Raw genomic sequence first — 57671 nt, 5'->3', positions numbered from 1 at the left:
CGTAGCGGAGCTGGCCGTAGTCGTGGAAGTGCGCGGCCACGTCGGCGCCATGGGCCAGCGGCGCCGACAACGGCACATCGTCGGTGCAGAAGCTCGGCTCGCCGCGGGGGTCGGACACGCGATCGAGGCTACCCGCCGCTGGCGGGTTATCGGAAGATCCTGGCGTGATACCGGTGGTGCGCCTGGCACCGCAGACCGCATCGTGGAGACATGTCACAACAGATCAAGCTTGAGACCGCTGGTGAAGCGGTGGCAGCGATGAACACCCGGACGACCGGCACGATCGCCGTTTTCGGCGCGACGGGGCAACAGGGCGGGGCGGTGGTCGACGCGCTGCTGGACCACAACGCGCGGGTGCGGGCTCTGGTTCGCAACCCGCAGTCCGACCGGGCTCGGGCGCTGGCCGCCCGCGGCGTCGAGCTGGCGGCCGTCCGGGCCGACGACCCGGCGTCGCTGACCGCCGCGCTGGCGACGGTCGGGGGGTTCTCCTTCATGACCCCGGAAGCGAACAGCCTCGAAGAGGTCGAGGCGGAGATCCGCATCGGTACCGCGCTCGTCGACGCGGCAGTTGAGGCGGGCGTCCCGCGCGTCGTGTTCAACTCGGTCTTCGGGGCGGACCGGGAGTCGGGTGTGCCGCACCACGACTCGAAGCAGTCGATCGAGGAGCACCTGAGGCAGTCCGGCCTCAGGGCCTCGGTGGTTCGCGCGACCGCCTTCATGGAGAACTTCGCGAGCGTGATGGCACCGAGCCTGGAGCATGGGGAGATCGTGCTGAGGATGCCGCTGCCGGAGGACGTCGCCCTGAAGATGATCTCGGTCCGGGACATCGGCCGGGTCGCCGCCGCGCTCCTGCTCGACACCGCGGTGGCGACCGGCGGAGTCGTCGAGCTCGTCGGCGACGAGCTGACGGGCCCCCAGATCGCCGAGGCGTTCGGCGCGCACGCCGGGCTCCCGGCACGGTACGAGGCCCTCCCGTTGAGCGTGCTTCCCAACGACCTCGACAAGGCGATGTTCCGCGAGTTCGCGAAGGCGAGGGAAGACCCTTCGGACCTCACGGTGGTGCGCTCGATCGAGCCGGCCACCCTGGACCTGGTCGAGTGGATCCGAGCTACCGGCTGGACCGCGCCCGCAAACGTGGCTGGTTCCTGAGCCTCCGGCGAGCGTTCACCTTTTCCGCCTACGGCAGGCCGGAAGTCCAACAACTGTCCGAGGTCCCGGTGCCGGCACCGGCCCGGGGCAGGAGCGGCTGGTGAATGTCGACGTGGACGTGGAGTCGGTGAACGTGAGGGTCAAGGCCGCGGCGGCGGGGCACAGATGTCCGGGGTTCGGGCGCTGGTCGACCCGGGGCGGACTTTCGTCGAGCCGATCGAAGGGCTGACGCGACGCCACGGCCGGTGGGCCGAGCGCCTGCGGTCGACGCTCGCCTCGGTCGGCCTGGCACCGGCCTGGCGGGCCGGTGCCCGGCTGGCCGGGGTGTTCGGGGTGTCGGTGAGCCGGAGCACGGGTGCCGAGACCCGCCGGCCGGTGGACCTGCTGCCCGACCGGGAGTCGTCGGGCCTGGCGGCCTGGCCGGCCGAGCGGCCGGGCGTCGCGGATTGCTCGCCCGAGCCATCCGCACGGTCGACGCCGGGATCTCCCGCCCGGACCACTACCCCATCGCCCTCGCAGCCCACCCCCAGTGAAGAACCCTCAGGCCGGAACAGCAGGGCAGACATGGCCGACGGCCGGAAAAGCCGGGATCCTCACCCTCTTCGGTGAAGAGCGCCCGGCAGCATTCGTCTCTGTCCGGCGCTCAGCCGGCCCAGCCCTCGGCGTTCGAGTACGACTCGAAGGAGTAGCGCGTGTCGCGGCCCCACTTCTCACCGGTGATGCGTTCGTAAGCACGGTCCGGCACGTAAAGCAGGCTCTCGGCCCAGATGTGGTCGATGACGAACGGGGCGAAGGCGGAAGCGTCCTGCAGAACTCTGCCGAATACCGCGCGGCCGGCGGCGACGACCGCGGCCCGCGTGTACAGGAAGGCGTCTCCCGACAGGTCTTGTCCGTACTCCTTGCGGTCCAATTGGTAGAGCACCCAGGACAGTTGTTCCGCGAAGCCTGTGACCAGCGACAACGGCGACCGGGCGAGGCGCTCAGTGATGTTGGCGGCGAGGAGTTCGGCCTCCGAGTCAGGTCCTGCGGGCCTGCAGTCTTCGATGAGCTGCCAGAAGGCGTCTTCGTTCACGCTGGGAGCATGACGCAGCGGACGGACACTTCCGACCACTGAGCGACCTGGGTGCTGTTGTGGGACTGGTGGAGATCACCAACAGCATCGATCTTGTGGTCGGCCCAAGCCGCAGCCCCCGACCAATCCGTCTCGCCCGCGTCTTCGTATCCTGTGTGCCATGGTGAATGAGCCAGAGTCGGCATCCCGTACCAATCAGTGGGGCGACACGGAGAGATCGGTCCCGGGCAGCAGCGAGTCCTGCCAGGATGTCTGCTCGTGCTTCGACCAGGACCGGGTGAGCAATCGGAGGCGGGTGCGCTTCCACAGTGACCGTCAGGACACATCTTCGCCAGCCTGGCAGCACCTCCTGGCGCTGATCGACGAAGCCGCCGCCGACGGGCGGGAGGTGTTTCGACCGCTGGTGGAGATGAGCCCCCGAGAGCGGCGCCAGATCGTCACCCTGCCGCCCAGCATCGCGAAGCTCACCGCCGTCAAGCAGTTCGTCCTCTACGGCAGCAACCTGGTTCGGATCCCTCCGGAGATCGGCGCCATGAGCAGCCTGCAGGAATTCACCCCGTACACCTCCTACCGCTTGCACTGGTTCCCATACGAGCTGACCAGGTGCCCGAGCCTGAAGCGCAGCACCGTGAGCACACGCGCCCTGTACGGCAACGAGAAGCTCCGCCCACCGTTCCCCCCGCTCCAGCCCGGCGGCGTGGAGACCGCCGGCCTCGGCCTCGACGACGTCGACCCCGGAGAATGGGGTACTACGGCACTCCGCAGGTGCAGCGTGTGTGACCGACCGCTGGAAGGATCCAAGATCCACCAGGCATGGATCTCGCTGCGAGTGGCCACCGACGTCCTGCCGCTCCTGGTCAACGCCTGCTCCGCAGCGTGCGTGCAGGCCCTTGCCAAGCCTCCTGAGGACTACGTCCAGACCCCACACACGGGTGGCCCCGGACTTGCCCAACCCACCGCTGACTACGCCTGACTCCCCAATGCCAGCGGGCCGCGAATCAGCTGCCGGATGCCGACCCGCGGGCATTTGGGCCATCACAAGATCGGCGACAGAGCCCGCTCATCTGTACTTGGCTGGGCACTTCAACGAGTAAGCGGACACCGACCCAGCAGTCGCCCTATGGCTCGAGGTACTGGCCGAGCTGACGCTGACCGCCGGGCCGTGCCCGCGCGTCTCACACGATGGAGTCGTCCATCGTGTCGTCCTCGTTCCCGCTCACCTCGTAGTCACTGTCGCGTGCCTGGCGGCGCTCCTCCCGCCGGGCGTGCCGGATGTCCGTCTCGTCGTCCGTCATGGCGAAGACGTCCTCCCGGCGGAAGAACTCCTCGGACAGCGGGTTGTCGCCGCCTGCGCGTACCCAGTCGGTCAGGATCGGTTTCGGGCTCAGGGCGACCGTCCGGTTGCCCCGGCCCGGGAGGACGGTCAGCTGGTAGGCCTCGCTGGTCGTGGTGGGCGAGCGGTAGGTGTACGTGTAGTGCCGCGGCGCGGCGCCGCCGGGGAGGGGGCCGAGGAGCCTGGCGTAGGCCTGGACCAGGCCGGGGTTGGCGAAGTTGCAGAGCAGGACGGTCGTGCCGCGCTGGACGAGTTCGCGGGCGGCGTCGACGATCGCGGTCTGGAAGGCGGAGCCGTCGTTGCCGGTTCCGTAGGTACCGGCCGACACCGTGCCGAAGGTCTCGGGGTTGGTCACGAAGCCGCCCGGGACGGCATTGGTGAACTTGGGGAACGGGCAGTCCATGAAGACGATGTCGGAGGGCGCCGCCAGGTCGCAGGTGGTCCGGAAGTCGCGGCACGCGAAGTCCTCCATGCCGACGGTGCCCAGGAGGTCGGCGATCGCGGTGAGGGTGACCACTTCGCGGGCGCGGATGTCGGCGAGGCGCTGCCACGCGTCCGGGTGGAGGGTGGCCTGAACGCCGCCGCGCTCGGTCAGCTTGGAACCGCGGTGGCAGCGGTTGACCAGCCAGATGTACATGCTGACGGTCGTCCGGGCGAACTCGGGGTCGTTGGCGGTGTCGTCGATGGCGCGCCGCCCGCCGTGCTCCAGGTGCTCGACCAGCTGGCCGAAGCTGCGATCCAGGTCGAGTCCCACTCGACGGCGAGGTCCGCGTACGCGCGGACGAACCGGTGGCCGCGCTCCGCGAGTGCCCGGTAGGCGGCGATCACGTACGGGTTGAGGTCGCCGGCGACGACCGAGCTGAACAGCCGCATGCCCTCGTTGATGCCGGGCCCCCAGGCGGTGGCGTTCAGGAAGATCTGCCCGGAGCCGACGAAAGGTTCGACCAGGCGCGGGAAGCGCCCGCCGTTGTCGGTGAACTTGGCGCGGGCGACGCGGGCGAGGACGAGCTGGGTGAAGTGCGTGCGGTTGTGCATGTTGCCGGTGTAGGGCGTGAGCCAGGCGAAGCGCTCCGGCGCGGGCACCCAGAGGTTGGTCATCCGGCCGATGTAACAGCTGTCGGTGCGCACGAACTGCTCGTAGGGCCCTCCGGTCACGCCGGCGAAGTAGTTGAAGCTCGACGGGCCGTCCATCTCGCCGATCGCGAGCGGTTTGTACGGGACCGCCATGTTGCGCGGGGCGGGAGCGCCGGCGTCCGTGACGGTGAAGCCTCGGTCCGGAGTGCCGTTGCGCATGTGCCCGTGGACGCAGACGGCGCACGGGACGCCGTTCTGGTTCATGGCTCCGGTGTACTCGCGCTCGAACCCGCAACGGTCGCAGTAGATGTGCATGATCCCCCTCAGGAGTCCACCCCGGTCGCGCCTGCCGCCATGACCATAAGTGGCGTGTGCGGGCACCGGAACGGGATCGGCGGCCCGGGCGCCACCGGCAGGGGGTCGGCGGACGGGTCTGCGCCGGGGTCGCACCACCGGGGGCGCGCAGCCGGCGCCGCAAGCCCGCGGGGTACCCGGCTCCGGCCGCCTCCCACCCCGGCGCTCCATCGCGCCTCGCATTCGCCAGGGCACTACGCGTAGCACCATCGCATCTGCGAGGTTGCACGCCTGGTGGATTCACCAACTCGCATGGCCACACCTGGTAGGCGGAACCACTCGTTCCCGCCCGCCCGCGTTGCTTCAATCGCTCTACTGAACGGTCGAGGACGGTGGTGGCAGGTGGACCTGAACACGGTGGTGGAGCTGCGTGACGCGAGGCGCCGCGACAGCTGGCGGCCCGGCGACGCCTGGCTGGGCGGCGGGACGTACCTGTTCTCCGAGCCCCAGCCGCACGTCCGCCGGCTGCTCGACCTGAGCCGGATGGGCTGGGAGCCGGTCCGGGTGACCGCCGCGGGCGACCTGGAGATCGCCGCGACCTGCACCATCGCCCAGCTCTCCCGCTTCGCCGGTACGGTGGACCGGCCGGCGGCGCCGCTCTTCGAGCAGTGCTGCCGGGCCTTCCTGGCCTCCTGGAAGATCTGGAACATGGCCACCGTGGGCGGCAATCTCTGCAACGGGCTCCCCGCCGGGCCGATGATCTCACTGACCGCGGCCCTGGACGGCACGTGCACCCTGCTGTCCCAGGCCGGCGAGGTGCGCGAGGTGCCGGTGAAGGACTTCGTCGTCGGCGCTGGCGTCAAGGACCTGCAGCCCGGTGAGCTCCTGCGCTCGATCACCCTCCCCGCCCGGACGCTGGCGAGCCGTACGGCCTTCCGGCAGGCCTCGCTCTACGGGCTCGGCCGTTCCGGCGCCCTGCTGATCGGGGCACGCGACCCGATCGACGGCGAGCTGGCGCTCACCGTCACCGCCTCCACCGTGCGGCCGATCCAGCTGCGCTTCGCCGTCCCGCCGAACACCGAGGCGGTACGCGAGGCCCTCGACCACGCGATCGGGCCCGGGGAGTACTTCGACGACATCCACGGACTCCCCGCCTGGCGGCGCCACATGACGTACCGCTTCGCCGAGGAGATCCGCCGCGAGCTGATCGAGGAGACCGGACGATGAGCTTCTCCATCCGGGTCAACGGCGAGGACCACGACACCGAGCCACGCGCCGGGCAGTGCCTGCGCACCTACCTGCGCGACCAGGGCTGGTTCGGCGTCAAGAAGGGCTGCGACGCCGGCGACTGCGGCGCCTGCACCGTCCAGGTCGACGGCGAGCCGGTGCACAGCTGCCTCTACCCGGCGCTGCGCGCCGAGGGCCGCTCGGTCACCACCGTGGAGGGGCTGGCCTCCGAGGGCGGCGAACTGCACCCGATGCAGCAGCGGTTCCTGGACGCCCAGGGCTTCCAGTGCGGCTTCTGCACCGCCGGCTTCCTGATGACCACCTCCGCCGACGCCTTCGACGCGGAGAAGCGCGCCGACCTGCCCCGGGCGCTGAAGGGCAACCTGTGCCGCTGCACCGGCTACCGCGCGATCGAGGACGCCGTCCGCGGGGTCAAGCACACCGAACGGCCGTGCGCGGGAAAGGCGGTCGGCCGCAGCCTCGGCGCGCCCGCCGGTCCGCAGGTCGTCACCGGCACCGCCCGCTACACCTTCGACGTCGACATCGAGGGGCTGCTGCACATGAAGCTGCTGCGCTCCCCGCACCCGCACGCCCGGATCGTCTCGATCGACACCTCGGCGGCGCTGCGGGTGCCCGGCGTCGTCGCGGTGTTCACCCACCACGACGCGCCGGACCGGCTCTACTCCTCGGCCCGCCACGAGCACCCCACCGAGGACCCGGACGACACCCGGGTGCTGGACGACGTGGTGCGGTTCGTGGGCCAGCGGGTCGCCGCGGTGGTCGCCGAGAGCGAGGGCGCGGCCGAGGAGGGCTGCCGCCGGATCGCCGTCGAGTACGAGGAGCTGCCGTACGTCCTGGATCCCGAGGAGGCGATGGCGGCGGGCGCCCCGGTGATCCACCCCAAGGGGCCCGAATCGCGGATCGTCCGCCCGGAGAACAACGTCTGCGGCGAGGCCCACGGCGAGCTGGGCGACGTCGAGCAGGGCTGGCGCGAGGCGGACGTGGTCTACGAGGAGACGTTCCGGACCCAGCGGGTGCAGCACGCCAGCCTGGAGACGCACGGCTGCGTCGTCTACTTCGAGCAGATCGAGGAGACCGGGGACGAGCGGATCGTCGTCCGCTCCTCCACCCAGGTGCCGTTCCTCACCCGGCGCGCGCTGTGCGACTTGTACGGTCTGCCGATGGAGAAGGTCCGGGTGGTCGCGGGCCGGGTCGGCGGTGGCTTCGGCGGCAAGCAGGAGATGCTCACCGAGGACATCGCGGTCCTCGCGGCGATGCGGCTGCACCGGCCGGTGAAGCTGGAGTTCACCCGCGCCGAGCAGTTCTACGGCGCCACCACCCGGCACCCGTTCACGATCACGGTGAAGCTCGGCGCCAGGCGCGACGGCACGCTGACGGCCCTGCAGTTCCGCGTCGTCGCCGACACCGGCGCGTACGGCAACCACGGCCCCGCGGTGATGTTCCACAGCATCGGCGAGTCGATGGGCGTCTACCGCGCCCCGCACAAGAAGGTCGAGGCGTACTCCGTCTACACCAACGCCGTCCCGGCGGGCGCGTTCCGCGGCTACGGCCTCGGCCAGGTCACCTTCGCGGTGGAGTCGGCGATGGACGAGCTCGCCAGGCACCTGGGCATCGACCCACTCGTGCTGCGCGAACGGAACATCATCGGCCCCGGCGAACACATGGAGGGCCCGCTCGGCGAGGAGGAGGACCTGCACATCGCCAGCTACGGACTCGACCAGTGCCTCGGCGTCGTCCGCAACGCCCTCGCCGACGACACCAGCGCCGAACTCGCCCCCGAGGGCTGGCTGGTGGGCCAGGGCTTCGCGATGGCGGCCATCGCCTGCGGCCCGCCCGGCGGCCACATCGCCGACGCCACGGTGAAGCTGCTGGAGGACGGCACGTACGACATCGCCGTCGGCACCGCCGAGTTCGGCAACGGCACCACCACGGTCCACAAGCAGATCACCGCCGGCGCGCTCGGCACCACGGTGGACCGGATCGGCATCCGGCAGTCCGACACCGACGTGGTGCGCCACGACACCGGCGCGTTCGGCTCCGCCGGCACGGTCGTCGCGGGCAAGGCGGTGATGAAGGCGGCCAACGCGCTCGCCGAGCAGATCCTCACCTTCACCGCCGAGTACGCCCGCACCCCGCGCAGCCTGCTGCGGCTCACCGCCGACGCGGTGGAGTGCGACGGCCGGGTGGTCACGCTCAAGGAGCTCCACGAGGCCGCGCGCGGCCGGGGCGTCGAGCTCAGCGCCGACGGCCACTTCGGCGGCTCGCCGCGCTCGGTGGCCTTCAACTCCCAGTGGTTCCGGATCGCCGTCGACCCAAACACCGGGGAGATCCGGATCCTGCGCAGCGTCCACGGCGCTGACGCCGGCAAGGTCATGAACCCGCTCCAGTGCCGCGGCCAGGTCGAGGGCGGCGTCGCCCAGGCCCTCGGCGCCACCCTGTTCGAACGGGTCCTGCTCGACGGGCGGGGCGAGGTCACCACCGCCGCCTTCCGCCGCTACCGCCTGCCCGCGTACGCCGATGTGCCGCGCACCGAGGTGCACTTCTCCGAGACCTCGGACGCCATCGGGCCGCTCGGCGCGAAGTCGATGTCCGAGAGCCCCTTCAACCCGGTGCCCCCCGCCTTCGCCAACGCGCTGCGCGACGCCACCGGCATCCGCTTCACCGAGGCACCGTTCCTGCGCGACCACGTCTGGCAGGCGCTGGAGGAGCGGCGGCGCGGCAGCACGCGGGCCGGGGCGCAGGCCGGGGCGTGAGCCGCCGACCCGCGCAACCGCTCGATCCGGCCGGTGTTCAGCGGGCGCTGCCGAGGTTCCGGTCGTGCTCGGCGCCGGCGAGCATGAGGGTGGTCTCCTCGATGCGGCGGAAGCGGCCGTCGGGGGCGAACTCGGCGAAGAGGTAGACCTCCATGCGGACGGTGGACCCGTCGGTCTTGGTCACGTCCACGGTGTGGCGGTCGGCGTAGCGGTCGCCCACCGCGAGCTCGTCGTGCACCTCTATCGTGCCGCCGGCGACGACCTTGCGCAGGTGGGCGATGTGTGTGAGGAACTCGGCGCGGTCGGCCCAGTCGCCGTCGGTGCGCTGGCGGTAGTCGGGGGCGAAGTGCCGGTCGGCGGCCTCGTCGAGGTCGAGGCCCGGGGTGAAGAGCAGGTCGGTGAGGGCGGCGCGGATGTCGGTGCGGTTCACAGGAATTCCTTCGGTTGCGTGCGGGGGGTGACCCGCCGTCGGTCGATCGGAGATGCGTGTCTCAAGCACGCTTATGACTGTACAGGAGAAGCGTGCGTCGCGCACGCTAGTCTGGAGGGGTGGAGAACTCGACCGGACACGACATCGCCGAAGCACTTGGCCTGCTCCTGCGCCGCAGCACCCGCGCACACCTCTACACCCGGCTGACCGCCGGACTCGGGGAGGCGGTCGACGAGCTCACCTACCCCGTCCTCAGCGGCCTCGCCCGGACCGGAGCGTGCAGCGCCGCCGACCTCGGCCGCGAGATCGGCCTGGACCGCACCACCGTGACCCGCCGCGCCGACCGGCTGGAGCGGGCCGCCCTGCTCCAGCGCCAGCCCGACCCCGCCGACGGCCGCGCGACCCTGCTCGCACTCACCGAGGAGGGCCACAGCGTCGTGGCGGCCACCAGGCAGCGGCTGGCCGCCGGCATCGAGGCCACGCTCGCCTCCTGGCCACCGGAGGAGGCCCGGGCCTTCGCCCGCCAGCTGCGCCGCTTCGTCGACGAGGGCCCCTTCACCCCCGAGCACGAGTAGCGCCCTCCGACCCTCCCGCACCGCACGCACTCGGCCGCACCGCACGCACGCGGCGCGGCCCGTCACCCCGCGGGTGACGGGCCGGAGCACTCATCCCGGGCTCCCGCCCCGGGACCAGACCTGCTGGACCGTTCGACAGTCGATCGAATTCGGCCCGCCTCGAAGGGGTGCTCCCGTCGTTCCTCGTCAGTGACCGCCCGAAGGGACGTCGCAGCCGGTGTGGTCGGGGTAGCCGCCGAAGGATTCCGTCCTGGTGACGGCCGCGTCCATCCTTCCCTCCAGGCAGAGCGACGAGGCGTCCACGAGGAAGGAGATCCCGGTGGGCCCGTTCTGGTGCACCTGCACCTTTCCGGCGGCGTAGCCGAGGGCTGTGAGCGCGTTGCGGCTGCTCTCGGGGGTGAAGTCGCCGCGGCGGCGCAGCGGTTCGAGCGCGCCCTTGATGCGCGCCTCCGCCGCGAGCCCGTCGCAGCGTCGCTGGCCGTGCAGCGGGAGGGGGACCTTGAAGCCGTTGTTCTCGGCGTAGTGGTCGCCGAGCGCCGGGTTCGGGGCGGAGGCGGTGGAGGTGCGCGTCGGCGTCGGCTTCGGCGTGGGAGTCTCGCCCGCGCAGGGCGGGTCCAGCGGCGTACTCGGCCCCGCGGTCGCGGTGAGCGCCGGCCCGCCGCCCGCGCCGGCGGTCTCCCCCGCCCGCTGCGTCCCGCATCCGGCCACCAGCACCGCCAGCGCCACCACCGCCGCCGGCGCGCCGACCCGGACTCCCGCCCCCTTGATCATCTTCATGGCCGCATCCTCCCCCGTCGGCACGGCGGTTGTCATGAGTACCCCTACTCAGTTGACGGCTGCTCAGTTGACGGCTGCTCGGTCGACTGCGGCTCGGTCGACGCGGCGGCATCGCCAGCGCCGGGGCGGCGTCCGGGAGGACGTCGGCTACGCCGATCAGGTCGGGCCCCGCGCGTCCGGCCGGGGCCCGTCCGGGACTCGGGCTATACCTGGTCCCGGACTGCAGGGTCGTGGGGTGCACGCGGCTCCCCGGTCCGCCCGGACCGAACCGCAACCTGGCAGCACGGAGGTCGATCATGGTGGACGGCAGTCACTTCAGGGCCGTCGGCCCGGCGGACACCGGCTACGAGACCGAGCCCGCCGCCTTCCCGCTGGGCGCCCGGTTCGGCGGCACCTCCGGAGGCATGGTCGCCACCTGCGAGGGCGGCGCCGACGGTGACGGTGTGAGGGGCGCCGGGAACGGAACGGCGAACGCCGGCGTCTTCGGGATCTCGACCACCGTCAACGGCAACGGCGTCATCGCCGAGGCCCACAACGGCCCGAGCGCCTACGCCCTCTGGGCCCGGTCCGACAGCGGCTACGCCGGCCGCTTCGCCGGCAAGGTGCACGTGGAAGGGGACTTCCAGGTGACGGGCACCAAGTCCGCGGCACTCCGGATGGACGACGGCACGCACCGGTTGTGGTACGCCGTGGAGGCCCCGGAGAGCTGGTTCGAGGACTTCGGCTTCGGCCGCCTCGTGGACGGCCGTGCCCAGGTCACCCTCCATCCGGATTTCGTCGCGGCCACCGAGAACGGCCCGTACCACGTCTTCCTGACGGAGTACGAGGCCGGCAGCGGCCTCTACGTGGCGGACCGGACCCCGACCGGCTTCGGTGTGCGCGCGGCCGTCGGCTCCGCGCGCAGCGAGTTCAGCTACCGCGTCGTCGCCCGGCGCGGGGACGTACAGCCCGAGCGGTTCGCCGTCGTCCGTGGGGCGGACGACGAGAAGAGCGGTCCGCCCAAGGGCCGCTGACCCACCCGCGAGCCCGCAGGGCCGACCGGCCGATGATCGTTTACGGCCGCGCCTCGGGCATGATGGGCGCACTACGCCGCCCCGCGCGCGAGCCCCGCGCCCCGAGACCTCCGGAAGGTCCACCATGACCCAGCCCTCCGCCGCCCCCGTCGTCCAGCCCGCCGAGGAGCGCAACCGGTACGAGATCCTCGTCGACGGGAAGCTCGCCGGGTTCACCGAGTACCGCGACCACGGAACGCAGCGGGTGTTCTTCCACACCGTGGTCGACGAGGAGTACGCGGGCCGGGGCCTCGCCTCCGTGCTGGTCCAGGAGGCCCTGACCGACGTGCGTGCCACCGGCCGGCACCTCGTCCCGATCTGCCCGTACGTCGCCAAGTTCCTCACCAAGCACGACGACTTCGCCGACATCACCGACCCGGTGACCCCCGAGGTCCGGCACTGGCTGAAGGGCCGGCTGGCCTGACCCCGCCCGGGCCCGGCGCTTCGGCCCCGGGCATGCGCGCCCAAGGGTGCCGAGCATGAGCCGGTCCGAGCAGTTGCCGGTAGCTGGGGCAATCGCCGGTCACCGCCCCGGGTCCGACCGGGCTTCCGGAGGGCGGGAGGTTGGGACCGGAACGGCGTAGCGGGCCGCCTGCGCGCTCGCTACGCGTGTAGCGGCAATCGATTCGAGCGTTGGGCATTGCGATCACGCTCGAATCGATCGTAGGGTCGAGCCAGGCCGAACCGGACCGCGCCGAAGGACTCGCCATGGACCGATCCCTCCCACCGCTGTCGCCCGCCGCCGCGGCAGCGCTCGTCCGCCGTTCCGACCGGCCCGCGGGGCGGTGAGCGGCATGGACGAAATCGACCGGGCGATCCTGCGCGAGCTCCAGACCGACGGCCGCATCCCGTACGCCGACCTGGGGCCGAAGGTCGGGCTGTCGCCCTCGGCGGCCCGGCAGCGGCTCCAGCGGCTGATCGACGCCAAGGTGGTCCAGGTCGTCGGGGTCACCGACCCGATGGCGATGGGGGGCCAGGCGATGGCGCTGCTCGGCGTCCGCGTCGACGGCGATCCCCGCGCGGTGGCCGATGCACTCTCGCGCCACGGGGAGGTCATCTACGCCGTGCTGACCTCGGGCACCTTCGACCTGTTCACCGAGGTCGTCTGCCCCAGCCCGGCCGCACTGCTGGACTTCATCAACGACGTGGTGCGCCCCGTCGAGGGCGTGACGGCCGTCGAGAACTTCCCCTACTTCGGGATTCACACGCACCGCTTCCTCTGGGACGTCGGCTGACGGCCCTGCCCCTCGGCCGACCGCCCTGCCCCTCCTCCGCCTGCCCCCCAGCGTGCCGTCCCCCACCGCACGCCGACCCGCCGTGCCCGCCGCCCGCACGCCCGCCGCGCCTGCCCCGGACAAGGACCCTCGACATGTCCCACGAGCACCCCCACGAGCACCCCGCCCCTCGCCCCGCCGGCGTCGACTTCTTCGCCCGCAAGGCCCTCCCGGCCCCGCGGGTGACCGCGGAGGACGCCGGCCGGATCGCCGCCGAGGCCTTCGGCCTCACCGTCCGCGCGGAGTCCCTCGGCAGCCAGCAGGACACCAACTTCCTCCTCCACCCGGACGCCGGCGCCCCCGTGGCCGTGCTCAAGATCGCCAACCCGGCGTTCGGCCCCACCGAGATCGAGGCCCAGGACACCGCAGCCGACCTCGTCGCCGCCGCCCACCCCGAGCTGCGCGTGGCGACCGTGCTGCGCGACCAAGCCGGCGACCGCCGCAGCGCGACCGTCCCCACCACGGACGGGCCGGTCACCGCCCGGCTGCTGCGCTACCTGCCCGGCGGCGCCCTCTCGGGGCCGCACCACCTCCCTCCCCGCACGGTGGCGGCCATGGGCGCCATCGCCGGCCGGGTCAGCGCGGCGCTGCGCGACTTCCGCCACCCCGGCCTGGACCGCGTCCTGCAGTGGGACCCGCAGCACGCGGACCGCGTGGTCGCCGACCTGGTGCACCACGTCACCGAGCCGGAGCGGCGCACCGCCGTCGAGGCCGCCGCGGCCGCGGCCTGGGCGGAGCTCGACGCAGTGGCCGAAGGCCTGCCCCGCCAGACGGTGCATCTCGACCTCACCGACGACAACCTGGTCCGTTCCCCCGACAGCCTGCTCGGCCTCCCCGACGGGATCATCGACTTCGGCGACCTCACGACCAGCTGGGCAGTGGCCGAGCTCGCCGTCTGCCTCTCCTCCGTACTGCGCCACGCCGGTGCGGAGCCGCACCACGTCCTGCCGGCCGTGCGTGCCTTCCACGCCCTCCGCCCGCTCTCCGCCGACGAGGCGGCGGCCCTGTGGCCGCTGGTCGTGCTCCGGGCCGCCGCGCTCGTCGTCAGCGGGCGGCAGCAGGCGGCCGTCGACGGCGACAACGCCTACGCCGTCACCGCCCTGGAGGGCGAGTGGCGGATCTTCGAGCAGGCCGTCTCGGTGCCGTCCGCGGTGATGTCGGCCGTGATCGCCGATGCCCTCGGCCTCCCCGTCCGGCCGGCGCCCTCGCTGCCGGTGGGCCGACCGGTCGTCGCCGGCCTGGCCCCCGCCGGGATCGCGCTGCTGGACCTGTCGACCGAAGGTGACGCGATGGACCACGGCGCCTGGCTGGAGCCGGGCATCGAGGACCGGCTCGCGGCCGCGCTGCTGGCACGCGGCAGCGCCGCCGTGGCCACCCGTTACGGCCAGTCCCGGCTCACCGCCGCCACCACGCTGGCCGCCGAGTCGCCCGCCACCGTGGCCACCGGGATCGACCTCTGGCTCGGCGCGCCGGCCGAGCTGCGGGCACCCCGCGACGGCGAACTGGTCGCGATCTCCCCCGGCCGCGTGGTCCTCACCTGCGGCCTCCACCTGCTCGACCTCTCGTGGGCCCTCTCCGCGACCCCGGACCTGCCGACCGCCCCTGCGACCCCGGCCCCCGCCTCCGACACACCCGCCGGCTCTCCCCTGAACGCCGGCGACCTGCTGGCGTCGCTGCCGGCCGGCACCCGGCTCCGCCTCGCCCTGCGGCGCCGGCGCAGCCCCGAGGTGCCGGCCCTGGTCCGGCCCGAGTACGCGGCGGGGTGGCTCGCGCTGACCGCCGACCCCGCCGGCCTGCTCGGGCTGCCGGCAACGGGCGCCACCACCTCGCCCGCCGAGCTGCTCCACCGACGCGGCGCGTCGTTCGCCACCGTGCAGGAGCACTACTACGACGAGCCGCCGCGGATCGAGCGCGGCTGGCGGCACCACCTGGTGTCCACGGACGGCCGGGCCTACCTCGACATGGTCAACAACGTGACGCCCCTCGGCCACGCGCACCCGCGCGTGGAGCGGGCCGTCGCCCGGCAGTTGCGGCGGCTCAACACCAACTCGCGCTTCCACTACGCCTCGGTGGTGGAGTTCACCGAGCGGCTGGCCGCCCTGCTGCCCGCCCCGCTCGACACCGTGTTCCTGGTCAACTCCGGCTCCGAGGCGGTCGATCTGGCCCTGCGCCTGGCGATCGGCGCGACCGGCCACCACGACGTGGTCGCCCTGCGCGAGGCCTACCACGGCTGGACGTACGCCTCGGACGCCGTCTCCACCTCTATCGCCGACAACCCCAACGCGCTCAGCAGTCGCCCGAGTTGGGTGCACACGGTGGACTCGCCGAACCCGTACCGGGGGCGGCTGCGCGGCACCGACGCGGCCGGTTACGCGGCCGACGCCGTCAGGGCCGTCGACGAGCTCGCCGCCTCCGGCCGGCCCGCCGGTGCCTTCGTCTCCGAGTCCTTCTACGGCAACGCCGGAGCGGTCGCGCTGCCCGACGGCTACCTCCGGCAGGTGTACGCGGCGGTGCGGCGCCACGGGGGCCTGGCGATCGCGGACGAGATCCAGGCCGGCTACGGCCGCCTGGGCACCTGGTTCTGGGGCTTCGAGCAGCAGGACGTCGTCCCGGACATCGTCACCGTGGCCAAGGCGATGGGCAACGGCCACCCGCTCGGCGCCGTGATCACCTCCCGGGCCGTCGCCGACCGTTACCGCGACCAGGGCTACTTCTTCTCCTCCACCGGCGGCAGCCCGGTCTCCAGCGTCGCCGGGCTCACCGTCCTCGACGTCCTGCGCGACGAGGACCTCCAGGGCAACGCCGTCCGGGTCGGCGGCCACCTGCGGGACGGGCTGCGCGCCCTCGCGGACCGGCACGCCCTCATCGGGGCGGTGCACGGCTCCGGTCTCTACCTCGGGGTGGAGCTCGTCCGCGACCGCGACACCCTCGAACCGGCCCCCGAGGAGACCGCGGAGCTGTGCGACCGGATGCTCGAACTCGGCGTCGTCGTCCAGCCCACCGGGGACCACCTGAACGTGCTGAAGATCAAGCCTCCGCTGTGCATCGACCGCCCGGCCGCGGACTTCTTCACGGCCACCCTCGACCGGGCCCTCACCGAACTGACCCCGCGCGGGCCCGCGAGGTAGAGGTAGCGGCCATGCTGCGCTGACGGCCGCGGACCGCGGTGGAACCCCCGCAGCAGCGCCACCACCCCTGGCAGCCACGACTCTCCTGACCACCCCACGGACGTCCAACCGTGGGTCGCCCGCGCCATGGTCAGCGTGACCTGCGGGGCAGCCGCTTCAGGTTCTGCTTCGCCTGCCGCACGCCGTCGTCGTCCCCCAGCTCGCCGTAGAGCTGTGCGGCCCGGCGCAGCGCCTCGCCCGCATCGTCGTCGCGCGGGGACGGCAGGTGGTGGAGCCCGAAGGCGAGCAGGTTCAGAACGCGGGCCTCGGGCTCCCGGTTGCCGGCACTCCGGTGGCGCTCGGCCGCGCGCTCCAACGCGGCGACGGCCTCCTCCACCTCCTGCAGCTGGAGCAGGGACTCGCCGAGCCCGGCGAGAGCCATGGCCTCACCACCCTCGTCGGCCAGTTCCCGATGCAGCTCCACCGCCCGTCCGTTCACCTCCACCCCCTCCGCCCAGCGCTGCTCGGCCATCAGGTCGAGGCCGAGCAGCAGCAGGATCGCCGCCTCCCCCACGGGCTCACCGGCTTCGCCTGCGGTCCGCGCTGCGGCAAGACCGACCGCGATGGCCTCCCCCGGTCGGCCGGAGAGGCTCACCACTGTCTGGAGCCGGGCCAGCGCGCGTGCCTCGGCCAGCCGGTCGCCGAGGTCGCGGCCGACCGCGACGAGCTCGCGCAGCACGGTCTCGGCCTCCTCCACCCGGTCCGCCTCGTCCAGCATCTCGGCCAGTTTGTCCAGCGTCCGCGCCTGCGCGGCCAGGTCGTCGAGGTCCCTCCAGAGCGCGAGCGCCTCACGCAACCGCCGCTCCGCCTCGGCCGGCCGCTTCAGGCTCAGCAGCGCCACCCCGAGATGTTCCAGCGCGGTACCCTCCTGCCGCCGCTCACCCAGCTGCCGGTAGAGGTCGATGCTCTGCTCGTAGGAGTCCAGGGTGGCCGCGTACTCCTCCAGCCCCTGCTGGGCAGCGGCCATGAGGAGGACAGCGGTCTGCCGACCGACCACGTCCCCGGTCTCGGCGAAGAGTTCGGCCGCCTGCCGATGCAGTTCTACGGCCTCCTGATAACGCCGCTCGTGGTAGCGGACCTTTCCGAGGTGAGCCAGGCACTCGGCCTCGCCGCCCCGGTCGCCGAGTTCGCGGAAGAGCGCGAGCGACAGTGCGAACGCCTCTTCCGACTGCTCCGCGCGGCCATCGAGCTCTGCCAGGGCCACGCCCAGTTGGTCGAGGGTCCGGGCCCGCCCCAGCCGGTCGTCCAACAACGTGTAGATCGTGCACGCCCGGTAGTAGTGAGCGGCGCCCTCCTCATGCCGGTCCAGCTCCAGTAGGGCCAACCCGACCATCTCCAACGCCCAGGCCTCCAGGTTCGACGGCCTCTCGCCCAGCACACAGCGCAGTGTCACCACCGCCGCCGACAGCGCCTCCTCGAACCGACGGCTGCGGTGGAGGTAGCCGGAGACCGACGCGGTCAGGGCTGCCGCGGCGGCCGGCCGGTCGACCGCTTCGGCGTTGCCGATCGCACCGAGCAGGTTCGGGTACTCCCGTTCCAGCCAGGTCTCGGCTGCTTCCCGGTCGGCGAACCGCGCCGACCGAACGGCGCCCGCGCCGCGCTGTACTGCCCCGCCTGCGGCCTCTGCGGTCGACCGGTAGTGCTCCCAGAGCCGCCCGAGCGCCCCGCCTGCGTCCTCCTGCCCCAATCCGGTCTGGACTCGCTCGAAGGCGTAGAGCCGGACCAGGTCGTGCATCCTCCACCGGTCGCTCGCGCCACCGCGAGCGAGCAGATGAGCCCTGAACAGCGCCTCCAGCATCCGGCGGGCGGCACGGGCCTCGCGCCCCACCAGCGCCGTCGCGGCCTCGGTGGAGATGTCAGGTCCGGCGTTCAGTGACAGGAGGGCGAACAGCCGGGCCTGCTCCTCGTCCAGTCGGTCGCAGGAGAGGGCAAAGGCGGACCGGACCGCCCAGTCCTGGCCCTCCGCCTCGCCCTGGACCGATAACTCGTCCAACCGGTTCTGCGCGTCCGCCAGATCCTCTGCGAAATCGGCAAGGGCGCGGTCGGTCCGCTCGGCCATCAGTGCGGCCGTGATCTGCAGGGCGAGCGGGAGGTGGCCACAGCGCTCGGCGATCAACCGGGCGTGCTCCGGGTCGTCCTCGATCCGGTTGTCCGCCGAGCCGCGCGCGGTGTGCAGGGCCCGGCGCAGCACGTCGACTGCAGCCTCGGGAGTCAGCACGTCGAGGTCGTGCAGCCGCGCGCCGAGGCCCCCGATGGTGTGCCGGGAAGTGACCAGCACCGCGGTCACGCCGTCACCCGGCAGCAGCGGTTCGACCTGGGCAGCCGACGATGCGTTGTCGATCACCACCAGGATCCGGCGGCCCTCGGCGGCGTAGGCGGCGAGCACCGAGGTGTAGTGGCGTCGTAGGTCCTGCAAGTCGTGCGGGATGTGCTCGACGGGCAGGCCGAGCGCGCGCAGAAAGCCGTCCAGGGCTTTCTCGGGAGTGACCCGACGCTCCTTGTCGTAGCCGGCCAGGTCGACGAACAGCACGCCGCCGGGGAACCAGCCCTCGGTGCGCAGGGCCTGCCTGGCCGCATGCAGGACCAGCTCGGTCTTTCCCACTCCGGGCAGTCCGGCCACGGCGGAGACGGTCCGGGCCTCCGGCCGCTCACGGTCCGGGCCCAAAGCGGCCAGCAGCGCCTGGAGTTCCTCGTCCCGACCGGTGAAGGTCTCCTCCAGGGGCGGCAGCCCGGTGAGGTGCGGTTCGATCCTCGGCGGCAGGGTGACCGTGACGTTCTGGCCCTGCACCACCGCGTACTGGATGCCGCCGGTGACCTGGTTCCGGATCACCGGGCCCGTCCCGCCGGCCGTCCCCGGGTCCCCACCCACACCGTCGGCCCCGCCTTGGGGCGACTGCCCCCAACTCGCTGTCATGGCGGACATGATGGGGCCGCGAGCATGATCGGGGAGGGCATTCCGGAACATCTCCGGAGAAGTGGCCATCGGATTTGCGGCCTGGCCCGATCCGCCGGGGAACACCCTGGGCCGTTCCTCCGGATCCTGCCGGGCGCGCGACAGCGGGCATCGCTCCCGGGCCCTCGGAAGACTGGGTGTCCGTGCACTGGTCCGACAAGATCCGGGAGAGCCTCCCTACCGGCCGTCAGGCCCAGGGGAGGGAGGCGCGGGTCTGCCAGTAGGCCTCGGCGGGCTCGGCGAGCACGGACAGGCCGGCGAGGTCGGCCGGGGTGAGGTCCAGCTCGGCGGCGGCGAGGTTGGAGGCGAGCTGCCCGGCGGTGGCGGCGCCGGAGAGCACGAGGTCCGCCCACGGCTGGGCGGCCACCGCCGCCAGCGCGAGCGCGTCGCAGCTCGCGCCGGTCCGGGCGGCGAGTGCGCGCAGTGCGGCGGTGTCGGGACCGGTCGCGTTGCGGTCGGCGAGGCGGCCGTTGGCCATGCCCTCCTTGACCACCACCAGCCAGCCCGCCTCGGCGGCCGCCGCGAGGGCCGGCCCGGCGGACGGCTCCAGCAGGTTCCAGGTGGACTGCAGCGCGGCGAACAGCGGCCGGCCGCCCACCGAGACCTCCAGGGCCGCGCGGACGGTGTCGGCCTGCGCCGGACCGCTGGTCGAGAGGCCGATCCGGACGCCCTCGGCGGCCAGGCCGGCCAGCCGCTCGTGCAGGGCCGGGTCGGTCAGCGCCGGGCTGTCCGGGGTGACGGAGTGCACCAGGTAGACGTCCAGGTGGGTGCCGAGCAGCGCCCTGGTCTCCTTGATCTGGCGGTCGAACACCTCCACCGCGTGCTCCTTGACCTCGTGCACGGGCACGCCGGAGGCCCGCCAGTCGGCGGTGTAGGTGTAGCCCCACTTGCTGCCGACGGTCACCTCGGCGGCGGCCTCGGGCCGGGTGGCGAGCCAGTCGCCGAGGAACTCCTCCGCCCGGCCGTAGGACCGGGCGGTGTCGAAGTAGCGGACGCCGGCGGCGTAGGCCGCGTCGAGCAGGTCGTGGGTACGCCGGCGCAGCGCCTCGACGGTGCGCTCGGCCGGCAGGTCGAGGTCGCGGCCGAGCGTGATGTAGCCGGGCCGGCCGACCGCGGCGGTGCCCAGTCCGAACCGGGTGAGCGGCGGCCGGGCGGTGGATCCGGTGGCAGGTGCGGCCGGCATGGCGAGGTCCCTTCGACGGTGCGGGCGGGTGCACGCGGAGCACCCGACCCTTCGCACCCTATCCAGCCGCCCGGACCTCCGGCGCAGCAGTCGGCGCCTCCCCGCCCGTGGCCGACGGCCCCGTACCCGGCCCCGATCGAGCCGCCCTTTGCCAAGGCTTTAACTCTACAGTCGTGTAGATGTACGCTTCGACCGGTGCAAGGTCAGCCCGACCAGGCCCTGGTGGTGCTCCGTCAGCCCGTGCGGTCGGGCGGGTCGGCGCCGACGCGGCCCGGACGGACACCACCCCCGGAGGCCGACCCGGGCGGCGCCCGACGCGCCGTCGGCCCGCCGCCCGTCGGCCAAGGGTCCACCCCCGCGTCGACCACCGGGAGTGCCACCCGGTAGAACGGGCGGCACCACCTCGTCCGCAACACGGAAGCAGCGCACACCATGAGCACCAGCGATCCCTCGGGATACGGCTACCCGAGCGGCCAGAACCCCTACGACCAGTCCGGCGGCCACGGCCAGCAGCACCCGTACGGCCAGAACCCCGGTCAGAGCCCCTACGGCCAGGCCCCCTACGGCCAGCAGGCGCCGTACGGGCAGCAGCCGCAGGGCGGCTACGGCGCTCCCCCGCCGTACGGGCAGCAGCCGTACGGCCAGCCCCCGTTCGGCCGGCCGCAGGGCGGGTGGCCGCACTGGCTGCCGCCGGCCGGCGCCTACGGCGGCGCGCCGATACCGGGCGGCCGGCAGCTCGCGCCGATCGGCGAGCGGCTGCTGGCCCGGCTGATCGACGTGGCCGTGCTGCTGATCCCGAACGTCGTGCTCTTCCTCGCCGTCAAGAACTCGTTCCTGCTCTCCGTCGCGACGGCACTGCTCGCCTTCGGCTACGAGGCCGTGATGCTGATCACCCAGGGCGGCCAGACGCTCGGCAAGAAGGCACTGCGTCTGCGGGCGGTCGACCTCGGGCACGGCGGCAAGGCGGCCGAGGGCGGCTACCTGGCCCGCGCCGCCGTGTACAGCCTGCCCGGCGCGGTCTACTGCATCGGCTCGCTGTTCGCCCTGCTGAACGTCCTCTGGCCGCTGTGGGACAAGCCCCTCCAGCAGGCCCTGCACGACAAGGCCGCCAAGACGATCGTCGTCAAGGAGTCCTGACACCACCGGCGATCCGGCGGCGGAGCACCGGCGGTCCGGACGTGACGGGGCCCGGGAGCGGTATCCAGCTCCCGGGCCCCTGGTGTGCCACCCAATTGCTCTGCACCGGCACGTTTAAGGCCGGGGGTCAATCTCACAACGTCGTGCTTTGCCGTTGAAGCTACCGCGCCATGGAGAGGCGCAGGCGGGAATCGAACCCGCATCCGACGTTCTCGGCCCCTGACCGGTCGATCCGGCGCTCGGCGGCGAATGCTGAGACTTGAGCGAGAGTCTGAGTTTCACGGGGTTGCCTCTGCCGTGTTGGGCCACCCCGGCACGTGGTGCCGGGGGGAGGACTCGAACCTCCACCTGTTCCCCGATATCAGCGTCAACCTCAGTATCAGCTTGCGCTCTTCGCGCCACCCCCGGTCTCACCCGGGGGCGATCATGGGGCTACCCGAACAGGTAGCCGAACACCGCGTCGCCGACCCGGCGGTCGGTGACCTCCCCGCCGTTGGCCTCCTCGCGGGCGAACTGGACGGCCTGCTGGAGCTTCTCGACCCGCTCCAGGAGCTCGTTCACCCGCCGGGCCGGGAGGGCGCCGGAGAACTTCACCGTCGTCCAGTACCCGATCGCGACGTCCTCGTAGTACACCTCGACCTGCGCCGGGTGCTTCTCCGTCGCCTCGGCCTTCACGTGGTTGCGCGGGACCTTCTTGGTGCGGATGGTGCGCACCGCCTCGGTCTTCCACGAGTCGGTGGAGACGTCGTGGTTCCACGCCTCGGAGGCGTCCAGCACCGGCAGCTTCCGGACGAAGGTCCGCAGGTCCGTCAGCTGCTTCTCCAGGAACAGCAGGTAGGTGACCGGCGCACCGGCGACCAGCGTCCGCCCGTCGACCACCACGTCCGCCCGGGCCTCGGTGTTGGCCCAGTCCTTGGTCGCGGTCACATCGAACAGCCTGGTCAGCGTCGCGGCGGTGGAGCGCAGCACGTCCTCGGCCTTCACCTGCACCCGGGTGGACTCGGGCGGCAGCTGCTCGCCCTCCTCGTCCTTGGGCTGGTACGTCCGGGAGATGCCGGCGAGCAGCGCGGGCTTCTGCAGGTCCTGGTGAGCCTGCGTCAGCTCCTGGAACGACTTCGACTTGACGCCCTTTTCGACGGCGATGATCTGGTTCAACTTTGCCACGCCCGGAAGCTATCAGCACCCCAGTTCGATCGTCACTCGATTTAAGGCCTGCCCCTTCCGCCCCTGTTCGGACCGTCCCGGCCCGGGCCAGCTACGGTCCGGCGCAGCCGACCGGACTTTCGCAGGTTCGTCACAAGAGCGTCGCTCCCCCTCCCCTTGACGGCGATGTCCCTGGAAGCATCGTCGCCGGGCATCGTGGAGGTGCCCGGGGGGCGCGATCGAGGGGGACGGCGATGAAGGCGCTGATCGAGGACGCGAGGCCGCCCGGCGGATTCCGACGGATCGCCGGACCGGCTGCCCGCGTGCTGACGCAGGTCCTGTTCCTGGTGGCCGGGCTGGCCACCACCGTGCTCGGCTTTACCTTGTTCGTCGAGGGCTACGACGCGGTGGGCGCCCACCGTCACGCCCCGGTGTGCGGTACGGCGGCGGCCACGCCCGGCACGGACTGCCTCCTGCACGAGACCGGCAAGGTGACGGGTCGGCGGGTCGACAGGGGCGACAACGGCGACACCTACGCGCTGACCGTGGCACGCGAGACGGCCCCCGAGCACCGCTACACGGTCGGCGAGGCCTTCTACGACGACGCGCAGGTCGGCACGGACGTGGACCTGTCGATCTTCCGGGGGCGCGTCTCCGAACTCTCCTACCAGGGGCACCGCGCCGAGAACCCGATCACGCCCTGGCTGACCGCCTTCAAGGTGGCCCTGCTCGCCGGCCTCGGTTCGGCCCTCACCGCCCACGGCCTGACCTGGTGGTGGCGTTCCGGCCCGCAAGTGGGCCCCGCTGTGTTCGCCGTCGTCATCGCCTTCGTCTCGTTCGTCGGCGGCCTCTGTTTCATGTCGACGCAGTGGCCGCTCGCCGTCACCCTGGGCCTTCCCGTCCTCGGCTGGCTGTTCCTGACCGCCGGGAGCTGCGGGGCCGCCGTGAACGACTGACGCTCCCGGCCCAGGCTCGGCCCGGCCCAGGCTCGGCCCGGCCCGGCCCGGCCCGGCAGGGGAGGTTCCACAACGGCTCGACGGTCGGTCAGGTCGTCACAGCGCCGGTTCAACCCACCCCCGGCTCCGTCCCCGGTTCCGTCCGCGCGGAGCTCCCCTCGTCCGCGTCGGTGGCGCCCGGGTTTCGTCCGAGGTCGGCGATCCCCGCCGCCCACGAGTAGAAGGCGGCCTGCTCGCCGGGTGCGATCCGCAGGTGCTCGGGGATCCAGTCGGCGGTCGCGGCGTCCAGGAGGTCGGCGAGGCCGAGGTGGTGCCAGTCCCAGTGGAGGCCGTTGTAGGCCCGCATGAGCGGGGCGACCCGGGCCCGGATGTCGGCCACCTCGCCCGCACTGAGGCCGGCCACCCGGCTCAGGCATGCCTGCGTGGCGGCCTGACGCTCAGGGGTGAACTCGGTGTCGAGGAAGGGTTCGAGGAGGGCACCCCAGACATCGGGCCTGGACTGGCGGGGAATCCGGTTGGCGAGGCAGAAGCTCTCCAGCTCCGCCCGCCGTTCGGCCCGGACGAAGACGGTCTCCCCCGCGACGGTGCGGATCTCCGGTGGGGAGGCGGCCGGGTCGGCGTCCCGGACGGCCGCCGCGGGGACGACGCGTCCGGTGGCGGTTCCCGTAGTGGCCCCCGTGCCGTCTCCCGGAGCGGAGTCGGCGGGCAGGAAGGCGGTCCCGGGAAGCCGGAGGTGGTCGCCGGCGAGTTCGGCTTCGAGGTTCACCCGCCCATCCTGGCCCACGGCGGGCCAGGACGGAACAGGTGATCCGACTCGTCAGCGACGGCGGCGGCGCGCCCCGGCGGGCAGGGCGAGGACGGCCAGCCCGGCGCCCAGCACGGCCAGTCCGCACCAGGACGCCACCGGCAGGCGCTCGCCCAGCACGGCCACACCGAGAACGGCCGCGACCGCCGGTTCGGCCAGGGTCAGCGTCGTGGCGGTCTGGGCGGTGGTGTGCCGCAGCCCGTGCCCGAAGAGGCGGTAGGCGAGGAAAGTCGTCACCGCGGCCAGGTACCCGGCCACCGCGGCGCCGCGCGGCGAGAGGAGCCAGCGCGCGTCGCCGGACAGCAGGACCGGCAGGACCAGCAGCGCCGCGCCGCCGAACAGCACGCCCATCACCGCGCCCGAGGGGTGCCCGCGGGCGATCAGCCGGCCGCCGACCAGCGAGTACACCGCGTAGGAGAGGCCGGCCAGCGCCGCCAGGGCGACGCCCCCGAGGTCCACGGGCGTGCCACCGCCTCCCGCCAGCGGCCCCAGGACCAGCGCGGCGCAGCCGGCGACGGCCGCCGCAGTGGCGCAGGCCCAGCGGGCGGTCGGCCGGGCCCGGCCGGTGAGCCAGGCCAGCAGGCCGGTCAGGACGGGGGCGCTGCCGAGCGCGATCACGGTGGCCACGGCGACGCCCGTACGGGCCACGGCCGGGTAGAACGTGACCGGATAGCCGGCCACCGCCAGTACCCCGAGCAGGAGGAGCCGGCGTTCGGTGCCGGTGCACCGCTTCGGCAGTGTGCGGGCCCCGGGTGCGGAGAGGAGGAGCAGCAGGCCGCCGAGAGCCAGTCCGGCCGCGCCGACGGCGGCTGCCGGGGCGCCGGACGGGGCCAGCGAGCCGACCGTCCCGGTGGTGCCCCAGAGCACGGCGGCGGCGACCACCGCCGCCGGTCCGCCGAGGGCGGGGCGGGTGCCCGGGCCGGTGGGGGACGTCCCGTCGGGGGCGGGGCGGGTGCCCGGACGGGTGCCCGGGCCGTTGGAGGCTTCCGAGCAGGCGGACGCCCGGGTGGGGATGTGGTGGGACACAGGTGTGAACTTCCATTGTCGAGACCGTCGGTGGGATCTGGTTTCACAACGGGCGCACGGCACCGGGCCGGTCCGCCGCAGAAGGGCGTCCGGGGTGGCGAGGGGCCGCCTTGGGCCCTGCTCGCGGGTCGAGCCGTCCGGCGGTGCGCCCGCTCAGGCGCCGAGCGGTGGCAGGACGACGTGCCAGTAGGAGTTCACCCGACGAGCGTACCCGGCCGGGTCAAGGCACCGGGCGGCCGGCGGCACGGTGCCGGGGCGCCCGGCGGTTGCCCGCGTGCCCCGCGCCCCCGGCCGGCCCGGCAGGCCGGATCGGCCGGCCGCGGCGATGATCGGAGGACGGTGGCCGACCGCGCCCCCGGGCGTCCCGCCCGTCGGGGCCCCGTCGGCCCGGTCTGCCAGCAGTGACCAGGAGGTCGTCGATGGGCCAGAACCAGCCCCGGCCGGTGGAGCACCCCACCCCCGCGGAGCGCGCGGCGTCCGGCCGTGCGGCGCGCCGGACGGCGCCCCGATCCGCCCACGCCGAGTACCGGCCCGGCCCGCAGCGGCCGGATCCGCTGGCGATCCTGGAGGCTCAGTCGGCCCGGCGGGTGCAGGAGCTGATCCCGATCCGCTACGGCCGGATGTCCGAGTCCCCGTTCCGGTTCTACCGGGGCGCAGCGGCGATCATGGCGTCCGACCTCGCGAGCAGCCCCGACTCCGGGATCCGGGCGCAGCTCTGCGGCGACGCCCACATGCTGAACTTCCGGCTCCTGGCGTCACCGGAGCGCCAGCTGGTCTTCGACATCAACGACTTCGACGAGACCCTGCCCGGCCCCTGGGAGTGGGACGTGAAGCGGCTGGCGTCCAGCCTGGTGATCGCGGCGCGGGCGAACGGGTTCGAGGACGCGGAGCGCGCCGCCGTCGTGGGGGCGACGGTCCGCTCCTACCGGGAGGCGATGCGCCGGTTCGCGGGCATGAACAACCTCGACGTCTGGTACACCCGGATGGATGCCGACCGGCTGCGGGAGCTGGCGGAGGGGCGGGTCTCCCGGCACGGACTGCGCGGCCTCGACCAGGCGATGGCGAAGGCGCGCACCCGGGACAGTCTGCAGGCTTTCGGCAAGCTCACCGAGGTGGTGGACGGCCAGGTGCGGATCGCCGCGGACCCGCCGCTGCTCGTCCCGCTCACCGACTTCCTGCCGGCGCTGGAGCGGTCGGCGCTGATGACGCTCTTCCAGGGGCTGGTCCAGCGCTACGGCAGCACCCTCTCCTCCGACCGCCGCCACCTGCTCCACGACTACCGGTTGGTGGACGTGGCCCGGAAGGTCGTCGGCGTGGGCAGCGTCGGCACCCGTTGCTGGATCTTCCTGCTGCTCGGCCGGAACGACGACGACCCGCTGTTCCTCCAGGCGAAGGAGGCCGACGAGTCCGTGCTCGCCGCGCACGTCGGCGCGAGCCAGTACCGGAACCAGGGCGAGCGGGTGGTGTCGGGCCAGCGGCTGATGCAGGCGACCAGCGACATCTTCCTCGGCTGGGAGCGGGTCGAGGGCATCGACGGCCGGACCCGGGACTTCTACGTGCGCCAGCTGCGCGACTGGAAGGGCATCGCGGTGGCGGAGGACATGGCGCCGCGCGGCATGCAGGCGTTCGGCGAGCTGTGCGGCGCCACGCTCGCCCGGGCGCACGCGCGCTCCGGGGACCGGATCGCCATCGCCGCCTACCTCGGCAAGAGCGACGTCTTCGACCAGGCGCTGGTCCGGTTCGCGGAGTCCTACGCCGACCAGAACGAGCGCGACCACGCCGCCCTGCTGACGGCGATCCGCGCGGGCCGCCTGCCGGCCGCGGAGACGGAGGGCGAGTAGGGGGCGCGCCTCGGGCCCACTTGAGCTTGCTAACCGGGGGCGCCCCCACTTAGCCTGGGCGAAGTGGGGGCGCCCCCGCTTTCATTCCAGAACAAGGCGCTGAACTGCGCCTGCCCCGAGAAGGGAAGCTGATCGTGTCAGGCATCGAGGGCAAGGTCGTCGCGATCACGGGCGCCAGCAGCGGCATCGGAGAGGCCACGGCGACCCACCTCGCCGAGCGCGGGGCCCTCCTGGTGCTCGGGGCCCGGCGGGCGGACCGGCTGAACGCGGTGGTGGACCGGATCACGGAGCAGGGCGGCTCGGCCGTCGGCGTCGTCGTCGACGTGACGCGCCGCGACGACCTCAAGCTCCTCACGGACACGGCGCTCGACCACTTCGGCCGGCTCGACGTCCTGGTCTCCAATGCCGGCACCATGGCGATCTCGCCGTTCGACGAACTGCGCCAGGACGACTGGGACGCCATGGTCGCCACCCACATCACCGGCCTGCTGAACGGCATCGGGGCCGCACTGCCCGTCTTCCGGCGGCAGCGCTCCGGCCAGTTCGTCAACGTCGCCTCCACGGCGGCCTACGTCGTGAAGTCACCTCAGGCCGTCTACGCGGCCACCAAGACGGCGGTGAAGGTGCTGACCGAGGGTCTGCGGCAGGAGTCGGGACCGGACCTGCGGGTCACCCTGGTGTCGCCGGGGTTCACCAACACGGAAGGCGTGGGCAAGGGCGGGAGCCCCGAAGCGGCGGCGGCCGCCGTCCGGCAGCGCGACCGGATCGCCATGCCCCCCTCCGCCATCGCCTCCGCGATCGGTTACGCGATCGAACAGCCCGACGGCGTCGACATCAGCGAAATCGTCGTCCGGCCCACCGTGCAGGCCTGACCCGACTCGCCGGCCCGACCCGGATCGCAGGCCCGGCAGCGGCACGGACTGGCCGGCCCTCCATCGTGCCGGCGCCGCTGTCGTCAGCCGGTCCGCGCCGGGCCGGCCCTCCGCCCAATCAGACCGTTCCGTCCGGTCAGCCGTTCCGCGTGGGGTCGGCCGGGGGCGGCGGCTCGTCGGCCGGGGGCGTCTGGGCGCTCGGCAGCGGGCGGCCGAGGGCCAGCGCCACGATCCAGCGCCAGTCGGGTCGCTCGCGTGCGACCGGAACGCCCGGCCGGTCCCGCGGGACCAGCACCCGCAGCGCGCCGGGCCGGACCTCGCAGTCGACCGGGGCGGGCAGCGACAGTGCCTCGCCGTCGACCGCCACGGGGATGGTCGGCCGGTCCGCCCGGACGGTCACCCGGCGGGCCGTGAGGACGTCGAGCCCGGTCGCCCTGGTGCCGCGCAGCGCGAGCTCGGCCGCCTGCGCGGCGTTCTCCACCCGGATGCCGACCACACCGAGGGTGCCGAGGTCGAGACGGGGCCGTCGGGCGCCGCCGAGCGGCTGCGGTCCGGCGTACGGGTTGTTGCTGACCAGCAGGGCCTGCGGTGCGGTCATCCGGGCGTCGTCGGCCTGGACGTCCAAGCGGGCCCCGGAGTAGCCGAGCAGCAGGTCGGGCATCGCTTCGAGCGCGGTGCCGGCCTTGGCGTCGCGGTACTCGGGGCTCTGCACGACCTGCGCGTACACCCCGAAGGAGACGGTGTTGACGAAGGGCCGGCCGCTCACCCGGCCCAGGTCGACCCGCAGTTCCTCGCCGTCGGTGAGCGCGGCCAGGGAGCGGGAGGGGTCGGCGCGATCCAGGCCGAGGTCCATCGCGAAGTGGTTGCGAGTGCCCGCGGGGAGGACCAGGAACGGCAGCCCGTGTTCGGCCGCGACCTCCGCCACCAGGGCCTGGGTGCCGTCGCCGCCGGCCACCCCGAGCAGGTCGGCCCCCTGTGACACCGCCTGGCGGGCGAGTTCGGTGACGTCCTGTCGGACGCCGCCGGAGGTGTCCAGCAGAACCACCCGGGCGCCGAGCGCCTCCGCGCGCTCGGCGAGGCGGAAGCGGCCGACCTTGCCGCCGCCCGAACGCGGGTTCATGATCAGGACCGGCCGGCCCGGGGGCCGGCTCGGGACGGCACGCATCGGGCGCGGCGGCCGCACCTGGCGCACGGCCCAGCGCGCGCACGCTCCCCCGGCAGTCCAGAGCACCAGGGCGGCCAGCGCCTCCGTCCAGAGCCCCACCGCGGTGCAGACCGCCAGCACGGCGGCCGGACCACACACGGCCATCAGCACGCCGAGGGTGCGGACCGTCCCGCGGCGCGACACCGCGAGCCAGAGCCCGGCGGCCGCACCGGCAAGGCCTGCCACCCCGACCAGCACCACCAGGAGCGCGCTCGCGCCCGAGGTGGCGGCCAGCACCGTGAACGAGCCCGCGACCGCGGCGAGAGCCAACCAGGCCAGCACCCGAGCGCGGGAATACCCCGACGACACCATCGACGACTCCTTCCTCCTCCCCCATCCGCTCTCCTCCTTCCCCGATGATGGCCCTTCGGACCGGTCCGAAGGGCCCGCACCACACCGCGTCGCGCGATCTCCACCGGGCCCGGCCGCGCCGCCGGCCCGTCAGCCGCCGGTCCCGGCTCGCGGCCGCGGCCGGCGGCACCCGGCTCGTGGCTTCGCGACCCGGGCCGGTCTCCCGGCGGCCGGGCCGGGCGGGCGACGGAGAGGAGGCCTGATGGCTGCCGATGCCCCCGGGCAGGGGTGGCGCCGTGTGGTGCCGACCCTGCCGGGACTCTCACGGCTCCGCCACTACCGGCAGGAGTGGCTGCGGGGCGACCTGGTGGCCGGCGTCACCGTCGCGGCCTACCTCGTGCCGCAGGTCATGGCGTACGCCAGCGTGGCCGGGCTGCCGCCGGTCGCCGGGCTCTGGGCGATCCTGCCCGCGATCGTGCTCTACGCGCTGGTCGGCTCCTCCCGCCTGCTGTCGGTGGGGCCCGAGTCGACGACCGCGCTGATGACCGCCACCGTGGTCGCACCGGCCGCCCACGGCGACCCCACCCGCTACGCCGAACTGGCCGCCGCGCTCGCCGTCGTGGTCGGCCTGCTCTGCGCACTGGCCTGGCTGGCCCGGCTGGGTTTCGTCGCCGACCTGCTCTCCCAGCCGGTGCTGATCGGCTACCTGGCCGGCGTGGCGCTGATCATGATGGTGGACCAGCTGTCCAAGCTCACCGGCGTGGACGTCGAGGGCGAGGGGTTCTTCCCGCAGTTGGCGTCGTTCGTGTCGAAGCTCTCCGAGGTCGACCTGCCGACGCTCGGCTTCAGTGCCGCCACCCTGCTGCTGCTCCTCCTGGCGGCCCGCTTCGCGCCGCGGCTGCCCGGCCCGCTGCTGGCCGTCGTCCTCGGCACGGCGGTCTCGGCGGCGTTCTCGCTCGGCGAGCACGGCCTCGCCGTGATCGGCGAGATCCCGGCCGGGCTGCCCCGCCCGGAGGCGCCGGACCTCGCCGACCTGCGCGGGCTGGCGCTGCCCGCCCTGGGCATCCTGCTGGTCGGCTACACCGACTTCATCCTCACTGGGCGCGCCTTCGAGCCCCGGGACTCCGAGCCCGCGGGCTCCGGGGCGACGGGCACCGACTCCACGGGCTCCGGGGCGACGGGCACCGACTCCACGGGCTCCGATTCCACGGCCTCCGGGCGCGCAGGCGGCGAGATGCGGCTGGACGCCAACCAGGAGCTGCTGGCCCTCGGCGCGGTCAACCTCGGCTCCGGGTTCTTCCAGGGCTTCCCGGTGAGCAGCAGCGCGAGCCGGACGGCGCTGGCCCAGTCGGCGGGCGGGCGGAGCCAGGTCTTCAGCCTGTCGGCGGGGCTGGTGGTGGTCGCCGTGCTGCTCTTCCTGGGCCCGCTGCTGCGCGACACCCCGGACGCCGTGCTGGGCGCCCTGGTGGTGTACGCGGCGATCCGGATGATCGACGTCGCCGGGTTCCGCCGGCTGGCGCACTTCCGGCGCCGCGAACTGCTGCTCGCGGTCGGCTGCCTGGCCGGCGTGCTGGTCCTGGACATCCTCTACGGCGTGCTGGTGGCGGTGGGCTTCTCGGTGGCCGAGCTGCTCAGCCGGGTGGCCCGGCCGCACGACGCCGTGCTGGGCATGGTGCCGGGCCTCGCCGGGATGCACGACGTCGACGACTACCCGCGCGCTCGGACCGTCCCCGGGCTCGTGGTCTACCGGTACGACTCCCCGCTGTTCTTCGCGAACGCCGAGGACTTCCGGCGCCGGGCCCTGGCCTCCGTCGCCGAGCAGCCCGCTCCGGTGCGGTGGTTCGTGCTCAACACCGAGGCCAACGTCGAGGTGGACATCACCGCGCTGGACTCGGTGGACTCCCTGCGGCGCGAACTGGCCGACCGCGGGATCGTGTTCGCGCTGGCCCGGGTCAAGCAGGACCTGCTGGACGACCTCGACGCGTACGGGCTGACCGAGTCCGTCGGCCGCGACCGGATCTTCCCCACGCTGCCGACGGCGGTGGAGGCCTACCACTCCTGGGAGCGGGAGGCGGGGACCGGACCCGAACCCGGGCCGGGGCCCGGCGGGGACGTCTGACGGCGGTCGGACGGCCCCGGGCCCCCCGGCACAGCCACAGGCGATGCCGCGAATCTAGCACCGCTAGACATTCGAGCATCGACCTGGCTAGCATTGGCTCACGACCTAGCGCCGCTAGGTTCACTGTCAGGCTTGGGAGGGAACATGCAGAACGCACTGTCCGTCGTCACCGTGGTGGTCGTCGGCCTGATGGTCGGCGTGGAGTTCGCGGTGGCGGTCTTCGTCAACCCGATCCTCGACCGGCTGCCGGACAACGGCGGGCTCGCGGCCCGCAGCGACGGGGCCCGCGTCCTCGGCCGGGTGATGCCCTTCTGGTACATCGGCTCGGTCCTGCTCGGCGTCACCTGGGCGGTGACCGCATGGGGCGACGCAGGGACCGGGCTCGTCGTCACGGCCGCCGGCCTCCTGGTCCTCAGCGTGCTGATGTCGATCGCCCTGCTCGTCCCGATCAACTCCCGTGCGGCCCAGTGGACCCGCGACACCGCCCCCGCGGACTGGCGGCAGCAGCTCGGCCGCTGGGACCGGCTCCACTACCTGCGGGTCGCCGTCATCGTCACCGCGTTCGCCCTGCTGGTCGTCGCCCTGGCCTGACGGCACCGCACTCCGCACCACACGCTGTACCGCACTCCGCACCGGGCTCCACGGCACGGCGGGCGAAAGCCGCCGCGCAGTGGAGCCCGCGGCGTTGCCGACCCGCACCGTGTTCGTCCCGCACGATTGTTGTGGCGGCGATCAGGCACAGGTGATGGACTGGCGGGCGGCGCTTGCCGATCGGGCGCGGGCGCAGCCGGTTCATCTCCATCTCCACACATTCAAGGAGCCTTCATGGCCCGCTCGTTCCGATTCGGCGTCACGCTGCTCACCCCGGCGGCGAGAGACCAGTGGCGCGAGAAGTGCCGCAGGGCGGAGCTGCTCGGCTACGACGTGATCACGGTCGCCGACCACCTGGGCAGGCCCGCACCGTTCCCCTCCCTGATCGCCGCGGCCGAGGCCACCGAGCGGCCCCGGCTCGGGACGTTCGTGCTCAACTCGGGCTTCTGGAACCCGGCGCTGCTCGCCCGCGAGGTCGCCACCACGGACCAGCTCACCGGCGGCCGCCTCGAACTCGGGCTCGGCACCGGCTACATGAAGGCGGAGCACGATGCGGCCGGCCTGCCCTTCGGCACGCCCGGCGAGCGCGTGGACCATCTCCAGCGCACGATCGAGGAGCTGGACAAACTGTACGGCTCGGACGACTACGCGCCGCAGCCGTTGCAGCGGCCCCGCCCGCCGCTCCTGGTCGGCGGCAACGGAGACCGCGTCCTGAAGCTGACCGCCCGGCACGCCGAGATCGCCGCGTTCACCGGGGGCCGCGCCGACACCGACGGCAGGCCGATCATGCTCACGGCTGCACAGCTGGAGGAACGCGTCGCCGCGTACCGGCGCTTCGCCGCCGACCGCGCCGAGCCCGCCGAGCTGAACCTCCTGATCTACATGGTCGTGCCCACCAACGACCGTCGGGCCGCCCTGTGGCCGTCCCTCGGCAGCATCCCGTACCTCACCATCCCGGACCTCACCGAGGACGAGGCCCTCGAACTGCCGACCTTCCTCATCGGCACGGTACGGCAGATGGCCGACCAGCTGCGCGCGCAGCGGGAGCGGTACGGCTTCACGTACATCACCGTCGTGGAGCCCGCCATGGAGGCCTTCGCCCCGGTCATCGAGGAGCTGCGCGGCGAGTGAGCCCCGCCGCCCGGGTGGTCCGTGCGGCTGACGCCTCCTCAGCAGGCGATCCGTCGGCCGCCTACCATTTCCCCTGCGCGCAAGGGTCCGCCCGGATTCCGTGCCGCACCCGTCAACCACAGTCTTCGTCCCGAAAGGGGACCCCAGAGTGGCCAGTAGTGTCGAGACGCTGGAATTCCAGGCCGAGACCCGCCAGTTGCTCCGGCTGGTGATCCACTCGATCTACTCGAACAAGGACATCTTCCTGCGCGAGCTGATCTCGAACGCCTCCGATGCACTGGACAAGCTGCGGCTCGAATCGCTGGCCGACTCCACCGTCCAGGCCGACGCCTCCGACCTGCACATCGTCCTGGAGGTCGACAAGGACGCCCGCACGCTGACCGTCCGTGACAACGGAATCGGCATGAGCCGGGACGACCTCGTGGACCTGATCGGCACCATCGCCAAGTCCGGCACCGCCGGCCTCCTGGAGAAGATCAAGGAGTCCCGGGACGCCGCCACGGCGCAGAGCCTGATCGGACAGTTCGGCGTCGGCTTCTACTCCGCGTTCATGGTCGCCGACAAGGTGACCCTGCGCACCCGGCGGGCGGGCACCGACTCCGGCACCCAGTGGGAGTCCGACGGCGAGGGCACCTACGAGATCCAGGCCGTCGACGGCCTGCCGGTGGGCACCTCGGTCACCCTGCACCTCAAGCCCGCCGACGGTGAGGACGGCCTGGCCGACTACCTGGCCGAGTGGAAGATCCGCCAGATCGTCAAGCAGTACTCGGACTTCATCCGCTGGCCGATCCGGATGGCCGCCGAGCGCACCGACGCCGACGGGAACACGACGCCCACGGTCGACACGCTCAACTCGATGAAGGCGCTGTGGGCCCGCCCGCGCGCCGAGGTGACCGAGACCGAGTACAACGAGTTCTACCAGCAGATCAGCCACGACTGGCTCGCCCCCGCCGAAACCATCCACATGCGCGCCGAGGGCACCTTCGAGTACGAGGCGCTGCTGTTCATCCCCTCGCAGGCGCCGTTCGACCTCTTCTCCCGCGAGACCAAGCGCGGCGTGCAGCTGTACGTCAAGCGGGTGTTCATCATGGACGACTGCGAAGCGCTGATGCCGAACTACCTGCGCTTCGTCAAGGGCGTGGTGGACGCCCACGACCTGTCGCTGAACATCTCCCGCGAGATCCTGCAGCACGACCGCCAGATCCGCGCGGTGCGCCGGCGCCTGGTCAAGAAGGTCCTCGGCGCGATCAAGGACATGCAGTCCAAGGACTCCGAGCGTTACGGCAAGCTGTGGGACCAGTTCGGCCGGGTGCTGAAGGAAGGCCTGGTCGAGGACACCGACAACGCGCAGGCACTGCTGGAGCTGGTGTCGGCCTCCTCCACCCACGACGCGGAGAAGCCCACCACCCTGCGCGGGTACGTCGAGCGGATGAAGGACGGCCAGGACGCGATCTACTACCTGACCGGCGAGACCCGCGCGACGGTGGAGAACTCCCCCCACATGGAGGCCTTCACCGCCAAGGGCTACGAGGTCCTGATCCTCACCGACCCCATCGACGAGATCTGGGCCGACCAGATCCCCGACTTCGGCGGGCACCGGCTGCAGTCCATCGCCAAGGGCCAGGTCGACCTCGACGAGCCGGCCGACGGCGACCAGGAGGCCGACCCCGAGAAGACGCAGCGCGAGGCCGACTTCGCCACCCTGCTGCCGTGGCTGACCACGGCCCTGTCCGAACAGGTGAAGCAGGTCCGCCTCTCCTCGCGGCTGACCACCTCCGCCGCCTGCATCGTCGGTGACGCCCACGACATCTCCCCGACCCTGGAGAAGATGTACCGGGCGACGGGGCAGCAGATGCCACCGGTCAAGCGGACCCTGGAGCTCAACCCCGGCCACCCGCTGATCACCGCCCTGCGGACGGCCCACGCGGCGAACCCCGACAACCCCGCCCTCACGGAGATCGCCGAGCTGGTCTACGGCGGCGCGCTGCTCGCCGAAGGCGGCGACCTGCCCGACCCGGCCCGGTTCGCCCGCCTGCTCACCACCCACCTGGTGCACACCCTGTAGCACCGCCGGGGTGCGGCCTGCCTCGCGGCGGGCCGCACCCCGTTCGGGGGTGCTGGGCAGATCGGACGTCGGACGGGGGCACGCGGTGCAGGCCGGACGTCGAACGGTTGCCGCCGTTCCGCGCCGGCCACCGTCGCTCCGGCGCTGTGACCTGCCCGCTCGCCCGACCTACCTGCTCGCGCCGACCTGCCCGACCGGCCCGACCTGACCAACGGGCCCGACCGCGAGCCCGAGGTCGGTGAGCGCGGCCCGGCCGGCGGTGGCGTGGCCGCCCCCGGCGAGGAGCAGGGTGCGGGCCGCCTGATAGGGGCAGTCGGCCGCGTCGAAGGCCGCCGCGACGGCCGGCAGACGCTCCGGCTCGCCGTCCAACAGGGCCTCCGCGCGGTCCAGTTGGGCCATGGCCACCGGATTCCCGGTGACCGTGGACCGGGCGGCGGCGATCCGGGTGCGGGCCTCCGGGTGCCCGGCGAGCACCGCCGCCTCCGCCCGGAGTGCCACGTACCAGTGGAGCCAGACCCAGCAGACCCACTTCCACACCTCCTCCGGCGGAGGTGCGAGCCGCTCCAGCGCCGTGTGGGCATCCCCTCGGTGCAGCAGCACCACGGCGTCGAAGACCGCACCGTGACCCCAGTGGTGGTCCTCCCGGCTGCCTGCCCGGTCGGTGACGGCGCGCCAGGCCTCCCGGGCGTCCTCGTCGCCGCGCAGCCCGTGGACCATGGCGACCGCGGCGGCGGCCGGGCCGAGGGAGAACGAGCGCTGACGCCCGCCTCGCTCCCACGCGTCCAGGAAGCGCGCGCCGCCGTCGAGCACTTCGTCCACCCGGCCGGCGAGCGCGTCCACGACCAGCAGCCAGGACCGGGCGTGGTCGCCCACGCCGAGGAGCAGCGGGTGGTCGGCGAGCTTCCGGCCCCACCGGCGGGCCTCCGCCGGGCGGCCGGCGCCGAGGGCGGTGCCGGCGGCCATGGCCAGCGCGTCGACCAGTTCGTGCGTGGTGGCCGGGGTGGGCGGTACCGGTGCCAGCACGTCGATCCGGCGTCGGGCCGCGGCCGCGGCGGCGAAGGAGTCACCGGCCCAGCTCTGCGCCCCGGAGAGGCCGTCGAGGGCGGCCGACTCGGCGACCGGGTCGCCCGCGCGCCGGGCGAGTTCGACGGCGTGCTCCGCGCTGGCGACCGTCTCCTGCGGGGTGTTCTCCGGGGCCCCCTGGACTGCGCCGAACGCGTCCGCGATCACCGCCGCCTCGGCCAGCGCGACCGCTGCGAGGCCCTGCGGCGAACCGTCGGAGAGCGTGCGGGCCTCCGCCAGCAGGGCGGTCACCTCGTCGACCGCGGGCACGGTCGCGAAGGTGCTGGAGAAGCGGTAAGCGACCGTGGCGGCGGTCGCGAGGTCGCGGCCTGCACCGGCGGCGTCGCCGGCCCGCTGGGCGGCCGCCGCGGCGGCGCGGTGCAGACGGTACTGGTCGTCCCCGAGCCGGCGGCACCCCGCCACGGCGGCGGCCTGACGCAGCGCCACGGCGGCGGAGGAGTCCTCCGGGGCGAGCCGGGCGGCCTGCTCGAAGCGCTGCTGGGCCTCGCCGAGCAGGTTGCGCGCGAAGGCCGCGCCCGCCAGCGACAGGGCGAGCCGGTGGGCCTCGCCGCAGTGCTCGGGCCGGTCGCAGGCCCAGTCGAGGGCGGCCCGGAGGTCATCGGCCACGGCGTCGAACCGGTCCCGCCACTCCGGGCCGTCGCCACCCGCGAGTCCGGCCGCTCCGGCGAGGCACCAGGTCAGGTGGCGGGCGCCGACGGCGTTCCGCTCACCCTCGTCGCCGAGCCGCTCCGCCCCGTACTGGCGGATGGTCTCCAGCGCCCGGTACCGGGTGCCGGTCGCGGACGGGACCACGGTGAGCAGACTCTGCTCGGCGAGCCGGCCGAGCCCGTCGGCCACCGCGTCCGGCTCCAGCGGGTCGAACCCGGCCACCTCGGCGGCGGCCGCGGCGGTGAAGGGCAGGACGAACACCGATGCCCGGCGCAGCAGCACGCGGTCCTCGGGCGCCAGCAGGTCGTGGCTCCAGTCCAGCACCGCACGGACCGACCGGTGCCGCTCGTCGGCACGAGGGCCGCCGGCGAGGAACCGCAGCGGGTCGCCGAGGCCGGCCAGGAGTCCGTCCAGTCCGAGCGTGGGCCACCGGGCCGCCGCCAGCTCGATCGCCAGTGCCATGCCGTCGAGCCGTTCGCAGATGGCGACGATCCCTTCGGGGTCGGCCGGACCGGGCGGGAGTCCCACGGCCGCCGCACGGTCCATGAAGAGGGCCACCGCGTCGGAGTCCCCGCCGCCGGTGCGGGAGAGCGGCAGCAGCGGGTGGACCCGCTCGAACGGCACCAGCAGCCGGGACCGGCTCGTCACCAGCACGTGCAGCCGCGGACAGGTCGCCAGCAGCCGCTCCAGGAAGGGCGCCACGCCGTCCCGGACCTGCTCGCAGTTGTCCAGCACCAGGAGCGCCTGACGATCCGCCAACGCTTCCGGCACCGCCCGGTCGATGTCGCGACCCGGCTGCTCGCCCACGCCCACGGCCGCCGCCACCGCGGCCCCCACCCGGCCCGGATCGGTGACCGGGACCAGGTCGACGAACCACACCCCGTCGGCGAAGGCGCCGGCGACGTCCGCCGCCACCGCCAGCGCGAGGCGGGTCTTGCCCACCCCGCCCGGCCCGACCAGGGTCACCTGCCGGTGCGCCGTCACCGCACCGGCCAGGTCGGCGCGCTCCCGTGCGCGCCCGACGAACGCCGTCAGGGGCGCCGGCAGCGCCCGCGCCGGCCCGGCCGGCCGGGCTTCCCGGGCCGGAGCGGGGTGGGCCGCGTGCCGGGAGAGCGCCCGTCGGTCCGGCAGCTCCAACTTGCGGAGCAGCGAGGAGACGTGGGACTCGACGGTGCGGACCGAGATGACCAACTGGGCGGCGATCTCCGCGTTGCTGAGGTGGTCGCCCAGCAGCGCGAGCACCTCGGCCTCCCGGGCCGATATCACTGGTGTGGACACCTGATCATTATCCGCGGTGAGGGCGCGGCCGGGGCGCGGTGGGTGCGCCGCGGGGGCGCGCGGTGGGTGGCAGCGGGCTGCGTGGGTCCGCGGGCAGTACTACGCGGTGCGCTCCGTGGCGGGTCCGTGGTGCGTTCCGTGGTCAGCACGGATGTGGTCCGTACCCCGGTCGGGAGAAGCTGTGACCACAGCGAACGGGACCGGACGCGAGCAGCAGACCGGCCGACCCGACCGACCCACCCGCCCCTCCCGACCGACCTCCCAGGAGCCAGCATGACGGCCACGTCCACCCCCGGCAGCGAGTCGGTGACGACCTCGGCACCGCGTTCCCGCGCCCTGCGCCGCCGCGACACCGAGCGCCGGCTCGCCGGGGACGTCGACGTCTGGGTGGCCACCGCCTCGGCGGAGGGCATGCCGTACCTGGTGCCGCTCTCCTTCGACTGGGACGGCGCAGCGCTGCTGGTCGCCACCCCCGCCGACAGCCCGACCGGCCGGAACCTGGCCGCCTCGCGGACCGTTCGGCTGGCCCTTGGTGCCACCCGCGACGTCACCATGATCGACGGTGACGTCGCGGTCCTCGACCTCGCCGCGCTGCCGCCGGAGCAGGGCGACCGTTTCGTCACCCGCACGGGCTTCGACCCGCGCACCCTGGCCACGCCGTACCGCTGGTTCCGCATCACGCCCCGCCGCATCCAGGCCTGGCGCGAGGCCGACGAACTGACCGGCCGCGACCTGATGCGCGACGGCCACTGGGTCGTCTGAGCCGCCCCTTCCCCACCTTCCGCCCGGACCCGAACACCCGAATACCCGACCGCCTTACCGCAGATGAGGAGAACCACCATGAGCAGCACCCGGACGACCCCCGAGAGCACCACCGCCGGCAAGGCGACGTACGACGGCTTCACCGAGGAGGAGCGCGCGGCGATGAAGCAGCGCTCCCAGGAGCTCAAGGCGTCGGCGCGGCGCGGATCGCGCGCCGAGAAGGCCGCCGCCGACGCGGCCGCCGTCCTGGAGAAGATCGCCGAGATGGAGCCGTCCGACCGGGCCCTGGCCGAGCGGATCCACGCGATCGTGCAGTCCACCGCTCCCGACCTCGAACCGAAGCTCTGGTACGGCATGCCGTCCTACGCCCGCGACGGCAAGGTGGTCTGCTTCTTCCAGGACGCCCGGAAGTTCAAGTCCCGCTACGCCACACTGGGTTTCAGCGACCAGGCCCACCTCGACGAGGGCACCCTCTGGCCGACCTCCTACGCCCTGACCGAGCTGACCGCCGCCGCCGAGACCCGCATCGCCGACCTCGTGCGCCGCGCGGCGGGCTGAGACGAGCCGACGAGCCGCCCACACCCGGGCCGCCACCGAGAAGCCACCCGAGTGTCGTGCCCTTCGCCCCAGGTCCGCGGACGTGACGCCCACCGAAACACCCGCCCGGCCGCTGCAGGAGTGCGGCGGCCGGGCGGGTGTTTCGGTGGGCGGACGGGGCCCGGGTGCTCGGGGTCAAGCACTCGGATCCCAGGGACAGCTGTCTCCCGGTCAGCAGGTCCCGGCCGCGCGCTCGCGCACGACCAGATCGGTGCGGCCCGCCGTGGCGTCCAGCCAGACCACCCGGGCGCCCCGGTCGGCCGCCGGGGCGTACTGGCCGCCCCGGTTGCAGGAGACCCGCTCGGGGGTACCGCCGGTGAGCGGCAGCTGCCAGAGCTTCGGCAGGTCCGCGTTCTTCGTGCTGCCGGTCACCCGGCCGCCGGTGACACCGAAGGTGACCATCCGGTCGGAGGCGGTGAGGGTGGTGATCCGGCGCGGCTCGGCGGTGCCGCCGGGCAGGAGGTCGGTCACGCCGGAACCGTCCAGGGCGCCGGAGCGGATCGCGCTGCTCTTCGCCCGGTCACCGGGCGTCTCCACCCAGAGCAGCCGGCCTCCGGCGAGGCGGGTGCTCCCGACCGTGGTCCCGGGGTCGGCGGCCGCCGCGTCGCCCACCACGTACTGGGCGACGACCTTGCCGGCGGCGATCGAGTAGACCGTCGGAGCGCTCACCCTCCGCTCACCGACCTGCCAGCTCTCCGTCCAGGCGAGCAGGCCGTCCTTGAGCGAGAGGTCCGAGGCGACGTGGCCGTCGGGCAGCGGGATCCGCACCGCCGGAGCGCCGTTGCGGGACAGCACGGGCCCCGACTGCCCGGTGCCGCCGCCGTTCGCCACGAAGGCCACGTCGCCCCCGGAGATCCGCACATCGCCGACGAACTGGTTCACCGCGCGGTGGATGCTGCGCACCGGGCCTCCGTCCAGCGGTCGCGCCAACACCTCCATGCCCCACGTGCCGTCGGCACCCACGCCCATGGCCACCCACGCGGCGGACGTGCCGTCGGTGGCGGGCCAGCCGTGCGAACGGCCGTCCTCCGGACTGATCCGGCCGGGCTCGGCGGTGCCGCTGACGGCTCCCGCGTACACGGCCATGCTGCCCGCGGCCCCCTTCCCCGCGGTGGCCGCCACCCAGCGACCGGCGGCGACATCGGGCGCGACGCCCTCGGTGGAGAGCTCGCGCAGCAGCGGGCGGCTGTCCACCCCGATCCGTCGCTGCCAGCCGTCCTTGATCCCGTGCGCGTCGAACGCACCGGCCACGGTCCGGAGTTGGGCGCGGCTGAGACCGAGCGTGCGACCGGCGGCGAGCACCGCGTTGCGGGCGTCGACGAAGTCGTCCAGCGGGGTGAGGTACTCGGCGAGCGCGCGGTAGACCAGGCGGTCGGCGAGGAGCGGGTCGAGGGTCCGCCGAATGTCCCACAACGCCCCGGAGAAGATGGTGGAGTTGAGGTGCACCCCGCCGTTGTCGACACCGGCCGGTGCACCGACGTAGTCGGCGACGGTGGTGCGGCGGTCGTCCATCCGGCGGTCGGCGCAGGCCTCCGGGGTGCCGGTGCGGCAGAGGCTCTCGCCGAGCAGCGCGGCCTTCGGGTCGGTCATCGGGATGCCTCGGCCGGTCACCTCGATCGCGTTGCCGAAGTAGTCCGCGACGGCCTCGTCGAGCGCGCCGGACTGGCCGAGGTTGACAAACCCCGCCGTGTGCTTGACGACGCCGTGGGTCATCTCGTGTCCGGCGACGTCACGCGCGACGGAGAACGGGTGGCGCTTCTCGCTGCCACCGCTGTAGATCATCTTCTCGCCGTCCCAGTAGGCGTTCTCCAACGGCTCGCCGAAGCTGGTGACGTTGACGACGGAGGTGATCGGTCCGGCCTTGCCGTCGATGCCGTCCCGGCCCAGGCGGTCGCGGTAGAAGTCGTACACGGCGGCGGCATTGAGGTGGGCGTCGGTGGCTCCGCTGGTGCCGGTGGAGGCCGGGAAGTCGGGGCTCACCGAGGCGGCCGGGCGGGCGTCGGCGGGGATGCTGCGGTTGAAGTCCATGACGTCCCGGCCGGCCGCGTCGTAGGTGGTGATGGCGGCGGGGCGTGTGAGGTCGACGAGCTGGTAGGTGCCGTCCGGGAGGCGGCCGATGTTCACCTGGGCGGGGCGGCCGAAGGCGTCCGGGGCGGTGCCCGCGGCGGGTTCGACGCCGGCGGCGGGGGCGGCGGAGGCCTTGGCGGCCGGGGCGGTGGCAGCCTTGGCCGTGGGGGCGCCCACCGGGTACGGGGCGCGCACCTCGTAGCTGAGGAGCACCTCTCCGACCGTGGCGTCCACGAACACCTCGCGCGCCTTGGTCCCCCGGACCGCCGGGTCCGCACCGCGCACGGTGAAGTGGCGCGCGAGCCGCCCGGTGCCGCCGGGCAGCACCACCAGGCCGTGGTCCTCGGCGGCGGCACCCTCGCGCGTCGCCGTGTCCTGGATCGCGCCGATCGCGAGTCGGTGCAGCACCTCGTCCGGCACGGTCTGCGCGGTCGGGGCGGTGAGGCCGGTGAAGAACTTGCCGCCGACCGACTCGACCCGCTGCCCGGCGCCCTCGCCCACCAGGTGGACCAGGTACCTGGCCCCGAAGACCGGTAGGCCGCCGTGCCGCTGCTCAAACCTGACGGTGCGCCGACCGTCCGCGGCACGCTCGGTCCCGGCCTCCGCGAGCTGCGCGGGGTCGACCCGGTACCGGTCCTGATGGGCGGCCAGGTGGGCACGGGCGGCGTCCGCCGGGTCGTCGCCGGGGGCCGCATCGGCCAGGCCGGTGACCAATTGCGGCGCGGCGGTCTCCGACCCGGCGACCAGCCCGGGCAGCGGGTCGGCGTCGGCGGACGGCCCCTCGACCGGTCCGGCGGCGGGCTGTGCGACGGGGCCGGCGAACGCCGGCGGCACGCCGACGCCGAGGCCGAGCACGGCCGCGATCGCGACACCGAGCAGCTTGGGTCCGGGCGTACGGGAACGGTGATGCACTGCTGTCCTCCCACGGAAAACGGACGGTCCTGCGGATGCCGGACCACGCGTGAAACGGCGGGCGCCCACCCCACGGCTCGTCCGTCCCTCCGGAGCCGGCGGCCCGCCATGCGGATCAACATAGGCCATCTCTCTGCATATGTCGATGGACTGTATATGCAGGGGACCGGCTGACACCCTGTCGGTCGATGCATGCCTCCCTCGGCAGCCTGGCGCGAGGGCCCCGAGACCGATCCCGACAGTCCGGCGAAGCACTTGCACAGTTCGCCGGTCGCGACGACGGCCACCCCTGCGAAGGACCCGTCCAGGCTCGTCGTCCTCCCGGGGCAAGAGCCATCGAGATGCCGCGGCCGGCGATGAGCGGAGGATCGTGGAGCGGTTTGACCTGGAACATGGCAAGCAGAAAAGTTCCGGCCCCCGCCTCTCCGCGCCAGTACTGTGCTGCCGATGGATCGTCCCGACCGACGCAGGGAGCTGAGTCGTGCTCACCACAACGCACCCGCCGTAGGTGCCTCTGGAAAGCCCAGAGGCCTTACGGAGGCTCTCGATGTCCCGAACTGTCCGCACGACTCCCAGGCGGCTCCGCGCCCAAGGGGACGCGTCGGAGTCCATGTACCTGTATGACCTGCGCTACACGAACGCTGAACTGGCCCAAGCCGCCCGCGAAGGCCGTCGCCCTGCCCCGACGAAGACGCTTCGCCGGATCACCTCTTGGCAGTGGATGGTGCTCTACTGCAGGAAGGGATCGTTCTCCACCGAGATCGCTACAGCCGAGCGCCGCGCCCGGCTCCAGGGTCGACTCGACGCCCAGCGGATCCGCGGACTGCACCACGCCGGCCACAGTCTTGACGACGCAGACATACCGCCGGTCCGCCACCGTCATGGTGTGCTCTGGCTCGCCTGGTAGAGGCCAGAGCAGCCTGGACCGACCGACTCTTGTGAGCGCAGGAGGCATGTACCGGTGACGGCCCTCCGCCCGGCGGGGGCGGAGGGCCGTCACCATTGGGGTGCTGACCGACGAGCGGCTACAACCGTGCGGGCTTCGAGCCTCGCGGAACCGATCGTGCCCGCCGACCACGCCCGCCCCGGTGAATCGATCAGTTGAAGCCCAGACCTCCTCCGGCGGACCGACCAGAGCCGGGCAGTGGGCGTCAGAGCCAGCCCTTGTGGGCGGCCTTGATGCCGGCCTCGAAGCGGCTGCTGGCACCGAGGCGTTCCATGATCGAGGCCATCAGGCGGTTGACGGTGCGGGACGAGACGCCGAGGCGCTGGCTGGCGGTGTCGTCGGTGAGGCCGGAGCCGAGGAGGCGCAGCAGTTCGCGTTCGATGTCGGTGAGGCCGGTTCCGGTGTTCTCGGCGCGGACCGCACCGAGCGGGACGGCGGTGGCCCAGGCCTGGTCGAACAGTTCGCACAACGCTCCCATCAGGCCCGGCTCGGTGACGTGCAGCGCACCTTTGCGGGTGTCCGCGGGGTCGATCGGGACGAGGGCCTGGGCGCGGTCGACGATGACCAGGCGCTGTGGGATGACCGGGGCGGTACGGATCTCGCCGCCGTGGTCGAGCACCCAGTTGGCGTGGGCGACGGTGTGCGGGACGTTGCGGACGGCGTCCTGGTAGAGGCTCTTGATTGCGATACCGCGGGCCAGGGCTTCGGCGTTGGTGGCCCGGGCGGCGTCCAGGTCCTCGGGCCGGTGGCCGGTGCCGGGGTGGACGCCGAGGCATTCGGACCGTGCCTGGCGGCCCAGTTCCTCCAGTCGGGCCTGGATGGCGTCCATGCCCAACAGGCGTTCGCCGTGGGCGGCCCGGGTCTCGGCGCGGTCGGCCACCAGTCGGGTCACGGAGGCCCGGGAGGCGGCGAGCTGGGCCTGGCGGGCCGCCAGCTCGGCCTCCTGACGGGCCAGCAGGTCCGCGAGGCCGACCTCGGGACTGACCGCACGCATCTGCCCGGGGTGCTCACTGGAGGCGCGGACCAGGAGCAGGGCGGCGAGTTCGTCCAGGCAGTCGTGCACCTGGCCGGGGGTGAGCTCCAGGTGGGCGGCGAGAGCGGCGATCCCGTCACCCGGCCGGTCGAGCATGGCCTGGTAGACGGCCGCGGCGGCGCCGGACAGCCCCAGTGTTTCGAGCATCATGGTGTTGCCCCCCGTGAAGACGCAGTGCGCTTCGGCATCGACGGCACATGATGGCAGCCCGTTCAATCCCTCTTCAAGATGCGGTACTCCGTTACCGGACAAGGTAATTGGGCGTCGTGTCCGCAAGGCTGGAGGTGGGGCTGATGCGCCGTTCTGCGCCGGGACGAACCGGGCCGGAACGGACCGCCCCGGCTCCGGCTTCCTGTCGGGATCCCGCCTGGCGCCTTGGCGACAACCCGGAGCCCTACCGGCGCCACCACCGGGCCGCGAAGCTTGGGACATCGCCACCGGGGAGCGCCCGGACCGGCGAACGGACCGAGCGCCACCGCGGAGCGCCGAACCGGCCCAGGCACCGTCCCACCGTCCCGTAAAGGACAACGACCATGAACCGTCTGCCCGTTGCCGTCGCCACCGCGGTCGCCGCCCTCGCCGCCGTCGCCGTCACCCTGCTGCCCACGGCCGCCACCACCCTCGCCGACCCGGCCCCCGCCACCCCGGCCACCGCGACATCCCCCGCGCCGGTGGACCCCAACGAGTTCCAGTGGGGCTGATCCGCCGGTGGACCTCGTCTACACCAGCCTGCACCACCGCCCCGGCGCCGCCCGGGCCCCGGCGACCGAGGCCGCCGAGGCCCTCGACATCCTGTGGGCCCACACCACCCCCGAGGACGGCCTGGAACACGCCGGCGCCCGCACCGAACCCGGCCGCCTCGACCTGCTCCTCTTCCTCCTCCCGCCCGGGGGCCCCGGTTCCCCTGACGCCACCGGCCGCGCCGCGGCCCTGGTCGCCCGCAGCTACCGCAACTCCCCGGTACTGAAACTGCGCTACCTCCCGCCGGCACCCGCGCCGAGCGTCCCCGGCCGCTGACACCTCGCGCCGCCGGCCCCGCCGACCGCTGTTCCTGCAGGGCAGCCGTCCGCTCCCGCCGACCGCCGTTCCCGTAGGACGGCCGTCCGCCCCCGTCATCCGCACACACCGACGTTCGCCGTGCACCCGAACACACACCCATACCTGAGGAACAGCCATGCCCCGGATCACCCGCCGCACCGCCGCCACCGCGCTCAGCGCCCTCCTACTCGCAGCCACCGCCGCCGGACCGGTCTTCGCCGCCACCACCCAGGGCAACTCGGCCGCCACCATCGCCGCAGCCAATCTCGGGAAGGGGCCGTGCAGCACCAACAACGCCGGCGGCACCGGTTTCCTCGGCAGTTGCAGCGGCGAGGAGTGGTGCGCCGACTTCGCGAAATGGACCTGGAACCAGGCCGGCGTCACCGACACCGGCGTCATCACCGCCGCCGCCTACACCTTCGCCAAGTACGGCACCGCGCACGGCACCTTCCACTGGGTCAGCGACAGCAGCTACACCCCCCAGCCCGGCGACGCCGTGATCTGGGCCGGCAACGGTCGCAGCCTGCCCAGTGACCCGAACAACCTCGGCTTCGACGACGTCGAGCACGTCAACCTGGTCCAGAGCGCGAGCTCCCGGACGAACATCACCACCATCGGCGGCAACGAGGGCAACAGCGTCCAGCAGAAGACCGGCGTCAACCCGACCGTCAACCAGGACTGGGGGCAGAAGGTCATCGGCTACATCAGCCCCGTCGGCTCCCCGGTCACCCCCCCGGCCGCGATGCCGCGGAGCAGTTCCTCGGGCCTGACGGCGCGGCCCGACGGCGGATACACCACGGCCTGGAAGGGCACTGACGGGAAGCTGTGGATCGGCACCGGCAGCGGGACGTCGATGGCCCAGCCGGCCGCGCCCTGGCTCCTCGGCGTCGCCCAGGGCTCGAAGCCGTCCATCGCCACGCTGAGCGACGGCAGCTGGGTCACCGCGTGGGCCGGCGAGGACGGGAAGCTGTGGATCGGCACCGGGATCGGCACGAACATGGCCAGGCCCGCCGAGCCGTGGCTGCTCGGCGTCTACCCGGGCACCAGCCCGTCGATCACGGCCCTGTCGACCGGCGGCTGGGAGGTCGCCTGGAAGGGCGGCGACGGGCGACTGTGGATCGCGACGGGCAGCGGCACGAACATGGCGCAGCCCGCCGAACCGTGGCTGCTCGGCGTGGCCGACACGACCAGTCCCTCGATCGCGGCCCTGCCCAACGGCGGTTACGAGGTCGCCTGGAAGGGCAGCGACGGGCGGCTCTGGCTGGCGACGGGCAGCGGCACAAACATGGCGCAGCCGGCCTCGCCGTGGCTGCTCGGCGTCGACACCGCCGGCAGTTCCTCCAGCCCGTCGCTCGCGACGCTGCCCAACGGCGGCTACGAGGTCGCCTGGAAGGGCGGCGACGGGCGGCTCTGGATCGCGACGGGCAGCGGCACGAACATGGCGCAGCCCGCCGAACCGTGGCTGCTCGGCGTGGCGTAATCACCTCACACAGAATCAGACAGCGTCCTGCGGCTCCCGAGAGGGGAGCCGCAGGACGCTGCTCTGCCCACACCACGGACTCTGTAGCTCAATTCGGACGGGAGCAGGACGGGCAGGTCGGGCGCGCTGATGACACCAGCGCGCCCGACCGCCACCTGCGCGGACCTTCGGCCATCAACGCCAGCTTGGCGAGGCACCTGAACCGGATATCACGGAACCCGCGAGATCAAACGCCCTCTCGCTGTCAGTAGATGGGTCAGACCCGCCGGCAGTGTCACCACGAACATCATCACTGTCAGTAGCGAGAGCGTCAGTTGCCCAACGGCGAGAACACCCTGTGGACTGCGAGAACGATGTCGCCGCCGAGTTTCAGCAACACTCAGTTGCTTGACTTGGCACGGACTACGTGGCTGCCAGGTAGTAGTCCGGTCCGGGCGCACCGAGGTGGCAGGATGACGCGGTGTCCGACTCTCTGCATGAACCGTGGCTGCGTGGCATCGCCTTCAATCCGGCGGCACCCTCCGACGTACTGATACGCCTGCTGGATCGAGCGGCCGGTGAGGCCGGCCCGCTGATGTGCGAGGGTCGTGACCTGCCCGACGCCGTCATCGACGCGGCCCTGCGCCATCCGGACAGCGTCATCCGCCGCGCGCTCGCCCGCAGCCGGCACGTCGACCCGGCGCGGCTCACCCCCTTGGCAACGGACCCGTCGGGGATCGTCCGCGGGTGGCTCGCCAGCGGCCCCCGCCACTACCCCCGGTGGGTCCGACCGCTTCCGGACGACATCCTCGTGACCCTCCTGACCGCCCAGGACGGGGGCGAGGACGGCAGGCTCACCGCGAACGACATCATCGGAGAGCTCGACTCGTCCCGGCAGATTCCGCCGTCCTTCCACCGCTCCCTGGCCGGCCGCGAGCACCCCGAACTCCGGATACGGGCCACCTGGAGGTGGCAGTCGCTCACCCCTGCGCAGCGCGAAGCCCTGCTCAACGACCCCGACCCCGCCGTACGGGAAGCCGCGCAGGACCACAGTTGGGTGCTGGACCCGGGACAGGTGGAGTCCAGACTGCCCTCCATCGGCTCGCTCAACAAGGGAGTCGTGTTCGGCAGTTACGCCCTGTCCCCCGCGCTCGTTGAGCAGTGCTTCGCGGACGGCACGGTGCGCCCCCTGACCTGGAACCGCCACACCCCGGCCGACGCCCTGGCCCGGCTCGCCCGCCACCCCGAGGCGAAGGTCCGCGCGTTGGTCGCCGCCCGGCCCGACCTGGGACCCGACCTGGTCGCGGAGCTGCGGGAGGATCCGGACGAGTCCGTGCGCAGGCGCGCACGCCTCCATCCCATCCCCCGCACCTGGGCCGAGTACTGGGCGATCGAGGCGGTCATCGGGCAGCTCATCGGGCACGGTCCGGACTGCATCTGCCCGATCACCGAGCCGGCTCCCGAGCCATCCTCCGACTGGTTCGCCGCCTGCGCGGTGTCCGAGGAACCGGAGCTCCGCCGGGTTGCGGCGAACTGGCCGCTTCTGCCCGCCGCGCTCGTCGAGACACTCGCGCAGGACGACGACGAGGAAGTACGGATCCGGCTGGCCTGCCACCACCCCCTGGCTCCGCCCCACCTCCTCCTGGACGTCTTCGTCACCCGCCCGGCCCACCGTCCGCATCTGCTGACCCTGCCCGCGTTCCCCCGCACCGGCCTCACCCACCTCATCCGCCACCCGGACCCCGAGGTACGCGCCCTGGCCGCAGCCGATCCCACCCTGCCCGAACCCCCGGTGGACGACCCCGACTCGGCGGTGTGCCGGGCAGCCGCCGCCAACCCGGGCCTGACACCTCAAGCCCTGGAGACCCTCCTCGCCGACCCCCGCACCGCAGAGGGCGCCGCCACCAACCCGTCCCTCCCCGTCCCCCGCATGCACGCACTCCTCGACCACTGCCTGGACAGCCGCGGTGCCGCCACCCGGGCCACGTCGGGGCCGATGTCAGTGGCCCGCGTTACGCTCGCCGGACCCTGAGGAAACCCGGAGGACCGCCCCTCGACTTCGCCTACAGGCGGCGGTCCTCCGGCTCCGGAACGCTGTACCCGGACCAGGCGATCTACTGATGGGCGGGCGACGTGGTCGTGAGGTTCGGCGCGCCCGCATCGCCTGCAACGTGTCCGGTTCCGGGTACACGAACGGTCGCCGGGTGGTGGACTGAGGCGACAGCGACATCACCAAGGGCTTCGGCAGTTGCACCGAGCGGGCCCGGGCGCACCCGTGCGAGCACGGGCGCGTGCAATCCCGAAGGGAGCACAGAACGAGATGCGTTTACGGGGACGAATGTCAGGAACGATCCGCAGGCGACGCGGAGGAAGGAGGCCCACGCCGGGCGGTTGCGTGCTGACGTTGCTGGTCTCCCTGGCGCTGGTGGTCGGCGCGGCCGCCGAGCCCGCCGCGGCGCAGGGCTCCGCGGCCGAGCCCTCCCCCCTGTGCGGCACCCACGCCACGTCCTTCGCCACCGACGGCAACGACGGATCGCCCGTGACGGTGCGCCTGGGCTGTGCGAAGGACGCGGGCGGCCTGCGCCCGCTCGCCGTGAACGACAACGACCTGGTCATGGTCTTCGACTTCCCCGTCGCCGAGCGCCGCCAGCAGGTGCGCGACCTCACCAAGGCGTTGGTGGACGAGACCCGTGCCGACCAGGCCGCGGGCATGACCCTGGGCGCCTCGTTCACCAAGCGCGCCCGGCAGCACAGCGTCGGGATCTATCCACCGCAGGAGGGCAGCGCCGACTTCCGGGGCACGTTGCACGCCGTCGACGACAGCCTCGTGGTGGTCGCCCCGATGGACGTCATCGGCTTCGAGGAGACCTGGTGGCAGAAGTTCATCGCCAGCGGTGTCGGGGTGGCCATCAGCCTCGCGGTCGGGGCCGGATGCCTGGTCACCTTCGGCCCCGGCGCGCCGGCCGCCGCTCCGGTGTGCGGTGCGTTCGCCGGCGGCATCGGTTCCCTCGCCACCGAGGTGCTGAACGCCCACTTCGACGGCAAGTCGATCGGCGACGCGAACGTCTGGGCGGATGCCGTGGCCGCCTCGATCTGGCCGGCAGTGGCCGGCGCCTTCGGCGGGGCGCTGCTGAACTGGGTGGCGACCCGTGGCCCTGCCGCCATTTCCGAGCTCCAGACGATCCTGCGCAACTTCGGGACGAAGCTCAAGAACCTCGGCAGTGCCCTCTCCTTCATGGCGAGTGCGTTGGGCCCCATGTCGCCGAGGCTGCTGGAGTCGTTGAAGCGGCTGCAGCGAGGTGTCGGCGGTACCTCCGTGCCCCTGCGGGTGCTGGTGGTCGGGGACTCCATGACCCAGGGCATGGAGGGCGACTGGACCTGGCGGTACCGGCTCTGGGAGTGGTTCAGGGACCAGCACGTCGCCGTCGACTTCGTCGGCCCGTACCGGGGCACCAAGCAGCCGGACGCCCCGACCGGTCCGCCCGGCCCGCCCCCGCTCCAGGGGGAGACGGTCGACAACCCCTCGGCCGCGACCCCGCCCGTCACCGGCGCCTATGCCCAGGGAGTTCCCGCGGGCTTCGACAGCGACCACTTCGCCGTGTGGGGGCGTCAGGCCGCCCAGGACAAGGAGCTGATCGGGCCGGTGGTCGCGCAGTACCAGCCCGACCTGGTCCTCTTCGGCATCGGGTTCAACGACATGGGGTGGTTGGTCAGCGACGCCCCCGGCACGCTGGACAGCGTGAAGACCATGGTCGACCGGGCCCGCGCGGCCAAGCCCGACCTCCGCTTCGCCGTGGCGAACGTCCCGATGCGGCCCCTGATCGACGGCCGCCAGGACCTGATCGTCAAGACCCGGCAGTACAACATCATGCTGGCGAACGCGATCCCGTCCTGGAGCACCTCCGTCTCCCCGGTGAAGCTCGTCGACTGGGAGGGGGCGTACAGCTGCGACACGAACACCTGCCCCGCCGGCTACGACAACCTGCACCCCAACGCCCTGGGCGAGTTCCAGATCGCGTCCGCCTACGAGCGCACCCTCCACGACGACTACGGCATCGGCCAGTTCGTGCCCGGCATTCCCGCGACGATCCCCCGGCGGCCGATCTTCCCGGTGAACAGCGTCGTGGCCGAGTCCGCCCCCAGCGGCGTGAAGGTCACCTGGTCACCGGTGTTCGGCGCGCGCGGGTACACCGTCCGGTACCGCCTCGCGGGCCTCACGGAGTGGAACCTGGCCCGGGTCTGGACCAACCGCTACGACACCACCTGGACGGAGGAGGGCTGGACCTGGGAGTACCAGGTCCGCACCGACAACGACAGTGACGGCGAGTCCGTGTGGTCCTCGACGGTCACCGCGACTGCGCACCCCCAGACCGCGCCACCGCCACCGGCCGAGAGCATCACGACCTCGGCGACCGCGACGGGCGTCGACGTGACGTGGCGAGCGCCGAGCGGTCCGTTCACGGACAGCATCGACCGGTACCAGATCATCACCTGGGACAAGGACGTTCCGGGGGCGTACATCAGCGGCACGTCGGTCAGGGCGACCACCGTGCACATCGACGGCCTGATCCCGGGCCACCACTACCTCGTCGCACTGGTGACCTGGAACCGGGCCGGCGGCGGCATGCCCGGCGTGGCCAGGTCCGTGACCGTCGGCGCGGGGAGGCCGCCCGTACCGACGGGCCTCACCGTCAAGTCCGTCGACCCCACGACCGTCCAGATGAACTGGCAGGGCTCCCCGGAGGCGGCCGGCTACCGGGTGTGGGTGCGCAACGTCACCGACCACCGCCCGACGTCACCGGACGGGTACGTCGCCGACGCCCCCGACCACCGGATCGCTTTCCTCTTCCCGGGCAACTGGAACTACGAGTACTGCGTCACCGCGTTCAACGGCGCGCTGGAGTCCGGCTCGACGCCCTGCGTCTCGGTCCCGCCCCCTCCCCCGTCGGCCGGCGCAGCCCAGGCGCCGTCCGCGCACGACGAGCCGCCGGCGGACCCGGCGGTCGAGTCCTTCCTGAAGGCCGGCCGATCCGCCGCCCCACAGAGGGACCTGGTCGCCGCCGCGCCCACCGGCTGAGGCCGGGGGCCAGGAGGCCAGCGGCCAGCGGCCAGCGGCCACTGTGCGTGCCCGCGGACACGCACGGTGGCCGCCCAGGTTGCCGTGCGGTGATTGCTGCACCGTGTCACCGGGTGGTGGCCCCGCTCGGTCCCCTGACTGTTCAGATGCGGCGCTGCCGCTTTCCCGTGTTACGTGGGGCACCGGGGCGCGTGGTGGACCCGAGCGCTTCCATCCATGCCGGGCACGGCAAGATGAGCATGTGACTGAGAACGATGCGGATCTGCTGGCGTTGATGCGCGAGCTCGATGATCCGGAGTGGCTGGAGTGGCCTAAGCACTACAACCGCGGCGACACGGCGGCGCGCTTCGGCGGTCTGGTGACCCGACTCGAAGCCGACTTCGCAGCGCGCTGCACGGCCGAGCAGGACACCCAGGACTCCAGCGAGTACGGACGCGTCGTCGTGCCGGCGAAGGCGACCGTATGCGGAACCCGGATCGTCGTCTGCGTGAGCAAGTTCGGCTCGCTGGCGTTGATCTGCGCGGAGAATCCGGGCGCCTTCCTCGGAACGGATGAGGCCCAGGCTGAGGGCGAGTTGGACGGCGCCGACCTTGCCAGAGTCAACCGGGCGTTGGTCGAGCTCGGGTACGCAGTGGTTACCGAGGAGCTGATGGAGAGCGACTACGACGGGCCGTGCAACCTGTCCTCTCGCATTCAGCGGCCCAGCTGGTCGGATCGCTTCTTCGGGATCTTCTGAGGATCACCTCCGGTCGGTGGGGCCGGTGTCCCCTCCTGGCAGCCGTCGATCAACCGGACGCTCTACGTGAACGACCTCTTCAACGCCAGTGACGGAAATGTCCCGTTCAGCATTCCTGGCGGGTACAGCGGATTCACCACCACCGGCATGGCTTCCTTGACAACAGTCCTTACGGCAGCGGAAGCTTCCCCTTCCCCAAGGCACTCCAGGCGGCCGTAAAGATCAACTTCCAGACCTGCTCCAAGACCATGGCCACCTCCGCCCACCTGTTCTCCACCGGTGGGACTTCCGGAAGCAGCGACACCACCTGCTACTTCTGAAACGGTGCGGGTGCTTCGGAGGGCGCGCGGTCTCGACTTGCCGCGAAGTTCAGGGTCTTGCTGTCGCATCTGGACGAACGGCGACGTCGGCCGGCGACAGGAGCGGTGGCCCGGGTGCTGGCGCACGGAGGCATCCGGGCCATCGCCTGAGCGGCAGGCGTGAGCACGGCGAGCGTGTCCAAAGGTGTGGCCGAGCCGGCTCCACCCAGGACATCCAGTCAGAGATCACACCTGGGCAAGAAGTCCAGCACTGGCGGCGACTTCCAGGGCGTCTCGGACAGCGCCCGGGCCCAGCCCGTCCGGGGCGCGAGCCCGCAGCCGCAAACACGACGCCTCCGGGCGGACACCCCTCGCTCATGCGGCCCGGGGGAGGCTGTAGACGCTCAGTGATGCTGCTGACGTTCGGTGCCGGTGTCGAAGAAGGCGTCGAGGTAGGCGCCCGGCTCCAGCGGGCTGTCCCGAAGCAGCGAGAAGACCTCCGCGCCCGAGTCCGGTGGGCCGCCCAGACGGTAGGACTGGGCGAAGCCCAGGTAGCCGAAGCCGTTGTCGGCCGCGTACGTCTCCGCCTCCGCCTCCGCGAGGGCAATCGCTTCGTCGGCCGATGAAGCCGGCCAGAGTGTGATCCGCTCCTCGTAGGACCTCCCGTCCCGGGTCTTCCACTCGAACACACACCGGACCCCGTACCAACCCACCTCATTGTTCCCTTCACGCCGCGCCGCCTGCGTATCCTCATTCAGCGTATGCCGCTCCAACCACGTGGCCTGCTCAGTTGAAGGAGTGCGCAGGACTGGGATGGTGCGGGTGCCGACGTCCGGGTCGGCCGGCTCGCGCGGCGACGCGTCCGGACCCGTCGTGCTCGGGCAAGGCATGAGGTCGGCATTCCCGGCGACCGCACCGCCGCAGTCGAACGCTGCGCGCGCTGGGCGGCACGGACGTGCTGATGGTCCTGGACGACTGCGGCCTGCTTGATTCTGCCGGGTCATATGAGAGCCGCGGCTTCGGTTGAACGGGAGCCGGGCCAGGCCGTTCGTGGTGGCGGTGTACTCGTTCATGGCGGGTGTTCTTCGGTGGGCTCGGGAGCCACTGATTCCCAATGAGGTTGTCAAGTGGCGGTGGTGACACGCTGTGGCTTGATCACGATGCTGCGGTGCTTGCACGGACAGCAGCTGTCTCGAAGGGCCTGTGGTCGCGCAGGAGGGCCCAGAGCACGTTCAGGCGACGCCTGGCGAGGGCCAGGACTGCCTGCTTGTGGGACTTTCCCTCCGCGCGTTTGCGCTGGTAGTACCGCTTCGATTCGGGACAGTACACAGTGGCGACCTGGGCGGAGAGATAGAACATCCGCAGCAGTCGCCTGTTGTAGCGCCGGGGCCTGCGGAGGTTGCCGCTGACTTTGCCCGAGTCGCGGGGAACTGGGGCCAAGCCGGCGACGCCGGCGAGCCGGTCGGAGCTGCCGAACAAGGACATGTCTCCGCCGGTGGCGGCGATGAACTCCGCGCCCAGCGTCATGCCGATGCCGGGCATGCTGGTGATCACCTCAGAGTCGGGGTGCTCCTGGAAGCGGTCCTCGATCTGGGCTTCGAGTTCCGCGATCTCCTGGTCGAGGGCCATCACCGACGCAGCCAGCGTGCGGACCATGCTCGCGCAGGTCCTTTCCCCGGGAACGACAGTGACCTGGGCCTCCCCGGCGGTCACCGCGGTCTCGGCGGTGCTCTTGGCAGCGGTGCTGGTGCGCACGCCGTGGTTCTTCAGCCAGGTCGCGAGCCGCGACCGGCCGATTCGCCGCAGGGCCGCGGGGGTCTGGTAGCCGGTCAGCAGGATCAGCGCGCTCATGGAGGTGCTCAGATCGAAGGCGCGCTCCAGGGCGGGGAAGTACTCCAGCAACTGGGCACGGAGGCGGTTGATCGCACGGGTGCGGTCGGCCGCGAGGTCGATCCGGCGAGCGGTCAGGATCCGCAGGTCCACCGCGATCTCACCGAGCTCCTGCAGGGGCTGCAGGTCACGGCGCATGCGGGCGGTATCGGCGATGACGAACGCGACCTTTTCGTCCGTCTTCCCGCTGCCTCGATAGGCCGCTGAAGCGTGGTTCACGGTCCGGCCGGGAATGTAGAGCAACCTCTGGCCGTGGCCGACCAGCAGCGCGATCCACAAGGAGGCCCCGCCGGCGTTCAGGTCGACGGCCCAGGTGACCGGATCGCCGTCGGCTATCCCCAGTACGTCGCCGAGGAGTTCGAGCAGTTCAGCCTCACTGTTCGGCACACGCCGTGAGAGCAGTGTCGCCCCGCTGGCGTCGATGACCGTGCAGTGGTGCTCGGCCTTCCCTGCGTCCGTCCCGGCCCACAATTCGGGCACACGATCCTCCTCCGACGTGGTGTTGTGTCCCAGCAGACGACCTCGCCGACGCATCCATACGAGCGATTCAGTTCGCTTATCCCAATTAGGAGTTGTCCGGCCGATCATGTGACTATCACCGGCCTTGGTCGTTGGTCCGGGTATGGGGCGGGGCGATCTGACGGACGCCGAGTGGGAACGGCTGCGGCCGTTCCTGCCGGTCAGCAACAGGCGTTGGGCCGGTGGCGGGACCACCGGCAGGTGATTGACGGGATCCTGCACCGGGTGCGGACCGGTGTGCACTGGCGTGACCTGCCGGAGCGGTTCGGGCCGTGGAAGACGGTCTACGAACGCCACCGGCTGTGGTCGGCCGACGGGACCTGGGAGCGGCTGCTCCAGCGGGTCCAGGCGGAAGCGGATGCGGCCGACGACATCGACTGGGGCATCTCGGTCGACTCGACGATCGTGCGGGCCCACCAGCACGCGGCTGGCGCTTGTACCGATCCGCCGACGGCCCTTGCCTCAAAGGGGGCTGGGCCAGGAGAACACCAGGACGAGACGCCGTGGCAGAGCCTCGCCGCCCGCCTGGCGGAGGTGGTGGAGGAGGCGAGGGCCTGGGTCGCTCGCGCGGCGGGTTCACCACCAAGGTCCACCTGAGTGCGGACGGCCGCTGCCGCCCCCCTGATCGTCACACCGGGCCAGCGGGCGGACTGCACGCAGTTCGTTTCGGTGCTGGAGAAGATCCGCGTTCCGCGGACCGGACCCGGACGCCCCCGCAGGACGCCCGACAGCCTCGCTGCCGACAAGGCCTACAGCAACGGGCCGTGCCGCGACTACCTGCGCAGACGCGGCATCCGACACACGATCCCGGAGAAGACCGACAGCCAGGCCGCCTGCCTGCGCAAAGGATCACGCGGAGGGCGGCCACCGGGCTTCGACGAGGAGCGGTACAAGAAGCGCAACACCGTCGAACGGGCCATCAACAAGCTCAAGCACGCCAGAGCGGTCGCAACCCGCTACGACAAGCGCGGCTATGTCTACCTCGGCACCGTCACCGCAGCGGCCCTCGTCATCTGGCTCCGCACATGATCGACCGGACAGCTCCTAGTAGTGCTTTGTTAGGTGGTGTCGTAGGTCTGCCATGGGGCGGGTTGTCGGCAGGTGGGGCAGGTGCCGGTCCAGGTGGCGATGAGGTGTTGGAGGAGGTCCAGGGCCTGGTAGAAGGTCAGGCCCTGGCCAGGGCTTTTGGGAGGGAGCGCTGTTCGGTGAGGAACAGGTGGGCGGCGCTGACGATGGTGATGTGGCGGTGCCAGCCGATGAAGGAGCGGCCTTCGAAGTGGTCCAGGCCCAGGCGGGTCTTCAGCTCGCGGTAGTCGTGTTCGATCCGCCAGCGTGACTTGGCCAGCCGGACCAGGTCCTTGGCGGGGATGTCGGCGGGCAGGTTCGAGATCCAGTACTTGACCGGTTCCGTCTCGCTCTCGGGCCACTGGGCGATCAGCCAGGTGAGCGGGATCGTGCCGTCGTCGGCCGGTTTGGGACGTCGCCCGGCCAGGCGGATCCTCAGCATGACGAAGTGCGAGCTCATCGCCGCTTTGGAGCCCTTGCGCCAGGTCACGCTCCGCCCGGAGCGGCGTCCGGCGGCCAGCACGTGCTCGCGCAGGGAGACCGGTCGGGTGCGGTAGCGCGGCAGCGGCCGCGGTCCCAGGCCGCCGTAGGCCGGCTGGTGCGGTTCCGTGTCCTCACGGTGGGCGGTCATCTCGCCCTTCGCCTGCAGCATGTAGGCCAAGTGGCGGTCCTCCAGGCCGTGGCGGAAGTCGGCGTTCGCGCCGTAGGCGGTGTCCGCGACCAGCACGGCGGGCCGCAGCCCGGTGC

The 57671-nt window shown here is 72.6% G+C and carries 43 protein-coding genes and 1 pseudogene (1 of these 44 running past the window's edge); 27 read left to right on the top strand and 17 right to left on the bottom strand.

Annotated features, from left to right (window positions below; translation table 11 throughout):
* On the bottom strand, nt 1–118 hold the beginning of the coding sequence (locus ACIPSC_RS31380; protein WP_400830660.1) for an AraC family transcriptional regulator. It extends 668 nt beyond the left edge of the window; the window shows 118 of its 786 coding nt (coding positions 1–118); the start codon lies at nt 116–118; its stop codon lies beyond the left edge, outside the window.
* A 140-nt stretch (nt 119–258) separates the two neighbouring features.
* Between ACIPSC_RS31380 and ACIPSC_RS31375 the strand changes: the two genes are divergently transcribed.
* Nucleotides 259–1149, top strand: a complete 891-nt coding sequence (locus ACIPSC_RS31375; protein WP_400830869.1) for an NmrA/HSCARG family protein — start codon at nt 259–261, stop codon at nt 1147–1149.
* A 643-nt stretch (nt 1150–1792) separates the two neighbouring features.
* Here the strand turns inward: ACIPSC_RS31375 and ACIPSC_RS31370 are convergent.
* Nucleotides 1793–2221: a DUF4240 domain-containing protein gene (locus ACIPSC_RS31370; protein ID WP_400830657.1), complete on the bottom strand. Its 429-nt coding sequence runs from the start codon at nt 2219–2221 to the stop codon at nt 1793–1795.
* Nucleotides 2222–2630: 409 nt separating this feature from the next.
* Here ACIPSC_RS31370 and ACIPSC_RS31365 point away from each other — a divergent pair, with 409 nt between their 5' ends.
* Nucleotides 2631–3194: a leucine-rich repeat domain-containing protein gene (locus tag ACIPSC_RS31365; RefSeq protein WP_400830654.1), complete on the top strand. Its 564-nt coding sequence runs from the start codon at nt 2631–2633 to the stop codon at nt 3192–3194.
* Between the two features lie 202 nt (nt 3195–3396).
* On the opposite strand, the gene ACIPSC_RS31360 is transcribed toward ACIPSC_RS31365, so the two are convergent.
* A complete protein-coding gene (locus ACIPSC_RS31360; protein ID WP_400830652.1) occupies nt 3397–4308 on the bottom strand; it encodes a hypothetical protein in 912 nt (303 codons plus the stop codon).
* A 1016-nt stretch (nt 4309–5324) separates the two neighbouring features.
* Between ACIPSC_RS31360 and ACIPSC_RS31355 the strand changes: the two genes are divergently transcribed.
* Both ACIPSC_RS31355 and ACIPSC_RS31350 read left to right on the top strand, forming a co-directional pair.
* Nucleotides 5325–6149, top strand: a complete 825-nt coding sequence (locus tag ACIPSC_RS31355) for an FAD binding domain-containing protein (protein WP_400830650.1) — start codon at nt 5325–5327, stop codon at nt 6147–6149.
* A complete protein-coding gene (locus ACIPSC_RS31350) occupies nt 6146–8923 on the top strand; it encodes a molybdopterin-dependent oxidoreductase (RefSeq protein WP_400830646.1) in 2778 nt (925 codons plus the stop codon). Before ACIPSC_RS31355 ends, ACIPSC_RS31350 begins: the two co-directional genes overlap by 4 nt.
* Nucleotides 8924–8960: 37 nt before the next feature.
* On the opposite strand, the gene ACIPSC_RS31345 is transcribed toward ACIPSC_RS31350, so the two are convergent.
* Nucleotides 8961–9353 carry a nuclear transport factor 2 family protein gene (locus tag ACIPSC_RS31345; protein ID WP_400830644.1) on the bottom strand — a complete coding sequence of 131 codons (393 nt, stop codon included), beginning with the start codon at nt 9351–9353 and terminating at the stop codon, nt 8961–8963.
* 119 nt (nt 9354–9472) lie between these two features.
* Between ACIPSC_RS31345 and ACIPSC_RS31340 the strand changes: the two genes are divergently transcribed.
* Nucleotides 9473–9928 (top strand): MarR family winged helix-turn-helix transcriptional regulator, encoded by a 456-nt coding sequence (locus ACIPSC_RS31340; protein ID WP_400830641.1) that lies wholly within the window; start codon nt 9473–9475, stop codon nt 9926–9928.
* Nucleotides 9929–10114: 186 nt separating this feature from the next.
* On the opposite strand, the gene ACIPSC_RS31335 is transcribed toward ACIPSC_RS31340, so the two are convergent.
* On the bottom strand, nt 10115–10705 hold the full coding sequence (locus tag ACIPSC_RS31335) for a hypothetical protein (RefSeq protein ID WP_400830638.1): 591 nt from the start codon (nt 10703–10705) through the stop codon (nt 10115–10117).
* A gap of 296 nt (nt 10706–11001) precedes the next feature.
* Here ACIPSC_RS31335 and ACIPSC_RS31330 point away from each other — a divergent pair, with 296 nt between their 5' ends.
* From ACIPSC_RS31330 to ACIPSC_RS31315, 4 genes are all read left to right on the top strand, one after another.
* Nucleotides 11002–11718, top strand: coding sequence for a hypothetical protein (locus ACIPSC_RS31330; RefSeq protein ID WP_400830635.1), 717 nt, complete (start codon nt 11002–11004; stop codon nt 11716–11718).
* 124 nt (nt 11719–11842) lie between these two features.
* Nucleotides 11843–12181, top strand: coding sequence for a GNAT family N-acetyltransferase (locus ACIPSC_RS31325; protein ID WP_400830632.1), 339 nt, complete (start codon nt 11843–11845; stop codon nt 12179–12181).
* 370 nt (nt 12182–12551) lie between these two features.
* A complete protein-coding gene (locus tag ACIPSC_RS31320) occupies nt 12552–12992 on the top strand; it encodes an Lrp/AsnC family transcriptional regulator (RefSeq protein WP_400830630.1) in 441 nt (146 codons plus the stop codon).
* A gap of 134 nt (nt 12993–13126) precedes the next feature.
* Entirely contained in the window at nt 13127–16159 is a 3033-nt protein-coding gene (locus ACIPSC_RS31315) for an aminotransferase (RefSeq protein ID WP_400830627.1), read from the top strand.
* A gap of 130 nt (nt 16160–16289) precedes the next feature.
* Here ACIPSC_RS31315 and ACIPSC_RS31310 read toward each other — a convergent pair whose 3' ends face one another.
* Together ACIPSC_RS31310 and ACIPSC_RS31305 are read right to left on the bottom strand one after the other, a co-directional pair.
* Nucleotides 16290–19028, bottom strand: coding sequence for an ATP-binding protein (locus tag ACIPSC_RS31310; protein ID WP_400830625.1), 2739 nt, complete (start codon nt 19026–19028; stop codon nt 16290–16292).
* A 310-nt stretch (nt 19029–19338) separates the two neighbouring features.
* A complete protein-coding gene (locus ACIPSC_RS31305; RefSeq protein WP_400830623.1) occupies nt 19339–20334 on the bottom strand; it encodes an aldo/keto reductase in 996 nt (331 codons plus the stop codon).
* Between the two features lie 432 nt (nt 20335–20766).
* On the opposite strand from ACIPSC_RS31305, the gene ACIPSC_RS31300 reads away from it, so the two are divergent.
* The gene (locus ACIPSC_RS31300; RefSeq protein WP_400830621.1) at nt 20767–21471 is read left to right on the top strand and encodes an RDD family protein; all 705 of its coding nucleotides are present in this window, start codon (nt 20767–20769) and stop codon (nt 21469–21471) included.
* 432 nt (nt 21472–21903) lie between these two features.
* Here ACIPSC_RS31300 and ACIPSC_RS31295 read toward each other — a convergent pair whose 3' ends face one another.
* Entirely contained in the window at nt 21904–22635 is a 732-nt protein-coding gene (locus ACIPSC_RS31295; protein ID WP_400830618.1) for a hypothetical protein, read from the bottom strand.
* Nucleotides 22636–22868: 233 nt separating this feature from the next.
* Between ACIPSC_RS31295 and ACIPSC_RS31290 the strand changes: the two genes are divergently transcribed.
* The gene (locus ACIPSC_RS31290) at nt 22869–23570 is read left to right on the top strand and encodes a hypothetical protein (protein ID WP_400830616.1); all 702 of its coding nucleotides are present in this window, start codon (nt 22869–22871) and stop codon (nt 23568–23570) included.
* 109 nt (nt 23571–23679) lie between these two features.
* Here ACIPSC_RS31290 and ACIPSC_RS31285 read toward each other — a convergent pair whose 3' ends face one another.
* On the bottom strand, nt 23680–24336 hold the full coding sequence (locus tag ACIPSC_RS31285; RefSeq protein WP_400830614.1) for a hypothetical protein: 657 nt from the start codon (nt 24334–24336) through the stop codon (nt 23680–23682).
* A 51-nt stretch (nt 24337–24387) separates the two neighbouring features.
* On the bottom strand, nt 24388–25401 hold the full coding sequence (locus ACIPSC_RS31280; RefSeq protein ID WP_400830612.1) for an EamA family transporter: 1014 nt from the start codon (nt 25399–25401) through the stop codon (nt 24388–24390).
* 419 nt (nt 25402–25820) lie between these two features.
* Here ACIPSC_RS31280 and ACIPSC_RS31275 point away from each other — a divergent pair, with 419 nt between their 5' ends.
* The gene (locus tag ACIPSC_RS31275) at nt 25821–27242 is read left to right on the top strand and encodes a DUF2252 domain-containing protein (protein WP_400830610.1); all 1422 of its coding nucleotides are present in this window, start codon (nt 25821–25823) and stop codon (nt 27240–27242) included.
* A 134-nt stretch (nt 27243–27376) separates the two neighbouring features.
* The gene (locus tag ACIPSC_RS31270) at nt 27377–28114 is read left to right on the top strand and encodes an SDR family oxidoreductase (protein ID WP_400830608.1); all 738 of its coding nucleotides are present in this window, start codon (nt 27377–27379) and stop codon (nt 28112–28114) included.
* A 136-nt stretch (nt 28115–28250) separates the two neighbouring features.
* On the opposite strand, the gene ACIPSC_RS31265 is transcribed toward ACIPSC_RS31270, so the two are convergent.
* Nucleotides 28251–29630: a diacylglycerol/lipid kinase family protein gene (locus ACIPSC_RS31265; RefSeq protein ID WP_400830605.1), complete on the bottom strand. Its 1380-nt coding sequence runs from the start codon at nt 29628–29630 to the stop codon at nt 28251–28253.
* A 241-nt stretch (nt 29631–29871) separates the two neighbouring features.
* On the opposite strand from ACIPSC_RS31265, the gene ACIPSC_RS31260 reads away from it, so the two are divergent.
* The 4 genes from ACIPSC_RS31260 (at nt 29872) to htpG (ending at nt 35515) form a co-directional block, all read left to right on the top strand.
* Nucleotides 29872–31728 (top strand): SulP family inorganic anion transporter, encoded by a 1857-nt coding sequence (locus ACIPSC_RS31260; protein ID WP_400830602.1) that lies wholly within the window; start codon nt 29872–29874, stop codon nt 31726–31728.
* A gap of 144 nt (nt 31729–31872) precedes the next feature.
* Nucleotides 31873–32319, top strand: coding sequence for an anthrone oxygenase family protein (locus tag ACIPSC_RS31255; RefSeq protein WP_400830599.1), 447 nt, complete (start codon nt 31873–31875; stop codon nt 32317–32319).
* Between the two features lie 234 nt (nt 32320–32553).
* A complete protein-coding gene (locus ACIPSC_RS31250; RefSeq protein ID WP_400830596.1) occupies nt 32554–33450 on the top strand; it encodes an LLM class F420-dependent oxidoreductase in 897 nt (298 codons plus the stop codon).
* A 148-nt stretch (nt 33451–33598) separates the two neighbouring features.
* Entirely contained in the window at nt 33599–35515 is a 1917-nt protein-coding gene (gene htpG / locus ACIPSC_RS31245) for a molecular chaperone HtpG (RefSeq protein WP_400830594.1), read from the top strand.
* Nucleotides 35516–35683: 168 nt separating this feature from the next.
* Here the strand turns inward: htpG and ACIPSC_RS31240 are convergent, their stop codons facing one another.
* Nucleotides 35684–38524, bottom strand: a complete 2841-nt coding sequence (locus tag ACIPSC_RS31240; RefSeq protein WP_400830590.1) for an ATP-binding protein — start codon at nt 38522–38524, stop codon at nt 35684–35686.
* A gap of 273 nt (nt 38525–38797) precedes the next feature.
* Between ACIPSC_RS31240 and ACIPSC_RS31235 the strand changes: the two genes are divergently transcribed.
* Nucleotides 38798–39286 carry a pyridoxamine 5'-phosphate oxidase family protein gene (locus ACIPSC_RS31235; RefSeq protein ID WP_400830585.1) on the top strand — a complete coding sequence of 163 codons (489 nt, stop codon included), beginning with the start codon at nt 38798–38800 and terminating at the stop codon, nt 39284–39286.
* 78 nt (nt 39287–39364) lie between these two features.
* Nucleotides 39365–39844 (top strand): iron chaperone, encoded by a 480-nt coding sequence (locus ACIPSC_RS31230; protein WP_400830581.1) that lies wholly within the window; start codon nt 39365–39367, stop codon nt 39842–39844.
* Between the two features lie 210 nt (nt 39845–40054).
* Here the strand turns inward: ACIPSC_RS31230 and ACIPSC_RS31225 are convergent, their stop codons facing one another.
* The gene (locus ACIPSC_RS31225) at nt 40055–42862 is read right to left on the bottom strand and encodes a M4 family metallopeptidase (RefSeq protein ID WP_400830579.1); all 2808 of its coding nucleotides are present in this window, start codon (nt 42860–42862) and stop codon (nt 40055–40057) included.
* Between the two features lie 610 nt (nt 42863–43472).
* Here ACIPSC_RS31225 and ACIPSC_RS31220 point away from each other — a divergent pair.
* A complete protein-coding gene (locus ACIPSC_RS31220; RefSeq protein ID WP_400830577.1) occupies nt 43473–43769 on the top strand; it encodes a hypothetical protein in 297 nt (98 codons plus the stop codon).
* Between the two features lie 244 nt (nt 43770–44013).
* Here ACIPSC_RS31220 and ACIPSC_RS31215 read toward each other — a convergent pair whose 3' ends face one another.
* Nucleotides 44014–44991: a LuxR C-terminal-related transcriptional regulator gene (locus ACIPSC_RS31215; protein ID WP_400830575.1), complete on the bottom strand. Its 978-nt coding sequence runs from the start codon at nt 44989–44991 to the stop codon at nt 44014–44016.
* A 383-nt stretch (nt 44992–45374) separates the two neighbouring features.
* On the opposite strand from ACIPSC_RS31215, the gene ACIPSC_RS31210 reads away from it, so the two are divergent.
* From ACIPSC_RS31210 to ACIPSC_RS31185, 6 genes are all read left to right on the top strand, one after another.
* Nucleotides 45375–45542, top strand: a complete 168-nt coding sequence (locus ACIPSC_RS31210) for a hypothetical protein (RefSeq protein ID WP_400830573.1) — start codon at nt 45375–45377, stop codon at nt 45540–45542.
* A gap of 7 nt (nt 45543–45549) precedes the next feature.
* Nucleotides 45550–45858: a hypothetical protein gene (locus ACIPSC_RS31205; RefSeq protein WP_400830571.1), complete on the top strand. Its 309-nt coding sequence runs from the start codon at nt 45550–45552 to the stop codon at nt 45856–45858.
* Nucleotides 45859–46015: 157 nt separating this feature from the next.
* Nucleotides 46016–47359, top strand: coding sequence for a CHAP domain-containing protein (locus ACIPSC_RS31200; RefSeq protein WP_400830567.1), 1344 nt, complete (start codon nt 46016–46018; stop codon nt 47357–47359).
* 460 nt (nt 47360–47819) lie between these two features.
* A complete protein-coding gene (locus ACIPSC_RS31195; protein WP_400830564.1) occupies nt 47820–49370 on the top strand; it encodes a hypothetical protein in 1551 nt (516 codons plus the stop codon).
* A 363-nt stretch (nt 49371–49733) separates the two neighbouring features.
* Nucleotides 49734–52415: a fibronectin type III domain-containing protein gene (locus ACIPSC_RS31190; protein WP_400830562.1), complete on the top strand. Its 2682-nt coding sequence runs from the start codon at nt 49734–49736 to the stop codon at nt 52413–52415.
* A 241-nt stretch (nt 52416–52656) separates the two neighbouring features.
* The gene (locus ACIPSC_RS31185; protein WP_400830559.1) at nt 52657–53151 is read left to right on the top strand and encodes a hypothetical protein; all 495 of its coding nucleotides are present in this window, start codon (nt 52657–52659) and stop codon (nt 53149–53151) included.
* Between the two features lie 703 nt (nt 53152–53854).
* Here the strand turns inward: ACIPSC_RS31185 and ACIPSC_RS31180 are convergent.
* Nucleotides 53855–54139, bottom strand: coding sequence for a hypothetical protein (locus ACIPSC_RS31180; RefSeq protein WP_400830556.1), 285 nt, complete (start codon nt 54137–54139; stop codon nt 53855–53857).
* 466 nt (nt 54140–54605) lie between these two features.
* Nucleotides 54606–55874, bottom strand: a complete 1269-nt coding sequence (locus tag ACIPSC_RS31175) for an IS110 family transposase (RefSeq protein WP_400830553.1) — start codon at nt 55872–55874, stop codon at nt 54606–54608.
* A gap of 88 nt (nt 55875–55962) precedes the next feature.
* On the opposite strand from ACIPSC_RS31175, the pseudogene ACIPSC_RS31170 reads away from it, so the two are divergent.
* A pseudogene (locus ACIPSC_RS31170) lies at nt 55963–56888 on the top strand (IS5 family transposase).
* Between the two features lie 136 nt (nt 56889–57024).
* On the opposite strand, the gene ACIPSC_RS31165 reads toward ACIPSC_RS31170, so the two are convergent.
* Nucleotides 57025–57671: transposase (locus tag ACIPSC_RS31165; protein ID WP_400830550.1), on the bottom strand; the 647-nt coding region annotated here is incomplete at its 5' end.

Source organism: Kitasatospora sp. NPDC090091 (genome assembly GCF_044747365.1).
GTDB lineage: Bacteria > Actinomycetota > Actinomycetes > Streptomycetales > Streptomycetaceae > Kitasatospora.
Note: the sequence above shows the minus strand (reverse complement) of the source record. Positions and strands in the feature narration are given on the sequence as shown.

Bases quoted from the DNA above. Each gene is read 5' to 3' on its own strand.
- ACIPSC_RS31235 (WP_400830585.1), top strand. From the start codon at position 38,798: ATGACGGCCACGTCCACCCCCGGCAGCGAGTCGGTGACGACCTCGGCA.
- ACIPSC_RS31200 (WP_400830567.1), top strand. From the start codon at position 46,016: ATGCCCCGGATCACCCGCCGCACCGCCGCCACCGCGCTCAGCGCCCTC.
- ACIPSC_RS31365 (WP_400830654.1), top strand. From the start codon at position 2,631: ATGAGCCCCCGAGAGCGGCGCCAGATCGTCACCCTGCCGCCCAGCATC.
- ACIPSC_RS31175 (WP_400830553.1), bottom strand. From the start codon at position 55,874: ATGCGTCGGCGAGGTCGTCTGCTGGGACACAACACCACGTCGGAGGAG.
- ACIPSC_RS31220 (WP_400830577.1), top strand. From the start codon at position 43,473: ATGTACCTGTATGACCTGCGCTACACGAACGCTGAACTGGCCCAAGCC.
- ACIPSC_RS31250 (WP_400830596.1), top strand. From the start codon at position 32,554: ATGGCCCGCTCGTTCCGATTCGGCGTCACGCTGCTCACCCCGGCGGCG.
- ACIPSC_RS31325 (WP_400830632.1), top strand. From the start codon at position 11,843: ATGACCCAGCCCTCCGCCGCCCCCGTCGTCCAGCCCGCCGAGGAGCGC.
- ACIPSC_RS31305 (WP_400830623.1), bottom strand. From the start codon at position 20,334: ATGCCGGCCGCACCTGCCACCGGATCCACCGCCCGGCCGCCGCTCACC.
- ACIPSC_RS31315 (WP_400830627.1), top strand. From the start codon at position 13,127: ATGTCCCACGAGCACCCCCACGAGCACCCCGCCCCTCGCCCCGCCGGC.
- ACIPSC_RS31290 (WP_400830616.1), top strand. From the start codon at position 22,869: ATGAAGGCGCTGATCGAGGACGCGAGGCCGCCCGGCGGATTCCGACGG.
- ACIPSC_RS31265 (WP_400830605.1), bottom strand. From the start codon at position 29,630: ATGGTGTCGTCGGGGTATTCCCGCGCTCGGGTGCTGGCCTGGTTGGCT.
- ACIPSC_RS31300 (WP_400830621.1), top strand. From the start codon at position 20,767: ATGAGCACCAGCGATCCCTCGGGATACGGCTACCCGAGCGGCCAGAAC.
- ACIPSC_RS31215 (WP_400830575.1), bottom strand. From the start codon at position 44,991: ATGATGCTCGAAACACTGGGGCTGTCCGGCGCCGCCGCGGCCGTCTAC.
- ACIPSC_RS31230 (WP_400830581.1), top strand. From the start codon at position 39,365: ATGAGCAGCACCCGGACGACCCCCGAGAGCACCACCGCCGGCAAGGCG.
- ACIPSC_RS31350 (WP_400830646.1), top strand. From the start codon at position 6,146: ATGAGCTTCTCCATCCGGGTCAACGGCGAGGACCACGACACCGAGCCA.
- ACIPSC_RS31375 (WP_400830869.1), top strand. From the start codon at position 259: ATGAACACCCGGACGACCGGCACGATCGCCGTTTTCGGCGCGACGGGG.
- ACIPSC_RS31330 (WP_400830635.1), top strand. From the start codon at position 11,002: ATGGTGGACGGCAGTCACTTCAGGGCCGTCGGCCCGGCGGACACCGGC.
- ACIPSC_RS31260 (WP_400830602.1), top strand. From the start codon at position 29,872: ATGGCTGCCGATGCCCCCGGGCAGGGGTGGCGCCGTGTGGTGCCGACC.
- ACIPSC_RS31335 (WP_400830638.1), bottom strand. From the start codon at position 10,705: ATGAAGATGATCAAGGGGGCGGGAGTCCGGGTCGGCGCGCCGGCGGCG.
- ACIPSC_RS31210 (WP_400830573.1), top strand. From the start codon at position 45,375: ATGAACCGTCTGCCCGTTGCCGTCGCCACCGCGGTCGCCGCCCTCGCC.
- ACIPSC_RS31320 (WP_400830630.1), top strand. From the start codon at position 12,552: ATGGACGAAATCGACCGGGCGATCCTGCGCGAGCTCCAGACCGACGGC.
- ACIPSC_RS31255 (WP_400830599.1), top strand. From the start codon at position 31,873: ATGCAGAACGCACTGTCCGTCGTCACCGTGGTGGTCGTCGGCCTGATG.
- ACIPSC_RS31275 (WP_400830610.1), top strand. From the start codon at position 25,821: ATGGGCCAGAACCAGCCCCGGCCGGTGGAGCACCCCACCCCCGCGGAG.